Origin of the sequence: Pectobacterium brasiliense (assembly GCF_016950255.1) — a bacterium.
GTDB classification, from domain to species: Bacteria; Pseudomonadota; Gammaproteobacteria; order Enterobacterales; family Enterobacteriaceae; genus Pectobacterium; species Pectobacterium brasiliense.
On record NZ_JACGFN010000001.1, the window covers coordinates 1,037,175 to 1,094,845 of the forward strand.

Annotated in this window: 51 protein-coding genes, 1 other RNA gene and 1 pseudogene (2 of these 53 cut by a window edge); 18 read left to right on the forward strand and 35 right to left on the reverse strand. The window is 53.5% G+C overall.

What is annotated here, in order from left to right:
* Window positions 1–331, reverse strand: the beginning of a protein-coding gene (gene ydiJ, locus H4F65_RS04615; RefSeq protein ID WP_010276353.1) for a D-2-hydroxyglutarate dehydrogenase YdiJ. The gene continues 2,723 nt to the left of window position 1, outside the view; 331 of the gene's 3,054 nt are visible here — the first part of the coding sequence; it begins with the start codon at window positions 329–331; its stop codon lies off the left edge, out of view.
* A 295-nt stretch (window positions 332–626) separates the two neighbouring features.
* On the opposite strand from ydiJ, the gene ydiK reads away from it, so the two are divergent.
* The 3 genes from ydiK (at window position 627) to apbE (ending at window position 3,309) form a co-directional block, all read left to right on the forward strand.
* Window positions 627–1,736: an AI-2E family transporter YdiK gene (gene ydiK / locus H4F65_RS04620; RefSeq protein WP_010276350.1), complete on the forward strand. Its 1,110-nt coding sequence runs from the start codon at window positions 627–629 to the stop codon at window positions 1,734–1,736.
* A 324-nt stretch (window positions 1,737–2,060) separates the two neighbouring features.
* An RNA gene (gene rprA, locus H4F65_RS04625) (antisense sRNA RprA) lies at window positions 2,061–2,172 on the forward strand.
* 90 nt (window positions 2,173–2,262) lie between these two features.
* Window positions 2,263–3,309 carry an FAD:protein FMN transferase ApbE gene (gene apbE / locus H4F65_RS04630; RefSeq protein WP_039319791.1) on the forward strand — a complete coding sequence of 349 codons (1,047 nt, stop codon included), beginning with the start codon at window positions 2,263–2,265 and terminating at the stop codon, window positions 3,307–3,309.
* Between the two features lie 172 nt (window positions 3,310–3,481).
* Here apbE and ppsA read toward each other — a convergent pair whose 3' ends face one another.
* Window positions 3,482–5,860, reverse strand: coding sequence for a phosphoenolpyruvate synthase (gene ppsA, locus H4F65_RS04635; RefSeq protein ID WP_010276342.1), 2,379 nt, complete (start codon window positions 5,858–5,860; stop codon window positions 3,482–3,484).
* 300 nt (window positions 5,861–6,160) lie between these two features.
* Between ppsA and ppsR the strand changes: the two genes are divergently transcribed.
* The 3 genes from ppsR to H4F65_RS04650 all read left to right on the forward strand — a co-directional run bounded on the left by ppsR (window position 6,161) and on the right by H4F65_RS04650 (window position 10,415).
* On the forward strand, window positions 6,161–6,982 hold the full coding sequence (ppsR, locus tag H4F65_RS04640) for a posphoenolpyruvate synthetase regulatory kinase/phosphorylase PpsR (protein ID WP_010276338.1): 822 nt from the start codon (window positions 6,161–6,163) through the stop codon (window positions 6,980–6,982).
* Between the two features lie 203 nt (window positions 6,983–7,185).
* Window positions 7,186–8,232 carry a 3-deoxy-7-phosphoheptulonate synthase gene (locus tag H4F65_RS04645; RefSeq protein ID WP_010276335.1) on the forward strand — a complete coding sequence of 349 codons (1,047 nt, stop codon included), beginning with the start codon at window positions 7,186–7,188 and terminating at the stop codon, window positions 8,230–8,232.
* A gap of 482 nt (window positions 8,233–8,714) precedes the next feature.
* Complete coding sequence (locus H4F65_RS04650; RefSeq protein WP_172645006.1) at window positions 8,715–10,415, forward strand: glycoside hydrolase family 13 protein; 1,701 nt, start codon at window positions 8,715–8,717, stop codon at window positions 10,413–10,415.
* A gap of 40 nt (window positions 10,416–10,455) precedes the next feature.
* Here the strand turns inward: H4F65_RS04650 and H4F65_RS04655 are convergent, their stop codons facing one another.
* Window positions 10,456–11,169: a GntR family transcriptional regulator gene (locus H4F65_RS04655; RefSeq protein ID WP_010276328.1), complete on the reverse strand. Its 714-nt coding sequence runs from the start codon at window positions 11,167–11,169 to the stop codon at window positions 10,456–10,458.
* Between the two features lie 301 nt (window positions 11,170–11,470).
* On the opposite strand from H4F65_RS04655, the gene H4F65_RS04660 reads away from it, so the two are divergent.
* The 6 genes from H4F65_RS04660 (at window position 11,471) to H4F65_RS04685 (ending at window position 18,247) form a co-directional block, all read left to right on the forward strand.
* The gene (locus tag H4F65_RS04660) at window positions 11,471–13,060 is read left to right on the forward strand and encodes an alpha-glucoside-specific PTS transporter subunit IIBC (protein WP_010276324.1); all 1,590 of its coding nucleotides are present in this window, start codon (window positions 11,471–11,473) and stop codon (window positions 13,058–13,060) included.
* A gap of 2 nt (window positions 13,061–13,062) precedes the next feature.
* Window positions 13,063–14,385, forward strand: a complete 1,323-nt coding sequence (locus H4F65_RS04665) for a 6-phospho-alpha-glucosidase (RefSeq protein WP_010276322.1) — start codon at window positions 13,063–13,065, stop codon at window positions 14,383–14,385.
* A 206-nt stretch (window positions 14,386–14,591) separates the two neighbouring features.
* Window positions 14,592–15,641 (forward strand): hemin-degrading factor, encoded by a 1,050-nt coding sequence (locus tag H4F65_RS04670; RefSeq protein WP_010276319.1) that lies wholly within the window; start codon window positions 14,592–14,594, stop codon window positions 15,639–15,641.
* Window positions 15,638–16,456: a heme/hemin ABC transporter substrate-binding protein gene (locus H4F65_RS04675; RefSeq protein WP_010276318.1), complete on the forward strand. Its 819-nt coding sequence runs from the start codon at window positions 15,638–15,640 to the stop codon at window positions 16,454–16,456. The genes H4F65_RS04670 and H4F65_RS04675 overlap by 4 nt, the downstream gene beginning before the upstream one ends.
* Window positions 16,453–17,457, forward strand: coding sequence for a FecCD family ABC transporter permease (locus tag H4F65_RS04680; RefSeq protein ID WP_010276315.1), 1,005 nt, complete (start codon window positions 16,453–16,455; stop codon window positions 17,455–17,457). The genes H4F65_RS04675 and H4F65_RS04680 overlap by 4 nt, the downstream gene beginning before the upstream one ends.
* Window positions 17,450–18,247, forward strand: coding sequence for a heme ABC transporter ATP-binding protein (locus H4F65_RS04685; protein WP_010276313.1), 798 nt, complete (start codon window positions 17,450–17,452; stop codon window positions 18,245–18,247). Before H4F65_RS04680 ends, H4F65_RS04685 begins: the two co-directional genes overlap by 8 nt.
* A 19-nt stretch (window positions 18,248–18,266) precedes the next feature.
* Here the strand turns inward: H4F65_RS04685 and H4F65_RS04690 are convergent, their stop codons facing one another.
* The 8 genes from H4F65_RS04690 to H4F65_RS04725 all read right to left on the reverse strand — a co-directional run bounded on the left by H4F65_RS04690 (window position 18,267) and on the right by H4F65_RS04725 (window position 25,350).
* A complete protein-coding gene (locus H4F65_RS04690; protein WP_010276310.1) occupies window positions 18,267–19,718 on the reverse strand; it encodes a protein adenylyltransferase SelO in 1,452 nt (483 codons plus the stop codon).
* A 176-nt stretch (window positions 19,719–19,894) separates the two neighbouring features.
* Window positions 19,895–20,911, reverse strand: a complete 1,017-nt coding sequence (lplA, locus tag H4F65_RS04695) for a lipoate--protein ligase (RefSeq protein WP_010276306.1) — start codon at window positions 20,909–20,911, stop codon at window positions 19,895–19,897.
* Window positions 20,912–20,958: 47 nt separating this feature from the next.
* Window positions 20,959–21,471: a C40 family peptidase gene (locus H4F65_RS04700; RefSeq protein ID WP_052051612.1), complete on the reverse strand. Its 513-nt coding sequence runs from the start codon at window positions 21,469–21,471 to the stop codon at window positions 20,959–20,961.
* Between the two features lie 144 nt (window positions 21,472–21,615).
* Complete coding sequence (btuD, locus tag H4F65_RS04705) at window positions 21,616–22,392, reverse strand: vitamin B12 ABC transporter ATP-binding protein BtuD (protein ID WP_010276300.1); 777 nt, start codon at window positions 22,390–22,392, stop codon at window positions 21,616–21,618.
* Window positions 22,393–22,944 (reverse strand): glutathione peroxidase, encoded by a 552-nt coding sequence (locus tag H4F65_RS04710; RefSeq protein ID WP_010276297.1) that lies wholly within the window; start codon window positions 22,942–22,944, stop codon window positions 22,393–22,395.
* A 66-nt stretch (window positions 22,945–23,010) separates the two neighbouring features.
* Window positions 23,011–24,048: a vitamin B12 ABC transporter permease BtuC gene (gene btuC, locus H4F65_RS04715; RefSeq protein ID WP_010276293.1), complete on the reverse strand. Its 1,038-nt coding sequence runs from the start codon at window positions 24,046–24,048 to the stop codon at window positions 23,011–23,013.
* A 135-nt stretch (window positions 24,049–24,183) separates the two neighbouring features.
* The gene (locus H4F65_RS04720) at window positions 24,184–24,948 is read right to left on the reverse strand and encodes a class I SAM-dependent methyltransferase (protein ID WP_010276290.1); all 765 of its coding nucleotides are present in this window, start codon (window positions 24,946–24,948) and stop codon (window positions 24,184–24,186) included.
* A gap of 60 nt (window positions 24,949–25,008) precedes the next feature.
* Complete coding sequence (locus tag H4F65_RS04725; RefSeq protein WP_010276286.1) at window positions 25,009–25,350, reverse strand: cupin domain-containing protein; 342 nt, start codon at window positions 25,348–25,350, stop codon at window positions 25,009–25,011.
* Window positions 25,351–25,466: 116 nt separating this feature from the next.
* Here H4F65_RS04725 and H4F65_RS04730 point away from each other — a divergent pair, with 116 nt between their 5' ends.
* The gene (locus tag H4F65_RS04730) at window positions 25,467–26,183 is read left to right on the forward strand and encodes a Crp/Fnr family transcriptional regulator (protein ID WP_010276283.1); all 717 of its coding nucleotides are present in this window, start codon (window positions 25,467–25,469) and stop codon (window positions 26,181–26,183) included.
* Window positions 26,184–26,665: 482 nt separating this feature from the next.
* Here the strand turns inward: H4F65_RS04730 and cobB are convergent, their stop codons facing one another.
* The 5 genes from cobB to lolC form a co-directional block, all read right to left on the reverse strand.
* A complete protein-coding gene (gene cobB / locus H4F65_RS04735; RefSeq protein ID WP_039314309.1) occupies window positions 26,666–27,496 on the reverse strand; it encodes a Sir2 family NAD+-dependent deacetylase in 831 nt (276 codons plus the stop codon).
* 11 nt (window positions 27,497–27,507) lie between these two features.
* Window positions 27,508–28,422, reverse strand: a complete 915-nt coding sequence (gene nagK / locus H4F65_RS04740; protein ID WP_010276276.1) for an N-acetylglucosamine kinase — start codon at window positions 28,420–28,422, stop codon at window positions 27,508–27,510.
* 84 nt (window positions 28,423–28,506) lie between these two features.
* A complete protein-coding gene (gene lolE / locus H4F65_RS04745; protein WP_010276273.1) occupies window positions 28,507–29,754 on the reverse strand; it encodes a lipoprotein-releasing ABC transporter permease subunit LolE in 1,248 nt (415 codons plus the stop codon).
* Window positions 29,751–30,458, reverse strand: coding sequence for a lipoprotein-releasing ABC transporter ATP-binding protein LolD (gene lolD, locus H4F65_RS04750; RefSeq protein ID WP_010276269.1), 708 nt, complete (start codon window positions 30,456–30,458; stop codon window positions 29,751–29,753). The genes lolE and lolD overlap by 4 nt, the downstream gene beginning before the upstream one ends.
* On the reverse strand, window positions 30,451–31,653 hold the full coding sequence (gene lolC, locus H4F65_RS04755) for a lipoprotein-releasing ABC transporter permease subunit LolC (RefSeq protein WP_010276266.1): 1,203 nt from the start codon (window positions 31,651–31,653) through the stop codon (window positions 30,451–30,453). The genes lolD and lolC overlap by 8 nt, the downstream gene beginning before the upstream one ends.
* A gap of 145 nt (window positions 31,654–31,798) precedes the next feature.
* Here lolC and mfd point away from each other — a divergent pair.
* Window positions 31,799–35,250 (forward strand): annotated as a pseudogene (gene mfd, locus H4F65_RS04760) (transcription-repair coupling factor).
* 222 nt (window positions 35,251–35,472) lie between these two features.
* On the forward strand, window positions 35,473–36,825 hold the full coding sequence (gene yegD, locus H4F65_RS04765) for a molecular chaperone (protein ID WP_010276260.1): 1,353 nt from the start codon (window positions 35,473–35,475) through the stop codon (window positions 36,823–36,825).
* A 51-nt stretch (window positions 36,826–36,876) separates the two neighbouring features.
* Here yegD and H4F65_RS04770 read toward each other — a convergent pair whose 3' ends face one another.
* Window positions 36,877–37,467 carry a TetR/AcrR family transcriptional regulator gene (locus tag H4F65_RS04770; RefSeq protein ID WP_010276257.1) on the reverse strand — a complete coding sequence of 197 codons (591 nt, stop codon included), beginning with the start codon at window positions 37,465–37,467 and terminating at the stop codon, window positions 36,877–36,879.
* A gap of 137 nt (window positions 37,468–37,604) precedes the next feature.
* Here H4F65_RS04770 and H4F65_RS04775 point away from each other — a divergent pair, with 137 nt between their 5' ends.
* On the forward strand, window positions 37,605–38,813 hold the full coding sequence (locus H4F65_RS04775) for an MFS transporter (RefSeq protein WP_010276254.1): 1,209 nt from the start codon (window positions 37,605–37,607) through the stop codon (window positions 38,811–38,813).
* A 41-nt stretch (window positions 38,814–38,854) separates the two neighbouring features.
* A complete protein-coding gene (locus H4F65_RS04780; protein ID WP_010276251.1) occupies window positions 38,855–40,048 on the forward strand; it encodes an MFS transporter in 1,194 nt (397 codons plus the stop codon).
* Window positions 40,049–40,148: 100 nt separating this feature from the next.
* Here the strand turns inward: H4F65_RS04780 and H4F65_RS04785 are convergent, their stop codons facing one another.
* The 9 genes from H4F65_RS04785 to H4F65_RS04825 all read right to left on the reverse strand — a co-directional run bounded on the left by H4F65_RS04785 (window position 40,149) and on the right by H4F65_RS04825 (window position 48,457).
* Window positions 40,149–40,688: a glycine zipper 2TM domain-containing protein gene (locus tag H4F65_RS04785; RefSeq protein WP_039314289.1), complete on the reverse strand. Its 540-nt coding sequence runs from the start codon at window positions 40,686–40,688 to the stop codon at window positions 40,149–40,151.
* A 458-nt stretch (window positions 40,689–41,146) separates the two neighbouring features.
* Window positions 41,147–42,451 carry an NAD(P)/FAD-dependent oxidoreductase gene (locus H4F65_RS04790; RefSeq protein WP_010276243.1) on the reverse strand — a complete coding sequence of 435 codons (1,305 nt, stop codon included), beginning with the start codon at window positions 42,449–42,451 and terminating at the stop codon, window positions 41,147–41,149.
* Window positions 42,452–42,818: 367 nt separating this feature from the next.
* On the reverse strand, window positions 42,819–43,361 hold the full coding sequence (gene ycfP / locus H4F65_RS04795; protein ID WP_010276240.1) for an alpha/beta hydrolase YcfP: 543 nt from the start codon (window positions 43,359–43,361) through the stop codon (window positions 42,819–42,821).
* 28 nt (window positions 43,362–43,389) lie between these two features.
* Window positions 43,390–44,418, reverse strand: a complete 1,029-nt coding sequence (gene nagZ / locus H4F65_RS04800) for a beta-N-acetylhexosaminidase (protein WP_072014206.1) — start codon at window positions 44,416–44,418, stop codon at window positions 43,390–43,392.
* A 72-nt stretch (window positions 44,419–44,490) separates the two neighbouring features.
* Window positions 44,491–45,375, reverse strand: coding sequence for a thiamine kinase (gene thiK, locus H4F65_RS04805; RefSeq protein WP_010276233.1), 885 nt, complete (start codon window positions 45,373–45,375; stop codon window positions 44,491–44,493).
* Window positions 45,356–45,937 carry a penicillin-binding protein activator LpoB gene (gene lpoB, locus H4F65_RS04810; protein WP_010276231.1) on the reverse strand — a complete coding sequence of 194 codons (582 nt, stop codon included), beginning with the start codon at window positions 45,935–45,937 and terminating at the stop codon, window positions 45,356–45,358. Before lpoB ends, thiK begins: the two co-directional genes overlap by 20 nt.
* A gap of 21 nt (window positions 45,938–45,958) precedes the next feature.
* On the reverse strand, window positions 45,959–46,339 hold the full coding sequence (locus H4F65_RS04815) for a YcfL family putative periplasmic lipoprotein (RefSeq protein ID WP_010276229.1): 381 nt from the start codon (window positions 46,337–46,339) through the stop codon (window positions 45,959–45,961).
* 84 nt (window positions 46,340–46,423) lie between these two features.
* Window positions 46,424–46,774: a purine nucleoside phosphoramidase gene (gene hinT, locus H4F65_RS04820; protein ID WP_010276226.1), complete on the reverse strand. Its 351-nt coding sequence runs from the start codon at window positions 46,772–46,774 to the stop codon at window positions 46,424–46,426.
* Window positions 46,775–47,002: 228 nt separating this feature from the next.
* Entirely contained in the window at window positions 47,003–48,457 is a 1,455-nt protein-coding gene (locus H4F65_RS04825; RefSeq protein WP_010276223.1) for an MFS transporter, read from the reverse strand.
* Window positions 48,458–48,580: 123 nt separating this feature from the next.
* Here H4F65_RS04825 and H4F65_RS04830 point away from each other — a divergent pair, with 123 nt between their 5' ends.
* Window positions 48,581–49,378 carry a helix-turn-helix transcriptional regulator gene (locus H4F65_RS04830; protein ID WP_039319780.1) on the forward strand — a complete coding sequence of 266 codons (798 nt, stop codon included), beginning with the start codon at window positions 48,581–48,583 and terminating at the stop codon, window positions 49,376–49,378.
* Between the two features lie 60 nt (window positions 49,379–49,438).
* Here H4F65_RS04830 and ptsG read toward each other — a convergent pair whose 3' ends face one another.
* The 9 genes from ptsG to fabG form a co-directional block, all read right to left on the reverse strand.
* Complete coding sequence (gene ptsG / locus H4F65_RS04835) at window positions 49,439–50,872, reverse strand: PTS glucose transporter subunit IIBC (protein WP_010276217.1); 1,434 nt, start codon at window positions 50,870–50,872, stop codon at window positions 49,439–49,441.
* 313 nt (window positions 50,873–51,185) lie between these two features.
* A complete protein-coding gene (locus H4F65_RS04840; RefSeq protein ID WP_010276214.1) occupies window positions 51,186–51,983 on the reverse strand; it encodes a metal-dependent hydrolase in 798 nt (265 codons plus the stop codon).
* Window positions 51,984–52,002: 19 nt separating this feature from the next.
* Window positions 52,003–53,013, reverse strand: coding sequence for a DNA polymerase III subunit delta' (holB, locus tag H4F65_RS04845; RefSeq protein WP_010276211.1), 1,011 nt, complete (start codon window positions 53,011–53,013; stop codon window positions 52,003–52,005).
* The gene (gene tmk / locus H4F65_RS04850) at window positions 53,013–53,672 is read right to left on the reverse strand and encodes a dTMP kinase (protein WP_010276207.1); all 660 of its coding nucleotides are present in this window, start codon (window positions 53,670–53,672) and stop codon (window positions 53,013–53,015) included. Before tmk ends, holB begins: the two co-directional genes overlap by 1 nt.
* The gene (mltG, locus tag H4F65_RS04855; RefSeq protein ID WP_010276206.1) at window positions 53,662–54,681 is read right to left on the reverse strand and encodes an endolytic transglycosylase MltG; all 1,020 of its coding nucleotides are present in this window, start codon (window positions 54,679–54,681) and stop codon (window positions 53,662–53,664) included. Before mltG ends, tmk begins: the two co-directional genes overlap by 11 nt.
* A 14-nt stretch (window positions 54,682–54,695) precedes the next feature.
* Window positions 54,696–55,493 (reverse strand): aminodeoxychorismate lyase, encoded by a 798-nt coding sequence (pabC, locus tag H4F65_RS04860; RefSeq protein WP_010276201.1) that lies wholly within the window; start codon window positions 55,491–55,493, stop codon window positions 54,696–54,698.
* Window positions 55,494–55,621: 128 nt separating this feature from the next.
* Window positions 55,622–56,863, reverse strand: a complete 1,242-nt coding sequence (gene fabF / locus H4F65_RS04865; protein ID WP_039319777.1) for a beta-ketoacyl-ACP synthase II — start codon at window positions 56,861–56,863, stop codon at window positions 55,622–55,624.
* An 82-nt stretch (window positions 56,864–56,945) separates the two neighbouring features.
* Window positions 56,946–57,182: an acyl carrier protein gene (gene acpP / locus H4F65_RS04870; protein WP_005970506.1), complete on the reverse strand. Its 237-nt coding sequence runs from the start codon at window positions 57,180–57,182 to the stop codon at window positions 56,946–56,948.
* Window positions 57,183–57,336: 154 nt separating this feature from the next.
* Window positions 57,337–57,671, reverse strand: the final stretch of a protein-coding gene (fabG, locus tag H4F65_RS04875) for a 3-oxoacyl-ACP reductase FabG (protein WP_010276180.1). 400 nt of this gene lie beyond the right edge of the window; only the last 335 of its 735 coding nucleotides appear in the window; its start codon lies off the right edge, out of view; the stop codon is at window positions 57,337–57,339.

Consider the following 57,671-nt stretch of genomic DNA (forward strand, 5'->3'; position numbering starts at 1 on the left):
GAATGCGGTTCATATAACGCGACATATCGACCACGATGCCGCGATTCAGCGCCTGCCCGTTCGTTCCTGTCCCGCCACCGCGTGGAGTAAAGGTTAGCCCTGAAAAACGCGCCTCGCCCGCCAGCCGCGAGAGAATCGCGACATCGGCGGTTGAACGGGGGAAAACCACCGCATCCGGCAAAAGTTGATAGATGCTGTTATCCGTTGCCATCGTCAGACGATCGGCATAATTGGTCGCCGTATCGCCCGTGAATCCATTTTTCTTCAATGCTTCCAGAAAATTAAGCACCGGCTGAACCAGCCCGGGAGATTGCGTGATCTGTGGGATCATTATTTTTTGACCCTGTCCGTACATGATGTGTTTGCCAATATGTCGTGATATGCCTGTGAAGAGCCCGATATAGCCGTTCTGTCATCGGGGACATCACGTTTTATCACATTTCGCAATCGTGTGCGCTCCCGGATCGGCAAAAACATACAGCGTGTTGGCTAATGGCCGTTTCACCAACAAAATGTTCAATAGGCTGTCAAAACCCCCGGAAATATCTCATGATGACGGATGACTACATGGTTTCACCCAAGCAACCTCGCCTAAGCCCTTTCTTTTGCTATTGAGGAATGATTCATTGAGCAAATATTCCCAGCCACCACGATTTGATCTGGCCAGAATCCTGTTCAGTCTGGTGTTTATTACCATCATGATTATTGCCTGTTTTTGGGTGGTACAGCCTTTTATTCTGGGATTCGCCTGGGCGTGTATGGTGGTCATTGCCACCTGGCCACTGCTGATTAAATTTCAGGCGCTATTGTGGGGGAGACGTTCTCTGGCCGTGCTCGTGATGACGCTGCTGCTCATCCTGCTATTTATTGTCCCGATTGCCGTTCTTGTCAGCAGCGTGGTGGAGAACAGTTCGGCGCTAATGAGTTGGGGAGCCAGACAGGAAAACTTTTCGCCGCCAACGCTGGAGTGGCTGACGTCCATTCCTTTAGTCGGTGAGAAATTGTTCAACAGCTGGCAGGCGCTGTTACAAAGCGGCGGCAGCGGTTTGTTCGCCAAGGTGCAACCCTATTTTGGTAAAACTGCAACCTGGCTGGTTGCACAAGCGGCGCATGTTGGGCGTTTTCTGATGCACTGTTCCCTGATGCTTATTTTCAGCGCCCTGCTCTATTACAAGGGTGAGGCCGTCGCGAAAGCTGTGCGACATTTCGCTATCCGGCTGGGACAGGAGCGCGGCGATGCCGCGGTGATTCTGGCCGCGCAGTCAATTCGCGCCGTCGCGCTAGGCGTGGTGGTAACGGCCATCGTGCAATCGGTATTAGGCGGAATTGGTCTGGGGCTGTCTGGGATTCCTTATACCACGCTATTAACCGTTCTGATGTTTCTGTGTTGTCTGGCACAGTTAGGGCCGCTTCCGGTATTGATTCCTGCCATTATCTGGCTGTATTGGACGGGCGATAACACCTGGGGCACCATTTTGCTGGTCTGGAGCTGCGTCGTTGGCACCATCGATAACGTTATCCGCCCGGTATTAATCAAAATGGGTGCCGATCTTCCTATGTTGTTGATTCTGTCCGGCGTGATTGGCGGATTGCTGGCGTTTGGCATGATAGGGATATTTATTGGCCCGGTCGTCCTCGCCGTTTCCTATCGTCTGCTGTTTGCCTGGATGCGTGAAATACCTGAACCGCAAAACATCCTTTCCGTTAATGCGTCTAACACGCCAGATAAAGAGTAAAACCGACAGTCACCGTTTTCTCTTCCCGTGGGCGGTACGCCGCCCACGCATTCCCTCTCTCGCATCGCTTCTTCGGCACTATTTTCGTGTACGGTTTGGGCACTATTTCTCGGCGCTATCATTCCCTTACTTTTTCAATAGGTAAAAATACCTAATGATTAACCCTCTATTCTTAGGGATTAGTCCTAAAAATTTTGATATCATTTCTCTAATACATCAATATTATTGACAATGTAAAAACCCTGAGAGAAAAATCCTTAAAAGATAATTAACTATTAGGATGATTCTTAATGACTGAATAGGGCATAATCCATAGGATAAATACCGGAGCTAGTATTAACCTACTGTTTGTCAATGAGGTTTCCTCCTCGTCAGAGTTAGTAACGAATTGCTGTGTGTAGTCTTTGCCCATCCCCTGAGATGGGCATTTTTTTTCCTTTCATTTGTCTTCCATTCAATTACGCTTCATCCCTTTTTTGTTACTCTCCTGTCTGCCTACCCTCAGTTCAGTTTTTCAGGAGTTTTTATGATGTCTCTTGCCGCAAAGAGATTGCTACTCTGTGGCTTATTCGGCCTTCTGACAGCCTGCGATAATCCAACGCCGACGACACAGCGCCCTTTGTTGACCATTGAAGGCAAAACCATGGGCACGTTTTACAGCGTAAAAATTAGCGGTGACGTCTCCGAAGACAAACAGCAGCTGCAACGGGAAATCGATGTTCTGCTGGAGCAGGCCAATGACGATATTTCCACCTACCGTGATGATTCAGTCCTGTCGCGTTTTAATCAGTACCGAGGAACGGATCCCCAGCCTATCAGCAATGGCATGGCAGATATTATTCTGGCCGCGCTGCGTATCGGTAAAGCCACGCACGGTGCGATGGATATCACCGTCGGCCCGTTGGTTAATCTCTGGGGATTCGGCCCGCAGAAGCAGCCGACGCGAATTCCCAGCCAACAGCAGATCGATGTAGCGCGACAAAACGTTGGGCTGCGTCACCTGAAGCTGATCGGTGACGAAAAAGGAGAATGGATTCAGAAAGATCTCCCGGATTTGTATGTCGATCTCTCCACGCTGGGCGAAGGGTACGGCGCAGACGTTCTCGCGCAGTTAATGACGCGTAAAGGAATCACCAATTATCTGGTTTCCGTCGGTGGCGCGGTTTCCAGCCGTGGGGTGAACGCTGAGGGTACGCCGTGGCGCGTGGCGATACAGAAACCCACTGACCAGGAAAATGCAGCACAGGCGGCGGTAAATTTGCAGGGGTATGCGATCAGTACTTCCGGCAGCTACCGGAATTATTTTGAAGAGGACAGCAAGCGCTATTCTCACGTTATCGATCCCGAGACGGGCAGACCGATTACCCATCAGCTGGTTTCTGCGACCGTGATTGCACCGACCGCGCTGGAAGCGGATGGCTGGGATACCGGTTTGATGGTGTTGGGAACAGAAAAGGCATTGAAACTGGCAGAACAGCAGGGGCTAGCGGTTTATCTGATTACCAAAACGGATAAGGGCTTTAGCGCGGTAATGACGCCACAGTTTAAATCCTTCCTGATTGCGGCACCGTAAGAAACGCCAAAACCAACGGCAACCCCATCGCGATGAGATCGAGATACACGGGGCGACCACGAAGTGAGGCATCCCTGCGGGAACCTCATCTCCGTGTTTCCCCTAAAATCTGACATCGTCGGTTACCATGACGCCCGGCAGTCACCGGGCGTCATAGCATTCGCCGTACTAATTACTTGTGCTCAGCCAGATTCAGCCAGGTTTGCACCACGGTATCTGGGTTAAGAGACAGGCTATCGATGCCCTGCTCCATCAGCCAGAGCGCGAAATCTTCGTGATCTGACGGGCCCTGACCGCAAATACCGACATATTTGCCCTGTTTCTTGGCAGCCTTGATCGCCATCGACAGCAGCGCCTTCACCGCATCGTTACGTTCATCAAACAGCGACGATACCACGCCAGAGTCGCGATCCAGACCCAGCGCGAGCTGCGTCATGTCGTTTGAGCCGATAGAGAAACCATCAAAGTGTTGCAGGAATTCATCGGCCAACAGCGCGTTGGACGGAATTTCGCACATCATGATGATTTTCAGGCCGTCTTCGCCACGGCGCAGACCTTGATTCGCCAGTTCAGCCACCACCGCTTCCGCTTGTGCCACGGTACGAACGAATGGGATCATGATCTCGACGTTCTTTAGTCCCATCACGTTACGTACACGTTTGACTGCTTCACATTCCAGCGCAAAACAGGCTTTGAAGTCTGGCGACACGTAGCGACCCGCACCGCGGAAGCCCAGCATCGGGTTCTCTTCTTCCGGTTCATAACGCTCGCCACCGACCAGATTGGCGTATTCGTTGGATTTAAAATCGGACAGGCGGACGATAACGCGCTTCGGCGAGAATGCGGCTGCCAGCGTCGCGATTCCTTCCGTCAGACGACCGACGTAGAACTCCACCGGATCGTCGAAGCCCTGCATCAGCGTCTTGATCTCACGTTGTACCTCAGGGGCTTGCTGGTCGAATTCCAGCAGCGCACGCGGGTGCACGCCAATCATGCGGTTGATGATGAATTCCAGACGCGCCAGACCGACGCCATCGTTTGGCAGGCAGGCAAAATCAAATGCGCGATCGGGGTTGCCCACATTCATCATGATTTTCAGCGGCAGTGCCGGCATTTCATCAATCTGCGAACTCTTCACGGAGAAATCCAGCAGATCCTGATACACGTAGCCCGTGTCGCCTTCCGCACAGGAGACGGTCACTTTCTGCCCTTTGCGTAAACGCTCGGTTGCATCACCGCAGCCTACGACGGCCGGAATGCCCAGTTCGCGGGCGATAATCGCCGCGTGACAGGTGCGTCCGCCGCGATTGGTGACAATCGCCGCCGCTTTCTTCATGATCGGTTCCCAGTCCGGGTCGGTCATGTCGGTTACCAATACGTCGCCTGCATTGATCAGGTGCATCTCGCTGATGTCCTGAATCACTTTCACTTCGCCCGCACCAATGCGGTGGCCGATCGCACGGCCTTCCACCAGCACCGTACCGCTGGCCGGCAGGTGGTAACGCTCCATCACCTGACCGTTGGAACGAACCGTTTCCGGGCGCGCCTGCACAATATAAAGCTTGCCGGTGTGACCGTCTTTCGCCCACTCGATGTCCATCGGACGACCGTAGTGTTTCTCAATCAGCAGCGCCTGACGCGCCAGCGCCTGCACTTCATCATCCGTCAGGCTGAAACGCGTCGTTTGTTCTGCTGGCACATCTTCAATCCGCACCTGCTTGCCATGTTCTTGGCTCGCGGCATATACCATACGGATTTTTTTCGATCCCATATTACGGCGCACAATCGCAGGTTTGTTGTTCTGCAACGTTGGCTTGTGAACATAGAACTCGTCCGGGTTCACCGCGCCCTGTACCACCATTTCACCCAAGCCGTAAGCCGATGTAATGAACACTACCTGATCAAAGCCGGATTCGGTATCAATGGTAAACATCACGCCCGCAGAGGCCAGATCGGACCGCACCATGCGCTGCACGCCCGCCGACAGCGCCACGCCACGGTGGTCATACCCCTGATGTACGCGATAGGAGATCGCACGATCGTTAAACAGCGATGCAAATACGTGCTTCACAGCCACCATCACGGCATCAATGCCCTGCACGTTCAGGAAGGTTTCCTGCTGACCGGCAAAGGACGCATCCGGCATATCTTCTGCCGTAGCGGAAGAACGCACGGCAAACGAGGCGTCTTTCTCACCGTCGGCCAGTTGCTGGTAGGCGTCACTGATTGCCTTCTCCAGCTCCGGCTGGAATGGCGTATCAATAATCCACTGGCGGATCTGCGTACCGGCGTTCGCCAGTTGACTCAGATCGTCAATGTCGGTGCGATCGAGCAGCTCATAAATGCGCTGGTTAATCCCGCTTTGATTAAGAAAATCATTAAACGCCTGCGCCGTTGTCGCAAAGCCGTTGGGAACGGCTACGCCCAATTCTGAAAGGTTGGTGATCATTTCACCCAGAGAGGCATTCTTGCCTCCCACCCTTTCAACGTCGTGCATACCGAGCTGGTTATACCAAAGGACATTACGCAAATCAGGGCCGTTATTGGACATCGAAAATAATCCTTTCTGCATACAATTAGGGTATGGAAGAGTTCGGTTGAGAATCGCCTCAACGCAATCAGGTTAGCATAGCGTTTTGATGAACATGGACAGGTGAATCGATCAACCTATGAAAAAAAACTGATTTCACGGCGAATGATTGCTTAACGCAGTAAAAATCCAATATCGTAGAAGATTAGTATTCTTTATCATGAAGATAATGAAATGGCGTTTTAATAAAAGTATTCTTGAAACGCAATTTTTGACGAGGTTAACGTGTTCGAGCTATCGGAAATATCACGAGGGGGTTATGTGGAAAGAAGCGTATTTTATGTCTCGGACGGTACGGCCATTACGGCAGAAGTGCTGGGCCATGCGGTGCTGTCCCAGTTCCCTGTGAACACGGTTAGCTATACCTTACCTTTCGTGGAAAGTGAAGCACGCGCCAAAGCGGTGTGCGAGCAAATTAATACGTTGTATCAGCAAACCGGTGTGCGTCCGCTGGTGTTTTATTCCATCGTCACGCCAACCGTACGTAACATTATTACCAGTAGCGAAGGGTTTTGCCAGGATATCGTACAGGCGCTGGTTGCCCCCTTGCAGGAAGAATTGAACACGCCGCCGACACCGATTGCCAACCGCACTCACGGTTTGACGGCCAATAACCTGAGTAAATACGACGCCCGTATCGCCGCCATCGACTATACGCTGGCGCACGATGACGGCATCTCGCTGCGCAATCTCGATCAGGCACAGGTTATTCTGCTGGGCGTGTCGCGCTGTGGTAAAACGCCGACCAGCCTGTATCTGGCGATGCAATTCGGCATTCGCGCCGCCAACTATCCTTTTATTGCCGATGATATGGATAATCTGCGCCTGCCCGACGCGTTGAAGCCTTTCCAGCACAAGCTATTCGGGCTCACCATTGATGCCGAACGGCTGGCGGCCATTCGGGAAGAGCGCCGGGGCAACAGTCGCTATGCGTCGTTACGCCAGTGCCGCATGGAACTCAGTGAAGTGGAAGCGCTATTTCGCAAACACCAGATTAAATATCTCAATACCACCAATTATTCCGTTGAGGAAATTTCCGCCAAAATCATCGACATTCTTGGCATGAGTCGAAGAATGTACTAGTACATGATAGATTTTTTATCCTGATGCGGTTGTAATGTGCGCCAGTTCGTTTATTGTGTGCTCCATCACTTCCCGGCATTTCGCCGCTGCGAAGCAACCTTTTAGTCGGAAACATAGCCTGAAAACGCTGTCTGAAAACACTGTTATGTCCATACATTTCAGTGAAGGCAGGTTTTCGGCTTGACCGTATTCAGAGATAAAACATGCTGCAAACAGATGAACTGCGGAGCACGCGCATCGAGAGTCTGGTTACGCCTCAAACGTTACTCGCCAGACTCCCAATTACCCCTGCCGTTGCCGAAAATGTCACCTCGTCACGCCAGAAAATTGAAGCCATCCTAACCGGTCAAGATCCCCGCCTGCTCGTCGTGGTTGGTCCTTGTTCGATCCATGACACCGATAGCGCGTTAGATTATGCACGCCGTCTGGCTGCGCTACGCACGCAGTATCAGGATCGACTGGAAATCGTCATGCGCACCTATTTTGAAAAACCGCGCACGGTGGTGGGCTGGAAGGGACTCATTTCCGATCCCGCGCTCAATGGAACGTTTCAGGTGAATGAAGGGCTGGAAATTGCGCGCCGCCTGCTGCTGAACGTCAATCAGCTTGGCTTGCCGACCGCGACAGAATTCCTCGATATGGTCACCGGCCAATATATTGCCGATTTGATTAGCTGGGGTGCGATTGGCGCGAGAACTACCGAAAGCCAGATCCACCGGGAAATGGCCTCTGCGCTGTCCTGCCCTGTCGGCTTCAAGAACGGCACGGACGGTAATACACGCATCGCCGTCGATGCCATTCGTGCCGCTCGCGCCCAGCATATGTTTCTCTCGCCGGATAAGCAGGGCTTCATGTCGGTCTACAAAACGCAGGGCAACCCGTTCGGCCACATTATTATGCGTGGCGGGAAAAAACCGAACTACCATGTGGAAGATATCGCCGCGGCCTGCGCTCACCTGCGTGAATTCTCGCTGCCCGAACATCTGGTGATCGATTTCAGTCATGCCAACTGTCAGAAACAACATCGCCGCCAGCTCGACGTCGCCGATGATATCTGTCAGCAAATTCGCACCGGTTCACGCGCCATCGCGGGCATCATGGCGGAAAGTTTCTTAATCGAAGGCAACCAGCCGGCGATCAATCCTCTGGCATTAACGTATGGACAATCCATTACCGATCCTTGCCTGAGCTGGCAGGACACCGAAATGCTGCTGGCGCGTCTGGCGGACGCCGTCGACAGCCGATTCTAGGTCTAATCACTCCCCAGTGGTGCACCGCCATTGGGGATAGCTAGAGTATGTCATTCGCTCCGACGATTTCACGACATAATAACCTTCCCCTATTTTATCTAATGAATAATATAGTGATATTAGTTTCCACGCTTATTTTTTCGCAGAAAAATAACGTGTGGACGTAGTATCCCCTCTGAAAACTATAAGTTGACCATATAAAATCACTGAGTAAAGTTGTTAATAGGATCCAGAATAGGATTCATTATTTATATTTATTTACCCATGCACGACAAGGCTATTCTTATTTCTGTACAGCAGCCTACTGGTGATATGGCATGGCTGTTTTCACGCAGCCAAATTATAATTATTGAATATGTGGTTTACTTACTATGACGATACTAACAACTCGAATTACGCTCAGTGCAATGCTGGCGGCAGGATTATCATTTTCAGCCGTTAATTACGCTGCAACAGATCATAATCAACAAGATACACAGGCGATGATAGCCGTTAATGATGGCGTTTCTGCGCATCCAGTGTGGTGGAAAGAAGCCGTGTTCTATCAGGTTTATCCCCGCTCATTCAAAGACAGTGACGGTGACGGGATTGGCGATCTGAAAGGGCTGACTGAAAAGCTCGATTATTTAAAAGCGCTCGGCATTAATGCCATCTGGATTAATCCCCATTATGATTCGCCGAATACCGATAACGGCTATGATATTCGTGATTATCGCAAGATAATGAAAGAATATGGCACAATGGATGACTTCGACCGACTCATTGCAGAAATGAAAAAGCGTGATATGCGATTAATGATCGATGTTGTCGTTAATCACACCAGCAATGAGCATGAATGGTTTGTCGAAAGTAAAAAATCAAAAGACAATCCTTATCGCGACTATTATATTTGGCGCGATGGCAAAGATGGCACACCGCCTAATAATTACCCCTCTTTCTTCGGCGGTTCAGCCTGGCAGAAAGATAACGCAACACAGCAATATTATCTGCACTATTTTGGCGTACAGCAACCCGATCTGAATTGGGATAATCCCAAAGTTCGTGAAGAAGTGTACGACATGCTGCGTTTCTGGATTGATAAAGGCGTTTCTGGGCTGCGTATGGATACCGTGGCTACTTTTTCCAAGAATCCTGCTTTCCCCGACCTGACGCCAAAGCAACTGCAAAACTTTGCCTACACCTACACGCAGGGCCCTAATCTGCACCGTTATATTCAGGAAATGCACCAGAAGGTGCTGGCGAAATATGACGTTGTTTCCGCAGGTGAAATTTTCGGCGTACCGCTGGAGGAAGCGGCCCCGTTTATCGATCAGCGCCGTAAAGAACTCGATATGGCCTTCTCATTCGATCTTATCCGTCTCGATCGCGCCGTAGAGGAAAGATGGCGGCGGAATGACTGGACGCTGTCCCAGTTCCGTCAGATCAACAATCGACTGGTCGACATGGCCGGGCAACATGGCTGGAATACCTTCTTCCTGAGCAACCATGACAACCCGCGTGCGGTATCACACTTCGGTGACGATCGCCCCGAGTGGCGAACCCGTTCTGCTAAGGCGCTGGCGACGTTGGCATTAACGCAGCGCGCAACTCCGTTTATCTATCAAGGGGACGAATTGGGCATGACCAACTACCCGTTTACATCCTTGTCTGAATTCGATGACATTGAAGTTAAAGGCTTCTGGCAGGACTTTGTAGAGACCGGAAAAGTGAAACCTGATGTCTTCCTGGAAAACGTGAAACAAACCAGCCGTGATAACAGTCGCACACCGTTCCAATGGAGCAATACGCCACAGGCAGGCTTTACTACAGGCACTCCCTGGTTCCGTATTAACCCCAACTACAAGAACATCAATGCAGAGGAGCAAACGCAAAACCCGGACTCCATCTTCCATTTCTATCGTCAACTGATCGCATTACGTCATGCCACGCCGGCGTTCACCTATGGAACTTATCGGGATCTCGATCCGAATAATAACGAGGTATTTGCTTATACTCGTGAACTCAACCAGCAACGTTATCTGGTTGTGGTGAACTTTAAAGAGAAACCCGTGCATTACGTTCTGCCGAAAACACTTTCCATCAAACAGCCTTTACTGGAAAGCGGACAAAAAGACAAAGTAGAACCAAACGCGACGACGCTTGAGTTACAGCCGTGGCAATCTGGTATTTATCAGCTGAACTAATCGGTACGCCCGCACGTCGCACCCCGGCGAGCGGGCGAATTTACAGCGAAAGCTTATTACGCTGCATATAAAAGCTAACCTGATAATCATGTACGTTATAAATCATAATCGAAAAGTCGAGATACGCGCCTTCAACCGACTGCGATAGAGAGGTCATTTGTAGCAACGGCGCCCCCTCGCTCACACTCAATAAACGCGCCACCGACACATCAGCCAAAATCGGCGAGAAAACCTCGTAGCAACCGGCAATCTCAATATGTTTTTCGTCCTCGATATAAGCGAACTTCGATCCCTGCAAATGCTTTACCGACAGCTCAGGAAAGGGAGCAACCGGTAAATAGCTGTCTTCCAACATACAGGATTTACCGTCCACGTAGCGAATACGTCGGGCAAAGTAGATCTTTTCATCTGTCCGAAGCCGCAACTGTCGGGCAATCGCTGGCGGCGCGGGGATAATACGAAAATCCACGACGTCATTCGTCGTCGTACGACCAATCAAACGCATATGTTCGGCAAAACTGTTCAGCGCATGACTCTCATGCTGGACATCTTTTTGCAGAATATAGGTTCCACTCCCGTGCCGACGATCCAATAACCCTTCCGCCACCAGCAACTCTAGCGCTTTACGCACGGTCATCCGCGAAACGGAGAATTCTTTCGCCAGATACTTCTCCGCTGGCAACACCTCACCAACGCGAAATTCTGCCGAATTAATGCGTGAACGAATCTGTTCGGCAATAAATTTATAGATCACTTTTAGACCTCCCTTTCCTCTTTCCGATGCCATAAGATTCACCTGACATCCTTAATTTTTATTTCCTAATCATAGTATTACGTTTCTCTCACCGCCAACGCTCTCCTGCACAGAATAAACAGGTCTGCAAGACGGCCAAAAGCTATACCTCTTCCCGCGCGCCAACTTGTTGATTGAGTTCACAAATCATCAATGCATGCTCTGTTCGAGTGAGCCAACCTGCTTATTCTCACTACAGAACGCGTTATTTAGACCAAAAAAAATAAATTTCCCTACAGACATAAAAATGAAGGACACCATTATGCTCAGTCAAATTCAGCGGTTTGGTGGCGCAATGTTCACACCCGTGCTGCTATTTCCTTTTGCCGGCATCGTCGTCGGGTTGGCGATCATGCTGTCGAATCCCATACTTGTCGGTGAGTTAGCCAACCCGAACAGTCTATTTTTCCAGATAGTTTATGTGATTGAAGAAGGCGGATGGACCATCTTTCGCAATATGCCACTGATTTTTGCTTTCTGTCTGCCGATTGGATTGGCAAATCACTCACCTGCCAGAGCGTGTCTTGCAGCACTGGTTTCCTACCTGACCTTTAATTATCTAATTCAAGCTATGGCGACCCAATGGGGCGGCTATTTCAATATTGATTTCAGCGCCGAGATCGGCGGCATCAGTGGATTAACGACGATCGCAGGCATCAAAACGCTGGATACCAGCATTATTGGCGCTATCGCCATCTCTGCCTTTATCACCGCGCTTCACAACCGTTATTACAATAAAACGCTGCCAGTTTATCTCGGCATATTTCAAGGCACTGCTTTTGTGGTCATCATCAGCTTCCTGCTGATGCTACCAGCCGCCTGGTTGACCTTACTGATCTGGCCTAAAATTCAGATGGGAATCGCATCCCTTCAGGGATTACTGCTGGCATCGGGCGCTGCCGGAGTCTGGGTATACACGTTTCTGGAACGCATTTTAATCCCCACTGGACTGCATCATTTCGTTTACGGACCGTTTATCTATGGTCCAGTCGCAGTAGAAGGCGGTATTCAGGTTAACTGGATCGCCAATATTCAGGCTTTTAGTCAGTCCACACTGCCATTGAAGACGCTCTTTCCCGTTGGTGGATTCGCGCTGTTTGGCAACGCGAAGATCTTTGGTGCCATAGGTATCGCCGCAGCCATATACGCCACTGCCAGCCCTGAAAACAAAAGCAAAGTTGCAGGCTTGTTGATCCCTGCCGTACTTACCTCCGTGCTAGTTGGTATCACCGAACCACTTGAGTTCACTTTCTTGTTCATCGCCCCTGTTCTGTTCGCAATCCATGCGGTGCTAGCCGCCACGATGGCCACCGTGATGTATATGCTGGGCGTAGTCGGCAATATGGGCGGCGGACTGATTGAAATCGCCACGCAGAATTGGCTCCCCATGTTCCACCATCACGCCATGAATATGGTCATCCAAGTTAGTGTCGGCATCCTGTTCTCTTTTCTCTATTTCCTGATTTTCCGCGCCGTGATTTTGCGTTTCAACATCAAAACACCGGGACGGGAAGACAGCGAAATTCGCCTCTACTCAAAAGCGGATTTTGCTGGAAAAACCACGCCTCAACACATGACACAACACGCAGCACAACAGGACGAAGCCAAAGCGTATCTGACCGCGTTGGGCGGAGCAGAAAACATCGCTAGCCTCACCAACTGCGCAACCCGTTTACGCATCACGCTGGCAGACCCAACACTAATGCAGCCCGATGACGTATTCCGCCAGCTCGGCGCACACGGCGTCGTCCGCAACAGTCACGCCATTCAGATTATCGTCGGCCTGTCGGTTCCTCAGGTACGCGATCGTCTGGAAAACCTCATGCACAACACACATCCTATGGAGATTTAACCATGAAAAAGTTTTCAATTTTGATCGCAGGCGGCGGCAGTACCTTTACCCCAGGCATTGTTCTCATGCTGCTGCAAAATCAGGATCGTTTTCCGATCGGTACGCTGAAATTTTATGACAACGACAGCGCGCGTCAGGAAATCGTCGCCGAGGCCTGCAAAATTTTGCTGCAAGAGCAGGCGCCTGAAATCAAATTCAGCTATACCACCGATCCACAAACCGCATTTACCGACGTGGACTTTGTGATGGCACACATCCGCGTCGGTAAATACCCCATGCGCGAACTGGATGAAAAAATTCCGCTGCGTCACGGCGTGGTTGGGCAAGAAACCTGTGGCCCGGGCGGGATTGCCTACGGTATGCGCTCCATTGGCGGCGTGCTTGAACTCGTGGATTATATGGAGCAGTACTCACCACAGGCGTGGATGCTAAATTACTCCAACCCAGCGGCAATCGTGGCAGAGGCGACCCGCAAGCTACGTCCCAATGCAAAAATACTCAATATCTGTGATATGCCAATTGGCATAGAAGGCAGAATGGCAGACATCCTTGGCCTGAAATCACGCAAGGAGATGACGGTACGCTACTACGGACTAAATCACTTTGGCTGGTGGACATCGATTCAGGATAAAGACGGTAACGAGTTACTGCCAACTATCCGCGAACACGTCGCACAGCATGGCTATATTCCACTGACGGTTGAAAACCATAACGAAGCAAGCTGGAACGATACGTTTGCCAAAGCAAAAGATGTCTGCGCACTCGATCCACAGACGCTACCCAATACTTACCTGAAATATTATTTCTTCCCCGATTATGTCGTGGCGCATGCCAATCCTGACTATACGCGCGCCAATGAAGTGATGGCCGGACGGGAAAAACAGGTATTTGGCGCCTGCCGTGCCATCACTGAAGCGAAATCGGGTGCGGCTGGCGATCTCGAAATCGATGAACACGCGTCTTATATTGTCGATCTGGCTCGCGCTATCGCCTTTAACACGCGAGAAAGAATGTTATTGATTGTTGAGAACAACGGTGCGATACGTAACTTTGATCCTAGCGCGATGGTGGAAATTCCGTGTCTCGTCGGAAGCCACGGGCCAGAGCCGCTGCAAATAGGCGACATCCCTACATTCCAAAAAGGATTAATGAGCCAACAAGTTGCCGTCGAAAAACTGGTGGTTGAAGCCTGGGAAGAGGGATCGTATCAAAAACTGTGGCAAGCGCTGACATTATCCAAAACGGTTCCTAGCGCCAGCGTCGCCAAAGCCATTTTGGACGACCTGATTGATGCCAACCGCGATTTCTGGCCTGAATTACACTAACCGTAAACGACTTCCCGCCCCTTCTTATCGCGAAGGGGCTTTCTCCTGCCACTTTTCCCATTATTTCGCGACACATAAACGCCTGTCCCAATTTCCCTTATTCTACTTATTAAGAAAACTTCACTTGAGGTTGCGTTTTTGTTACATGAAAATGATTCTCATTCATTGCTATAATTAATACGACAACGATTAAGGGAACGAACGAGATGCAGACGTCCATTTACCAACAATACCTTCAGGCGAAAGTTGAATATCCGCGTAAATACGCCCGCGATTTGGCTGCGCAACTCGGCATCAGCGAAGCGGAACTGACCCACGCCCGTGTCGGGCACGATGCGCAGCGCCTGCAGGGTGACGCCAAAGTTTGGTTAAGCGCACTGGAGCAGGTTGGTAATACCAAGTCGATCACACGTAACGAATACGCCGTGCATGAGCATACCGGTTACTATCAAAACCAGACACTTGATGGGCATGCCGGTCTTATCCTCAATCCGCGCGAGCTGGATCTGCGTTTGTTCCTTTCTCAGTGGGCTTCCGCCTTTGCGCTGCGCGAAAATACCGCACGCGGTGAGCGCCAAAGCATTCAATTTTTCGATCATCAAGGCGATGCCATTCTGAAGGTCTACACGACCGACACCACGGACATGGCTGCCTGGCAGTTATTTGTTGAGAAATTTACCAGCAGCGAAAATCCAGCCTTGGCACTTCGTCCAGCAAACAGCGCGCCAGTTGAGCAGGTCGTTGCCCATAATCCTCAGCTTGAAGCGGAATGGCGTGCGATGACGGACGTGCATGATTTCTTCATTCTGCTCAAGCGCCATAACCTGACGCGCCAGCAGGCATTTAACTCAGTCGCTGACGATTTGGCCTACCGTGTAGAAAACGATGCGCTGTCGCAGATTCTGTTTGCCGCACGTGAAGATCAGAACGAGATCATGGTATTTGTCGGTAACCGTGGCTGTGTGCAAATCTTCACTGGTACGCTTGAGCGTGTAGAACGTATGGAGCAACATGCAGAGTGGATTAACATCTTTAATAAAGATTTCACCCTGCATTTGATCGAAGGTGCGATCGCTGAAAGCTGGATCACGCGTAAACCGACAGCCGACGGTATTGTGACCAGCCTCGAACTCTATGCCGCAGATGGCTCTCAGATTGCACAACTCTTTGGGCAACGTACCGAAGGCACGCCGGAACAACAGCAGTGGCGCGACCAGATCGATGCCCTGAAACCTTACAAGGATCTCGCCGCATGAAAAACTGGCTATTCCCCCTGCTATTGACACTCCCGCTGGGGGTGTCTGCTGCCGAGCGTATCGTTTCTATCGGCGGCGACGTCACGGAAATCATCTATGCGCTGGGCGCGGAGAAAGATCTGGTTGCGCGTGATAGCACCAGTCTGCACCCGGAAGCCGTGAAGAAACTGCCTGACGTGGGCTACATGCGCCACCTAAATGCGGAAGGTATTCTGGCCATGAAACCGTCTCTGGTTCTCGCCAGCGATCTGTCCCAGCCATCGCTCATCCTGCAGCAGGTGGCGGACAGCGGCACAAAAGTGGTTCATGTAACCGCCGAGCCATCGCTGGATGCGGTGCCGAAGAAAATCGGAGCTATTGCTCAGACGCTAGGAAAAGACGCAGAAGGTAAAAAACTGACGGAAACCTATCAGCAGCAACTGGCGGCAGTCAAAACCTCACCGCTGCCGGTTAACGTGCTGTTCGTTCTCAGCCACGGCGGCATGACCGCGCTGGCCGCAGGAAAAAATAGCCCGCCAGACACGATTATCCGCAGTGCCGGATTAAAAAATGCCATGCAAAACGTTGAGCGCTACCAGCCGCTGTCACAGGAAGGCGTGATTGCCAGTGCGCCGGATCTGATTCTGATCTCCAGTCAGGGACTGAAAACGTTGGGTGGTGAAGCACAGGTCTGGAAATTACCCGGCTTGGCATTGACGCCTGCGGGTAAAAACAAGCGTCTGTTAGTGGTCGATGACATGGCGATGCTCGGCTTCACGCTCGAAACCCCAGCGCTGATGGCAACGCTGCGTCAGACAGCCGAAGCGATCAAATGACGTCACGCTTTCACCCGCGCACGTGGTTGATCGCACTGCTGTTACTGATGGTGGCACTGATGGTCGGTGCCGCCAACATGGGCGCGCTGACCCTATCGCTCAAGATGTTATGGCAAACGCCGCTTGACGATCCAATCTGGCATATCTGGTTGAATATCCGCGTGCCCCGTGTGCTGCTGGCGATCCTCGTCGGCGGCGCATTGGCTTGCTCTGACGCGATTATGCAAGGGTTATTTCGCAATCCGCTCGCCGATCCTGGCCTGCTTGGGATCAGCAGCGGTGCCGCACTCTGCGTCGCGCTAACCATTGTGCTGCCGCTTGGCCTTCCCCCGCTGCTGGCGCTTTACGGCCCGATGTTTGCCGCTTTCGCGGGCAGTCTGGCAATTACGGCGATTATTTTCATCCTCAGCCGCTCCGAACAGGGTGGATTAACGCGATTATTGCTGGCAGGCATCGCGCTCAATGCGCTGTGCCTTGCCCTCATCGGCGTATTGACGTACATCAGCACCGATCAGCAACTGCGCCAGTTCTCACTGTGGGGAATGGGGAGCCTCGGGCAGGCACAGTGGCCCATGCTGCTGGTTGCCAGCACGTTGGTCATCCCTGCCACGATCGCCACGTTATACTACGCGCACCGTCTGAACGTGTTGCAATTAGGGGACGAAGAGGCGCACTACCTTGGTGTTAATGTGAAACGCACCAAGTACACGCTACTGTTGCTCAGCTCGCTTTTGGTTGGCGTAGCAGTGGCGGTCAGCGGTGTGATCGGGTTTATCGGGCTTATCATCCCACACCTGATGCGCATGCATCTGGGTGCCGACCATCGCTGGCTCATTCCCGGTTCTATCCTCGGTGGTGCCTGTCTGCTGTTGTTTGCCGATACGCTGGCGCGTACGCTGCTTTCTCCGGCAGAAATGCCCGTTGGGTTGTTAAGCAGCCTGATTGGCGGACCGTATTTCTTATGGCTGATCGTTCAGCATAAAGGGCGGGGCAATGACTGACTCAGCACACGATCGGACGTTAGTCGCACGCCATCTGCGCTTTCAGGCCAACGGCCGTTATCTGACGGACGACGTTTCTCTGGAACTTCACAGTGGGGAAATCGTCGCAATCATCGGCCCTAACGGCGCAGGGAAATCTACCCTGCTCCGCTTACTGACCGGTTATTTAACGCCAGATGAAGGCGAGTGCCTGTTAGCCGGACAACCTTTTTCGCACTGGCAGCCCGGCGCGCTCGCCAAAACGCGTGCGGTGATGCGCCAGCATAGCGGCATGGCATTTGCGTTTAGCGTGCGCGATGTCGTTGCGATGGGGCGTTCCCCTCACGGTCGTTACCCGAAAAATGATGATGTGATTCAGCAGGTCATGGCGCAAACGGGCTGTCTGGAACTGGCGACGCGCGACTATCGTCAGCTTTCCGGCGGTGAACAGCAGCGCGTGCAACTGGCCCGCGTGCTGGCACAGCTATGGCATCCAGAACCGACGCCGGGCTGGTTGTTCCTTGATGAACCCACGTCGGCGCTGGATCTGTATCATCAACAGCACCTCTTGCGGCTACTCAAGCAGCTTACGCGCGAACAGCCGTTATCCGTGTGCTGCGTCCTGCACGACCTGAACCTGGCGGCGCTGTATGCAGACCGCATTCTGCTGTTGCACGAAGGGAAGCTAGTTGCACAAGGCACGCCCGCGCAGGTATTACAGGCAGACACATTGACCCACTGGTATCGCGCCGATCTCAGCGTCGGTTCACACCCTGACTACACCATTCCGCAGGTTTATCTGCGGCAATAGCCAAGTCCCCTGCTCCGGCTCAGCTGGAGCAGGAAATTTCCAGATGTTTGCCCCACTCTGGCGGTAACGCCGCCAAATCGTTCTTCTCCGGCTGTTCGTCAAACGGTTGGCACAGCGTCTGATGCAGACGCGCCAACACGCTGATGTCGTCGTTTTCCGCCCGTTCAATCGCCATTTGCGCCAGATAATTACGCAGAATATATTTCGGGTTCGTCGCATTCATCAGCCGACGACGTTCCTCATCACCCTGTTCTTCCTGCATCAGCCTCTGGCGGTAGGTCGCAAACCAGCTATCGAACGCTGTCCTGTCGATGAACTCATCACGGAGCGGCGAGTGCGATGCCTGCTTTTCGCTATCGGCCAGCAGGCGGAACGTGTGGGTGTAATCGCTGCCTTCCTGCTGCATCAGGCGCAACAGCCCGACCAGCACGTCATTATCTTCCGCGCTCGCGGTAAACAAGCCCAGCTTGGCGCGCATCAGCGTGCCATAGTGCTGCATCAGCGCCGGTTCATAGCGGGCAAGCGCGCGCTCCAGCGTTTCAGTGTCCATCAGCCCCGACAGCGCCTGCGCCAGACGATGTAGATTCCACAGTCCCACGGCGGGCTGATTGTCAAACGCGTAGCGCCCGCGATGGTCGGAGTGATTACAGATGAAGCCGGGCTGATACGCATCTAAAAAGCCATAAGGGCCGTAATCGATGGTCAGCCCCAAAATCGACATGTTGTCCGTATTCATTACGCCGTGCGCAAACCCGACGGCCTGCCAATGCGTAATCAGTCGAGCGGTACGTTCTACTACATCGCCGAACCACAGTTCATAGCGATTCTCGTCGTTCTCCCACTGCGGCCAGTGGCGAGCGATCACATACTCCGCCAGCTGACGTACTTTTTCCGGCTCACGGCGATAGTAGAAGTGCTCAAAATGACCAAAACGCACATGGCTTTCCGCCACGCGCAGCAGCATTGCGCCCTTTTCTTCCTGCTCACGCTGCACCGGATGTGCGCTGGCGACAATCGTCAGCGCCCGCGTGGTAGGAATCCCTAGATGATGCATAGCTTCCGAGGCCAGAAATTCGCGTATCGCCGAGCGCAGCACCGCGCGGCCGTCACCCATGCGCGAATATGGCGTCAGACCTGCGCCTTTGAGATGCCAATCCATAGTACGTCCATCCGGCAGCTGTTGTTCTCCCAGCAGGATGCCGCGCCCGTCCCCCAGTTGACCAGCCCACATGCCAAACTGATGGCCGCTATAAACCTGCGCCAGCGGCTCCATTCCCGGCAGCAAACGTTCGCCGCTCCAGACGGCATCCTGTTCTGGCGTAAACCAGTCGGAAGACAGCCCAAGCTCCGCGGCCAATCCCTCGCTGTGATAAAGCAGGCGAGCGCCATGCAGCGGCGTAGGCTGTAGCGCGGTGTAGAACCCCAGCAACTGGTGAAAATAGTGATTATTGAATAACGGTGTTTGCTGCATCCTGTCTCCCTGATACCACTCTGTTCAAGTGAAGAGAGCCACGCGCTCATCACACAACGACTCATGAGTAAGCAGAAAGTGTAGAGGGATGGTAATGAAATTAACACGGAGGAAACATAGGGGTATTATTTCCCTTACGTTTCCTTGTCATCGATGCGTTGAGAAAAACAGGGCGTCTAGCGCAGACTCTGCGCCAGCCAATCGGCCAATTCCTGCAATTCGTTTTGCTGTTCGGGGAAAGCGGTAGTCAGTGCCTGACACGCTGCCGCCAAGGCTTCCGGACGATATGCCGTTCCCTGCAAGGCGGAGGCGAGTGCTTCTAGCGGTGCAGGGTTCAGGCTATCGGTATAAATCTGCGCGCGGACGATCACGCCGCGTTCCACATCGAAATGTAATTCAACCCCACCCCAGGTAAAGCGGTTATCAAGTAAATGCGAGAAATCCGGAGCCTGACCGAAGTTCCATTCCCAACTACTTTGACGCGCAAACTGTTCGCTGAATCCCGGCAGATCTGGGTAGGCGGAAGGCGAGATGATTTCCGGTTCGCACTGTTCGCCGAAATAATCAAAGAAGGCCTGCGTCACCGCCTGACTAATAACCTGATGATCGACAGACGGTAGCAATTCCACCAGATTGGCGACGCGGGAACGCACGGACGTAATCCCTTTTGCCTGTAGTTTCTTAACATCCGGGTTCAAATAGTCCGCTAAGCGGCTGAGATCGGCGTTCAGCAGCAGCGTACCGTGATGAAAGCCGCGATCTTTGGTTTCACGATAGGCAGAACCGGACACCTTGCGCACGCCGTCCGTGGTTTCTACCACCAGATCGTTACGGCCCGACGCGCTAGCCTTTAACCCCAGCGAACTAAGCGCATCCAGAACAATCTGCGTTGAAACGCTTTTATCGTATTCCGGTTTGCCCGCCATAAAGGTAAAGCAGGTATTGCCGAGATCGTGGAAGACCGCTCCGCCACCACTGCTGCGCCGTGCCAGCTTGATGCCATCCTCTTCCATCCGCCGCGTATTGCACTCTTTCCACGGGTTTTGGGCTCGACCAATGACCACGGTTTCCGCATTGCGCCACAAAAATAGCACCCGCTGCGTGGTGGGCATCTGGCGAAAGATGCACTCCTCAACGGCCAGATTAAACCAGGGATCGTAAGAGTCAGAGATGAGTAAACGCAGAGAAGACATAAGTGGATAGCTCCATGCTGTCAACAAAACACAATAAGGGAGGAAAATTAGATGCGGCGGGCCTGCCAGTACGCCCGTTTCCAGTACACGTTATCCAGCGACGAACGGATTACACCCTGACTGGTGGAGGCATGAATAAACTGGTCGTCTTTATCATAAATGCCGACGTGCAGCCCACTGCTACCGCTGCCGGTTTTGAAAAAGACCAAATCGCCCGGTAACAGGTTCTCACGGTCAACGCGCTCGCCTAGTTCGGTTTGTGCTTCCGTGGTACGCGGCAACTGCATGCCAAACCTATCGCGAAACGTCAGGTAGACGAAACCGGAACAATCGACGCCGTTACGATCCAGCCCGCCATAGCGATAAGGCGTTCTGTACCATTGCCCTAGTTGATCGTTTAGCTGCACCATCACCATAATTGAATCGCTCAGACGCGCATTCGGCGGCGGATTATTATGCCGACTACTGCTACAGCCGACCAAAATCAGGCTGGCGAGGATCAAACTATATCGTAGGATCGCTCTATATTGTAACGTCAACCCGTGTCGTAAACGTATCATGCGCGATTACCATAAAACCGCCGAGGCCATAGTCCTCTAGCGTTTGAAAATGCTAGGTATTGGATTAATTTAGCGTTTAATCGGGGTAGCTGGCAAGTAAAGGCGATTTTTCCTATTTTCTGACGACGCCATTTTCTCACAGCGCTAGGCGCTGCGCGTGATGATCCAGTTTCGGCCATCAACCACGTGCCGCTGAAACGCGACACCAAATACAGGAGACAGTACCTCCGGTAGCATGACCTCCGCCGTCTCGCCCTGCGCCACCAGTGCGCCTTCTGACAACAGCCACACACAATCCGCATGGTGGGCGCTGTGGTTCAGATCGTGTGCGCAAACCACGACCGCGATACCCAAACAACAGAGTTCACTCAGCAACGCATCCAGCGCTACCTGCTGAGCCACATCTAAGCTGTTGGTCGGTTCGTCCAGCAGCAGCAAACGCGCGTGCGGATTGATCGTCGGCCAAATCTGCAACAGCGCCGCCACCAGCCGAACGCGCTGCCACTCGCCTCCCGACAGCTGAGTGAGCGGGCGCGCCAGCTTATCGGTTAACATCAGACGTTCCGCCAGAAAATGCACCACCTTTTCAACCGCGTCTTCCTGAGCCAGCGGCGGTTGATGCCGTTGCCAGTACTGAAATACCGGCATCAGCGCCAGCGGCGGTTGCTGCTGTGCCAGATAGGCGCGTCGCACAGCCAGATCCGCTGCAGTGTACTGCGACAACGGCGTGCCGGCCAGATAGACCTCGCCTTCTCCCGCCAGCAAACCCGCGGCTCTTGCCAGCAACGTGCTCTTTCCGGCTCCGTTCGGACCGATGATATGCAGCAGCTCACCGCGACGGCACTCCGCGCTCGTCGGCGACAAACGCGGCGAGGCACCTGCCTGCCGCAACTGTAATACCGGGGAAACCTGCTGCGTCACTTATTTTGCCAGCGCTTCTTCGATCGCTTTCACGATGGTGTCATGGTCAGGTGCCATATCCGGCGCAAAACGATCAATCACACGACCTTCACGATCCACCAGGAATTTTTCGAAATTCCACAGAATATCTTCTGGGTTTTTAGGCTTACGGCCTTTATTGACCAACCGCGCAAAAAAGTCACTTTTCCAGGTCCCGTTAGCTTCCGGCTGCTCGCGAATCAACCGTTGGTACAGCGGATGACGGTTCTCGCCATTGACTTCAATCTTGCTGAACATCGGGAACTGAACGCCAAACGTCCCACGGCAGAACTCCTGAATTTCTTCTTCCGAGCCCGGCTCCTGTCCTGCAAATTCATTGGAGGGGAATCCCAGCACGACCAGACCTTTGTCGCGATAAGTTTCGTAGAGCTTTTCCAACGCGTCATATTGTTTAGTCAGGCCGCATTGAGAGGCGACGTTGACGACTAAAGCCACCTGCCCTTTAAACGCCTCAAACGTTGTCGCTTTCCCATCAATGGTGGTCAGCGGAATAGCATAGATTTCAGTGCTCATCGTTTTGCTCCCTTCAGTGATAAAACAAGAATTGATAAACAAAAGTGGATAGAACAAGACATATCGCTACAGTCGATTACGCAATAGTAACCAGATAAACCATGGCGATCCCAGCGTAGCGGTAACCACGCCTATCGGCAACTCGGCTGAACTCAGCGCAACACGCGCAACGGTATCCGCCAGCAGCAGAACACCGCCGCCAGCTAGCGCGCATCCGGTCAATAAATAGCGCTGATCGGTCAGTCCGCACAGCCGCAACATGTGTGGGATCACCAAGCCAATAAACGCGATGATGCCAGCCAGCGCTACGCTCAACCCGACCTGTACGCCCATCACCAGCACGAGAATCGTACGCCAGCGATAGACCGGAATGCCTAGTTGACGCGCCTGAATCTCACCGAGCGTCAACCCGTTCAGTACCGCCCCCTGACGACTCAGCCACAGCAACAGCGGCAAGAGCGTCAACATCAGCCAGCCATGTCGCCAGTCAATGCCGCTGAAGCCGCCCATCATCCAGTACATCAGTTGGCGTAAGTCGAGGCTGGTACTGAAATAGACGGCCCAGGTCATCACCGCGCTACAGATAATCCCGAGCGCGATGCCGATGAGTAATAAGCGGGTGTTGGAAATATGACGACGGGCAAAATGGAGTAACAGAAAGGTAATCAGCAGCGCGCCAGCAATGGCGCTTAGGCTTAACACCCAGACAGGCAGCAATCCCTGCCCCAGCAGTACCGTCAGCACTAAGGCCACGCCTGCGCCGTTGGCGACGCCCAGCAGCCCCGGTTCTGCCAACGGATTATCAAAGACGGCCTGCATCACCGTGCCTGACATCGCCAGACTCGCCCCCACCAGCATCACGGCCAGCGTTCTGGGTAAACGCAACTGCCAGACAAAGAGCTGCTGAGCGTCATCCAGCCAGGCCGTCGGCCAAATCCAGCGCTCACCGGCGCACAGGCTGACGGCCAGCGTGAGTGCGAGAAACGCCAACAGCAGTATCAGACTCCGGCGATCGCGTCTGCACTGCTGTTGTTTTAGCTGGCTGTAATGAGGTAACTGCGTCGCGTGCTTTAGCGGGATATCACCCGGCGATAATGGCTGCATTGTTCACCGTAACAAGGAATCCAGCGCAATAAAAAGCGCAGTTAAGATAGCGTATTGTCACGTATGTTAAACGATTTCGCCTGCCTTACACGCTTTTTCCTTGTTACCGCGACGCAATCAAAATGAATGCGGCCACTACTTGGTACTGCATACCGCAATATAGTTAAGCTGGTTTCGATTGCGACGGAAAGTATGAAACATGTTAAAGAACATGCTGCGATTTTCTTTTTTCAGCGCATTTTTTACGATGCGTGCCGCCCCCGCTACACCTTCATCATAAATCAGTCCTTGTGGCGTCAGCAGCGTCATTGCGCCGTTATCGTAGCTGACCTTGCTAAAACCACATTCCTGAAACAGCGTCACCCAGCGCTCACGCAGCATTGGCTGAGCATGCACATTGATCGCTTTGTGCATCTGTTCCACCGCCTGCAAGGCTCCGGTATCCTTCTCGGAAAGCAGCATGATGTCATGGGTAATCAGGCGACCACCCGGTTTCAGCACGCGATAATATTCGGCAATAATGCGGCTCTTGGCCTTGTCAGCGTACATCGTCAGCATGGCTTCATTAATCACCACGTCGAAGTGATTATCGGGAAATGGCAGCTCCAGCGCATTCGCTTGCATAATCGTGACCTGCGATGCCAAGCCGTTCGCTGCAACATTCTCCTGCGCCTTCTGTAGCGCCACTTTGTCCATATCCGCGCCAATGACCTGACAGCCAAAACGACGCGCAATCTCCATCGCCGTAGTCCCCATATTGCAGGCGACTTCCAATACGACGCTGTCCTGCCGGAACCCAGCCTGACTGAGCAACCATTCAGTTGCCTTTCTGCCGCCGGGGCGCAGACGTTTTTTCCCCAATCGGGCTAAAAATTTATGTCCTGCTTCATGATCGCTCATACTGTCACTCCTTAATTCGGTGTTATCGCGGTAGCCGCGTAGCGCTTAATGGAATAGCGCTTAGTCGGTTTTCAGCGTCTTCAGCATGGTCAGCAACATGCGTGACGACTGCTGCGCATCAACGGCATGCGGGATATTGGCGGGCATACGCACCAACGTGCCGGGCTGCGCGACGACGGGTTCGCCACCGATCGTCAGCAATAATTCACCTTCAAGTACCATAACCAGTGCATCATAAGGGGCACTGTGTTCACTCAGTCCCTGCCCCTGGTCGAAGGCAAACAGCGTGACATTGCCGCCGTCGGTACGAGCCAACACGCGACTGGCAATGCCGTGCTCAGTTGGGGTAATCAATTCATGGAGAACCAGCGCCTGTGCCGCCGGAAGGGTATTTTCTTTCATGGAAACTCTCCGCTATTCTCGATTCAGCGCGCCGTGATTTTGCTTGCTGAATTCATGCAAGTGATTATTATTTTCATTTACTAGCTTGATGGTAATACCAGCCTCTGGGAGGGCAAATGACATTTGTCAAAAAAGCGCTATCGCCCGATGAATACGGCGAGGTGCTGTTTCAACATGACTGGATGCGCGGTGAACCCAACGATGTGGTGTGTGAACTATTGGCAAAAAGCGAGCGTCTGTTTTTCCGGCAGGATGATGTTCTGTTTCGCGAAGGCGACAAAATGCAGCACTGTTTGCTGGTTGAAGCAGGAAAATTGCAGGCTTTTCGCCATACCTATGGCGGAGATGAAAAGATTTTCGGACAGTTTGAACGCGGTGAATTTGTCGCCATCGCCGCGGTGTTTATGGATCACGGCCGCTTCCCGATGAATATCCGCGCGCAGAGCGATGGCCACACACTGATGATCCCACGACAGGATATTCATCAGTTTTGTTTGCAGCGCCCGGAACTGGCACTGCGTTTGCTGAATTATCTGGGCAAGAAACTCTACTCGACGATCAACCAAATCGACTGGCTGACGTCCAGCTCCGCACCGCAGCGTCTGGCAGATTACCTGCTGCGCCAGCACCACATTCAGCAAACTCAGCAATTGACATTACCGGTGAGTCGAGGCCAGCTCGCGACGTCATTAGGGATGCGCGGTGAAACATTGAGTCGATTGATGTCCGACTGGAAACGGCAAGGCCACATTACCTATCGGGGTCATCAAGTAGAATTGTGCGATCTGAATTATCTGAAGGCACTGGCTGCCGAGGCCAGACGGACATTCTGATCCTTCTAAGCCTTTGTCGGTTCAGGCATGACGGGGGGATAGAACAATTTTGGATATACTTTTTGACAATTGTCATTCCCCCATCATCACATTATCAACTACGCTTAGCTTACATTGATGAGAATAACTCTCATTAACATAGTTATCTCATTCCTATCGTGATGAGATACCGTGAGGGTAACGCTATGCTGGGCTTTTTCCGACGAACCTTATCTTTTCATGGAACACGGTCTCTTCATGGAACCCCGTCACGCCATGACAGCCAACAACCGCCACATCCGCAGGCGGACTCGCCGACAGAAACCGCTGCACATGCTCGCTGTAGCGAGAGTGAATATTGTTTCTTTAACCACGCCGCGATGTTGCCGTTCGATCAGCTTGACGAGTGTTGCTGCGGCAACGATCGGAAAGAGAAAACGCCGTCCTCATACGATTCATGACGTTTTCTCTTTTTGCGGACGCTTAAAAATTTTTGCGGGCGTTTAAAACTTAATGCTTTGACCGCGCGTCAGCCAGGCGGCGACAAACTCAGGCACCACGCTGCTAGCGGGACCGTAAATTTTTTCATCAAACTGGCTTTCGACCTGGCTGGGCTCCAGATTCAGCTCCAGCGTGTAGGCACCGTGCGAATGGGCCTCATGAACAAAACCGGCAGCGGGATAGACATGTCCCGACGTGCCAATTGCAATAAAGTAATCGGCCTGCGACAGCGCATGGTAAATCTTGTCCATATGCAGCGGCATTTCACCAAACCACACCACATGCGGGCGTAACGGCGCGGGAAATTGGCAACAGTGACAGCGTTCGCCAGCGGCGAGATCGTCTGTCCATTCAACGATCTGTCCACTTTGGCTACAGCGTACTTTCAGTAACTCACCGTGCATATGGATGACGCGCTTGCTGCCAGCACGTTCATGCAGGTTATCGATGTTTTGCGTAATCAGCTGGAAATTATCTTCCAGCATCGCTTCCAGATTGGCTAATGCCAGATGTGCGGCATTCGGTACAATTTCCGGCTGTTGTAACTGACGACGACGGGCGTTATAAAATTCCTGCACCAGCTCGGGATTACGCTGAAAGCCTTCGGGCGTCGCGACATCCTCGACGCGATGCTCTTCCCACAGGCCATCGGCTGCACGAAAGGTACGAATGCCCGACTCCGCTGAAATACCTGCCCCCGTCAGTACTACCACGCGCGGTTTTTTCACTTCGCTTGCTGCCAGATAATCACGATGGAAAATACGCGCACGAAGACGCTGTTGCCGCATACGCTTTCCCTTATGAAACCGCCCTAATCGTTGACGCGTATACATACCTTCTCCAGCTAGTTATCCATTAAGTGTAGCAACGCCGCACCACGTACGCCGCCCGCATCGCCATGACGCGCTTTTTCTATACGTGGCAGTTTCGCAATCGGTAAAAGTCGTGGAGGAAGGCGCGTCGGCAGAATTTGATAAATTTCATCAAAATTCGATAGGCCGCCGCCCAACACCAGCAGGTGCGGATCGAACAGGGTCAGCAGATTGCCCAGACAGGCCGCCAGCAAATCCATAAAACGATCGACAAACGCCTGCGCTTTTTCTTCTCCGCCACGATAGTGCCGGATGATGGTCACAGCAGGCAGCGCTTCACCATACAGATGCTCGTATAGCCATTCAAAACCGCGACCGGAAATATAATTCTCGATGCAGCCTGATTGACCGCAGCCGCACTTCACGCGGGGAATATCCACACCGATGATATCCAGCGCGTCGGACGGCAGGCGAAGATGGCCGAACTCACCCGCGATGCCGTTGCGCCCGTCGAGCGGACGTCCGTTAATCACCAGACCGCCGCCCAACCCCGTGCCTAAAATCATACCCAGCACGACAGGATAGGAACGGAACTCCGCGTCCCAGGCTTCCGACAGCACAAAGCAGTTAGCATCGTTACTGATGCGAATCTCTCGCTGCAAACGCTGCGACAAATCCGTACGCAGCGGTTTTCCCATCGTTGCGGGCAGGTTAGCGGTGAAGAGCGCACCGTCGTTCCCCGTCTCCATGCCCGGTACGCCGAGACCGACTCTCCCCTGCATGCCAACCTGAGCGTCAGCTTCATGCACCAGATCGACCAGCGTCGTAAGCAGGTCATCATAATTACTGCGCGGCGTCGGCACCCGCTTTTGCCACACCTTGTTCAACTCTGCGTCGAACACGCCCAACTCAATTTTCGTGCCGCCCATGTCAAAACCGTAGTACATGACTGCTCCTTAGGGTGTGATCGCTTTCCCACACGATAGGGACTATCCCCGTCATCTCTCAAGCCGCATGTGCGTTGGCTTGGCTTACTGCCCGCTCAACACGCGAGCAGGGTCAATCCGGCTGGCGCGCCGTGCCGGATACCAGCTGGCAATCAGGCTCAGCACCAGCGATGTTCCTAGTACGATCAAGACATCCGTTACATGCAGTTCAGATGGCAGGAAGTCGATGAAATAGATGTCGCCGGACAGCAGCTTATGACCGATGAGGGATTCAATACCGTGAATAATCGGCGTCAATTGCAAGGTCGCGATCACGCCAATCACAGCGCCTATCACGCTACCCAGCAGCCCAGCCAATAGCCCGTACCAAATAAAGATTGCCCGAATCAGCCCATCTGGGGCACCCAGCGTACGCAAGACCGCGATGTCGCTACTTTTGTCTTTTACCGCCATCACCAGCGTTGAAACAATATTAAAACAGGCCACACCAATCACCAGAATCATCGCCAGATACATGATGGTTCTCACCATCTGGATGTCTCGGTACATATAACCATAGGTGCCAATCCAGCTGCGAATAGTGACATAAGCCTTCGTGACTTCGCCCGCATCGCGCACCAGTTTATTGGCGGAGAACACATCGTTAGCCTTGATGGCGATCCCCGTTACGCTCAGCCCCATGTCCAGATATTGCTGGGCATCCGCCAGCGGAATCAGCGCTAAGCCATGATCGAGCTGGCCGCTCAGCTGTAAAATACCGCTGACGTGCAGCCGGATGCGTTTCGGCTGCATCAGTTTCATTTCCGGGTCGCTGTTCGGGATCATCACCGTGACCCAGTCACCTTCCACCACATTCAGCGCCTTTGCCACGCCCTGACCAATGATGACCTGCTGTTCACCCGCGCGGAACCGCTGCCAGGCATTATTCAGCACATAGTTGGGCAGCGCGCTAAGACGTTTCTCCTGCTGCGGATCGACGCCTTTTACCTGAACCGCCTGAAGCTTGGCGCCGTTCTCCAGCAGCCCGGTGAAATTGATATAAGGCGCCGCGGCCGCCACGCCAGGCACCTGTTCGATTTTCGGAAGAATGTCCTGCCAGCCGTCGAAAGGCTGATTGACCGGTGCGATCTCGCCGTGCGGAACCACGGCCAAAATGCGGTTGTTCAGTTCGCGCTCAAAGCCATTCATCGCGCTCAGGCCAAGAATCAACACCGCTACGCCGAGAGCAATCCCGAGCGTCGAAATGACCGAAATCAGCGAAACCATGCCGCCACGCCGACGGCCGCGGCTAAAGCGCAGGCCAATCAGCAACGAGAGCGGAGGAAATCTCATTGCCGCGCTCCCATCAGGGTCAGTTCCTTCTGCAACTGACCGTCACGCATTTCCAGTTGACGGTTCAGTCGGCTAGCCAGTTGCAGGTCATGCGTCACCACCAGAAAGGCGGTACCCTGTCGGACGTTCAGCTCTCCCAGCAGTTCAAAAATGGTGTCTGTCGTGCGCTGATCGAGGTTACCGGTTGGCTCATCAGCCAACACCAGCGACGGGCTGTTAACCAGCGCTCTGGCAATGGCGACACGCTGCCGTTCACCACCGGACAGCTCCGATGAACGGTGGTGACTGCGCGCTTCCAGCCCAACAGCCGCCAACATTTCGCGAGCTTTATCCTGAGCCTGTGACGTCGGTACTTTGCCAATCAGCAACGGCATTGCGACGTTTTCCAACGCGGTAAAATCCGGCAGTAGATGGTGGAACTGATAAATAAAGCCCAGCTCGCGATTGCGTAAATCCGATTTTGCCGCCGCTGAAAGCGTATTCAGCGGCTGGCCTTTAAAGATAACCTCACCTGACGTCGGCGTATCCAACCCGCCCAGCACATGCAGCAACGTACTTTTACCCGAACCAGAGCTTCCGACGATGGCCATCATCTCGCCACTGCTCATTTCAAATGAGACATCACGTAACACGTCGGTAGACAGCTTGCCGTCCTGATAGCGCTTCGACAGGTTAGTACACTGCAATAACGGTAAATCACTCATAACGTAAAGCCTCAGCGGGTTGAACGGCGGCAGCGCGCCATGACGGGTAAAGTGTCGATAAGAGGGCAATGACCATCGCAGAAATGGCGATCGTCACGACCTGCATGGGATCAATATCTACAGGCAACGCAGCACCATCCAGCAATACGCCCAGTATCGGCATCAGCGTATTCAGTTGGCTGGCCAATAACGTCCCCAGCACTGCCCCTAACAGCGCGCCAATAACACCAGCGCTCCCCCCTTGCACCATAAACACCGCCATAATCTGACGTTGAGTCAGCCCCTGCGTTTGCAGAATGGCGACTTCTCCCTGTTTTTCCATCACCAGTAAACCCAGCGAGGTAATAATATTGAACGCGGCTACCGCGACGATCAGGCTGAGCAACAGCCCCATCATATTTTTTTCCATGCGTACGGCCTGAAACAGCTCACCTTTACGTTCGCGCCAGTCTTTCCAGACCGTGCCTTCCGGCAGCGTTTGCGTGCTCAGCGTATCGACCGACAGCGGCTTTTCCAGCCACAAACGCCAGCCGGTAATGTGGTTCGCTGGGTAGCGCATCAAGCGAGAGGCATCCTGCTGGTTCACTAACAGCTGGTAGCTATCCACTTCGCTGTTCGCAGCAAAGGTGCCGGCAACGGTAAAGATTCGCTGGCTAGGGATACGCCCCATCGGCGTCAGCTGGCTGGCGCTCGTGACCATCATACGAATTTGATCGCCGGCTTTAACGCCCAGCTGTGCGGCCAGTTTTTCGCCCAAAATGGCCTGATACTGACCGGATTGCAGCTGCTGCTGTTTGACGTTAACCAAATAGCGCGACAGCGGCTCCTGTTCGTCAGGATCAATGCCTAACATCACGCCCACGGCGACGCTGCGGGCGCTTTGTAGCACCACATCGCCCGTCGTCAGCGGCGCAACGCGCGTTACGCCTTCCAGCGAGTTTAAGGAGGAAGCGGGAATCAACGCCGGGTTCAGCGAACCTTGCGGCGTAGAGATAACCGCCTGAGGCATCACGCCCAGAATATTGCCTTCCAGTTCGCGCTCGAAGCCATTCATCACGGAAAGCACGGTGACCAGCGCCATCACGCCCAGCGTGATGCCAATGGCGGATAACCAGGAGACAAACCGGCCGAAGCGGTCTGATGCACGCCCGCGCATGTAACGCAGGCCAATAAATAAAGCGACAGGTTGATACATGAAATCCGTCTGGATAAGGTTGCCAAAGCAAAGTGATCAAGGATAATAAAGGGTAGTACTGCTTTATGGAACCCTAACACCCTCACTCTACGGCTTTTTCTTATTCCTGGCCGGATGCAGGGAGGCGAGACCCGATAATCAGATGATGCCTGAAAATTACCGTTATTCGTTGCCGCCCAAAGCCGGTGAGCAGCGCCTGCTGGGCCAGTTAACCGGTGCTGCCTGCGCCGTTGAATGTGCAGAAATCATTGAACGCCACACCGGGCTGGTGGTGCTTGTCGCGCCGGATATGCAAAACGCTCTGCGATTGCGTGATGAAATTCAGCAATTTACCGACCAGCACGTCACCACCCTGCCTGACTGGGAAACGCTGCCCTACGATAGTTTTTCTCCGCATCAGGAAATTATTTCGACCCGCCTTTCCACACTCTATCAATTGCCCAATATGACGCGCGGCGTCCTGATCCTGCCGGTCAACACGCTGATGCAGCGCGTTTGTCCGCACAGTTTCCTGCACGGTCATGCGCTGGTGTTGAAAAAAGGCCAGCGCCTCTCGCGTGATAAGCTGCGTTCGCAGTTGGAGCAGGCAGGCTACCGCAGCGTCGATCAGGTCATGGAACATGGTGAATATGCCACGCGCGGCGCGCTGCTGGATCTGTTCCCGATGGGGAGCGAAGAGCCCTACCGTATCGATTTCTTTGACGACGAGATCGACAGTCTGCGTCTGTTCGATGTCGATACGCAGCGCACGCTGAACGAAGTGCCGCACATTAATCTGCTGCCGGCCCACGAGTTCCCGACCGATAAAACCGCCATCGAACTTTTCCGCAGCCAGTGGCGCGAGCAGTTTGAGGTACGACGCGATGCCGAGCACATTTATCAACAGGTCAGCAAAGGCGTCTGGCCCGCCGGGATCGAATACTGGCAGCCGTTATTCTTCAGCGAACCGCTGCCGTCGCTGTTCAGCTATTTCCCGAACAACACGCTAATCGTCAACACCGGTAATATTGAACAGAGCGCCGAGCGCTTCTGGCAGGATATTCAGCAGCGTTTTGAAAGCCGTCGTGTCGATCCGATGCGCCCACTGTTGCCGTCGGATTCACTCTGGCTGCGCGTAGACGGTCTGTTCACGGAACTGAAAGCGTGGCCGCGCGCGTGCAGTTGAGAACCGATACGCTGCCGGAAAAAGCCGCCAACGTGAATCTGGCCTATCTGCCGCTGCCGGAGCTAGCCATTCAGCATCAGCAGAAATCCCCGCTGGATGCGCTACGCCGTTTTATCGAACAGTTCGAAGGCCAGATCATTTTCTCCGTCGAGAGTGAAGGCCGACGCGAAACGCTACAAGAGCTTCTGGCGCGTATCAAACTGAACCCAACACTCATCAGCACGCTGGAGCAGGCTCAGGATCGTGGCACTTATCTGATCATCGGTGCCAGCGAACACGGTTTTATCGACACGCTGCGTCAGCGCGCGTTGATCTGCGAAAGCGATCTGCTGGGTGAACGCGTTAGTCGCCGCCGTCAGGATAGCCGCCGCACGATCAATACCGATACACTGATCCGCAATCTGGCGGAACTGCGGCCGGGGCAGCCCGTCGTTCATCTCGAACACGGCGTTGGCCGCTATGCCGGGCTGACCACGCTAGAAGCGGGCGGCATCAAGGCCGAATACCTGATTTTGACCTATGCGGGCGAAGACAAGCTGTACGTTCCCGTTTCCTCGCTGCATTTGATCAGCCGCTATGCGGGCGGTGCCGATGAGAATGCGCCGCTGCATAAACTGGGTGGTGATGCCTGGTCACGCGCGCGGCAAAAAGCGGCAGAAAGGGTGCGCGATGTCGCCGCCGAGCTGCTGGATATTTATGCCCAGCGTGCGGCGAAAAGCGGTTTTGCATTTAAGCATGATAAAACGCAGTACCAGCTTTTCTGCGAAAGTTTCCCCTTCGAAACGACGCCCGATCAGGCGCAGGCCATCAACGCCGTACTGAGCGACATGTGCCAGCCGCTGGCGATGGATCGTCTGGTCTGTGGCGATGTCGGCTTTGGGAAAACCGAAGTGGCAATGCGCGCCGCCTTTCTGGCGGTTGAAAACCATAAGCAGGTTGCCGTTCTGGTACCGACGACGCTGTTAGCACAGCAGCATTTTGACAACTTCCGCGATCGCTTTGCTAACTGGCCGGTGAAGATTGAAATGATCTCCCGCTTCCGCAGCGCGCGTGAGCAAACTCAAGTGCTGGAGGAAACGCAGGAAGGCAAAGTCGATATTCTGATCGGCACCCATAAGCTGTTGCAGAGCGACGTACGCTGGCGCGACTTAGGGCTGCTGATTGTGGACGAAGAACACCGTTTCGGCGTGCGTCACAAAGAACGCATCAAAGCGATGCGGGCGGATGTCGATATCCTGACGCTGACCGCTACGCCGATTCCGCGTACGCTCAACATGGCGATGAGCGGGATGCGCGATCTGTCGATCATCGCAACTCCACCTGCTCGCCGCTTGGCGGTAAAAACGTTCGTGCGCGAATATGACAATCTGGTGGTGCGCGAAGCGATTCTGCGTGAAACTCTGCGCGGCGGACAGGTGTATTACCTCTATAACGACGTCGAGAATATCGAGAAAGCCACCCAGCGGCTGGCAGAGCTGGTGCCGGAAGCGCGCATCGCGATTGGCCACGGTCAGATGCGCGAACGGGAACTGGAACGGGTTATGAACGACTTCCACCACCAGCGTTTTAACGTACTGGTGTGTACCACGATCATCGAAACGGGGATCGATATTCCAAGCGCCAATACCATCATCATTGAGCGTGCCGATCACTTCGGTCTGGCACAGCTGCACCAGTTGCGTGGTCGCGTGGGGCGTTCCCACCATCAGGCTTATGCTTACCTGCTAACGCCGAATCCTAAAGCGATGAGCACCGATGCGCAGAAGCGTCTGGAAGCCATCGCCTCATTGGAAGACCTCGGTGCCGGTTTTGCGTTAGCAACGCACGATCTGGAAATCCGTGGCGCAGGTGAATTGCTCGGGGACGATCAGAGTGGACAGATGACCAGCGTCGGTTTCTCGCTATATATGGAACTGCTGGAAAGCGCTGTCGATGCCTTGAAAGCAGGTCGGGAGCCATCGTTGGAGGATCTGATCAACAGCCAGACCGACGTCGAACTGCGTTTGCCTGCCCTGCTGCCCGACGATTTCATCCCCGACGTCAATACGCGCCTGTCGTTATACAAACGTATCGCCAGCGCGAAAACCACCGCCGAGCTGGATGAGCTGAAGGTCGAACTGATCGATCGCTTCGGTCTCCTTCCTGATGCAAGCCGCTATCTGTTGCAGATTGCCGCCCTGCGTCAGCAGGCGCAGGCGCTGGGTATTCGCCGTATAGAAGGGAATGAGAAAGGTGGTTTTATCGAATTCAGCGAGCAAAATCGCGTCGATCCGTCCCATCTTATCGGCCTGTTACAGCGCGATCCGGGCACCTACCGTCTTGATGGCCCAACCCGCCTGAAATTCATGAAGGATTTGAGCGACCGTCCGCAGCGCATCGAGTTTATCGGCTCACTGCTGGGGAACATGGCGCAACATACGCTGGCGGCGTAACTCATTTTCACCACAGTAAACGGGAACCTTCGGGTTCCCGACAGATATCTTATGAGTAAATCTCTCTCCACCGTTGCATCTGCCTTTACAAGCACTGCCGTAACGCAGTAAAGTCGCCACCTTTTTTATGGCCTGCCATCCTTGGCGGCCACCCTTCCGGGCCGTCGCGGGTGCGACGTTAAAAATTTCTCCCGAAAATTTTTTATGGCATGGGGCACGACGATGTTTATCGGTTTTGACTACGGTACAGCCAACTGTTCAGTGGCGGTTATGGATGAAGGTACGCCACGGCTCCTGTCGCTGGAAAATGGCTCGCCTTATCTTTCTTCCCTGCTGTGCGCGCCCGTGCGCGAAGCGGTTAGCGAGTGGTTATGGCGACACCATCAGGTCAATGCTGAGGGTGAAAATGCGCTGCTGCTGAAGCGCGCCATCAGCTACAACCGCGAGGAAGATATTCGCGTGCAGGCTGATAGCGTGAAATTCGGACGTGATGCGTTGCGCCACTATATGGATGACCCGGAAGAGACGTGGTTCGTTAAATCACCGAAGTCCTTCCTCGGTGCCGTCGGGTTGAAAGCCCAGCAGATTGCGCTGTTTGAGGATCTGGTCTGCTCCATGATGCTGCACATCCGCACACAGGCAGAAAGCCAGCTTGACCAGCCTATTCGTCAGGCAGTCATCGGTCGCCCGATTAACTTTCAAAGCATCGGCGGCGAAGAAGCCAACCAGCAGGCGCAAGGCATTTTAGACCGTGCGGCACACCGTGCCGGGTTTGAAGATGTCGTCTTCCAGTTTGAACCCGTCGCCGCCGGGCTGGATTTCGAATCCACGCTGACGAAAGAAACGCGCGTGCTGGTCGTGGATATCGGCGGCGGCACCACCGACTGCTCCATGCTGCTGATGGGCCCAGAGTGGCATAAGCAGCAAGAACGTTCGCAAAGCCTGTTAGGGCACAGCGGCTGCCGCGTTGGCGGTAACGATCTGGACATCATGCTCGCGTTCAAACAGCTGATGCCGCTGCTTGGTATGAATAGCGAGACAGAAAAAGGCATCGCCCTGCCGATCATGACCTGGTGGAATGCGGTCGCGATTAACGATATTCCGGCGCAAAAAGAGTTTCATAGCACCGCCAGCCGCGCGTTAATCAACGAAATGATCCGCGATGCCCGTCAGCCCGAGCTGGTGAAAAGACTGCTGACCGTCTGGCAACAGCGCCTGAGCTACCGTCTGATTCAACTGGCGGAAGAGAGCAAAATTGCGCTGTCCAATCAATCGGAAACGGCAGCTGATTTGCACTTTATCGAATCAGGTCTGGCAACGCGCATTCATGCTGATGAACTCAATGCCGCCATCGATAATCCGCTTATGCGTATTCAGCAGCAGGTGACGCTGGCGCTAGAAACCAGCCAAACCCGGCCGGAAGTAATCTACCTGACTGGCGGTAGCGCACGTTCTCCGCTGCTACGTCAGGCTATTCAGCAACTGCTTCCTGATATTCCTATCGCCAGCGGCAACGATTTTGGTTCCGTTACCGCCGGACTGGCGCGCTGGGCAGAGATTATTTTTCGTCGTTAAGCCAAAGACGAGACGCCAACCACGCGTCTCGTCAGGCTGTTCTTTTGATCGCTACTGTGGCTTAACTAACAGCCCACGCAACAGCAATTCCAGCGCGGCAACGCCTTGTGCCAGCCGCGCATTTCCATCCTCTCCGTCCGCAATCCAGAACGCCGCCTCGGCCAAACTGCCGTAGATTAGCGATGCTAGCGCCTGTGGATCGGCATCTGCCACCACGCCTTGCCGGATAAGGTTGTCGATCAGCCGCTGCATCGACTCAACGCAATGGCGTTGTGAATCTGGCGATGCCCCTCCCAGAACCGCCCGCGCATCACGCAGCACGATGCGCTGAATCTCCGACTCCAGCGCCATTTCCAGATAGGCGCGGCAGCGACGACGAAAGCCATCCCAGGCATCCTCGGCGGTGTCGGAGATGACTTGTAGTCGTTCATCCATCTCGGCATCGATCTGTTCCACCACCGCCGCCAACAGCCCTTTTTTGTCACCGAAATGGTGATAAAGCGCCCCACGAGTCAGGCTCGCCTGTGCGGTGAGATCGTCCATTGAGGTATCAGCATAGCCGCGCTCGCTAAAGACCTTACGGGCGGTCGCCAGCAGCGTAGCGCGGGTTTCTTCCATTTCAGCACGGGTACGACGAACCATCGGCACATCCTTACATACACATCGTATGATTATTTACATTCACTCCGTATGAATATATGCTTTATTCATACGCTCTGTATGTATTGTCGCTGTGCCGCCACGTGGTGGCAAGTGGATTCACTTTGGAGAAGAATGAGATGGTCAATCCTTATCGAGAACTTTTCGCCGCGCCCGGCACCAGAGGCTTTGCACTGGCTGGCCTGTTGGCGCGGATTCCACTGCCCATGACGGGCATCGGCATTATCACCATGCTGTCGCAACTGCGCGGTAGCTATGCGCTGGCGGGGGCGGTCTCCGCCACTTTTGTGTTGACCTACGCACTGCTGTCACCACAGATCTCCCGTCTGGTCGATCGTCACGGGCAAGGCCGCGTGCTGCCGATAGCAACCACCGTCAGCGTGATCGGCATGCTGCTTCTGCTCGCCAGCACCTGGTGGCAAGCGCCTGACTGGAGCTTATTCATCGGTGCTTTGCTGGCCGGTTTCATGCCTAGCATGTCCGCAATGGTTAGAGCACGCTGGACGGCAATCTATCGCGGCCACCCTCACTTGCAGACCGCTTACTCGCTGGAGACGGTGCTCGATGAAGTCACTTTTATCGCCGGACCACCGCTGGCTGTGGGGCTGTCCGTCGCGGTGTTTCCTCAGGCTGGCCCGCTGGCCGCGGCGCTCTTGCTGATTATTGGCGTGTTCGCTCTGGTGACACAGCGCGGCACCGAACCGCCGGTAGAAGCATGGGATGTCCGCACGGATCGTTCGGGCTCGGTGATCAAACAAGCAAACGTGCGTTTGCTGGCGCTGCTGATGGTCGCGATGGGCATCATTGTGGGTACCGTGGATATCGTCAGCGTGGCCTTCGCTGAGCAGTATGGTCAGCCAGCTGCGGCCAGTCTGGTGTTGTCGGCTTATGCGGTCGGTTCATGCCTGGCCGGGTTGGTGTTCGGCGCTCTCAAGCTACGAACCGCATTGCACCTGTTGTTATTGCTGGGCGGTTTAGCAACGGCAACAACCACGTTACCTCTGCTGCTGGTTGGCAGCATTCCCGTGCTGGCTGCGGCCGTGCTGATCGCTGGGTTGTTCTTCGCCCCCACCATGATCGTGGCGATGTCGCTGGTCGAACGTCTGGTGCCCGAGCATCGTCTGACAGAGGGCATGACCTGGCTGCTGGCGGGGCTGAATGTCGGCGTGGCGCTGGGCGCAGCGGTATCAGGCTACGTTGTTGACGACAGCGGTGCCCGAGCCGGATTTGCCGTTGCGCTATGCGCTGGCGTGTTAGTGCTGCTGGTTGCACTGTGGGGATACCAACGCCTACGGACGACGCCTTCTCCTCTTCCTCATACCGTTTGACGGTTACACATCGCCTGCTTCCCCCTGTTAAGGACTGAACCATGAACACGTCTTCCTCTATCCCTATAGGTGCTGCTGCACAGCATTCCTGGCTGGCCGTTGTCGCCGTCGGCCTTGCAACCTTCTCTGTCGTCACGACGGAAATGCTTCCGGTCGGCTTGCTAACGCCGATTGCCGATACGCTACATACTTCTACCGGAACCGCCGGCCTGATGATTTCACTCCCCGCGCTGCTGGCTGCGCTATTCGCTCCGCTGGTGGTGATCGCATCCGGCGGCATGGATAGACGCAGGATCCTATGCGGACTGCTGACGCTGCTGGTTATCGCCAACATTGCTTCGGCACTGGCACCAGACATCGGTTGGATGCTGGCTGCGCGTGTGCTGGTCGGTTTCTGCATGGGCGGTATCTGGGCGATTGCCGGTGGTCTGGCGGCCCGACTCGTTCCCGAGCACGCCATCGGCCTGGCAACATCCATCATCTTTGGTGGTGTCGCAGCGGCATCCGTGTTGGGTGTGCCGTTCGGCGCACTGATCGGCGATCTCGCCGGGTGGCGCTGGGCCTTCGGCTGCATGGCCGTGTTTAGCGTGCTGGTGCTAGTGCTTCACCTTGCGGTTATTCCTGCCCTGCCCGTTACCCATTCCGTCACCGTTCGCCAGTTCGGTGAGCAGTTGAGCAACCGTAAGCTGCAAATCGGGCTTATCCTGACGCTGTTGCTGGTGGCCGGACACTTCATGGCGTTTACCTTTGTGCGGCCGCTGCTGCTCTCGGTGTCGGGATTCGATGCGCGCTGGATCGGCGCATTGCTGTTCGCCTATGGCATGGCAGGCATCGTCGGCAATTTTCTGACGGGCATCATCGCCGCGCGACGCACGGCGTTAACCTTGATGGCAATCGCGGTGGGGCTGCTATTGACTCCGATTCTGTTCCTGACCATCGGCGGTTCGCATTTCGGCGGTGGCGTGGCGCTTCTCGTCTGGGGACTGGCCTACGGCGGCGTGTCCGTCGGTTTGATGACATGGATGATGAAGGCCGTCCCGAACGCCGTGGAGATCGCCTCCGCGCTGTATGTCGGCATTTTTAATATTGGCATCGCGCTCGGATCGTGGGTCGGTGGCCAAGCCGTGGATAGCTCTGGTCCGATCGCGACACTTTGGCTGGCGGGAGGATTCGCTGCGGCCGCCTTGCTGCTATCCCTTAGCATGAAGCTAACCGAAAGCAGGAAGAGCCTATAGCAGAAAGAACATAGAATGAAAAAACCGCGAGCACCTTTTTCAGGTGTCTCGCGGTTTTTAGAGAGGGTGTCAGCGCAAAACCGCAGACGTTGGAGGTCAGTTAACTCTGCTGATTCAGGATTAATTGCCCGTTTCGGTCTACTGGAATTTGTGTACCAGGATCGCGATCCATGCGGATTTTACCCTGCTGGTCGCCGATTTTATAAGTGACATCATAACCCAGAACTTTTTGTGATTTGTCGTACACCGTCTGACAGCGCTGTTGCTGCGTTGTGTACGTATCATTTTCCTGCATGCCGCTTTGTACACGGTTACCCGCATAACCACCTGCCAGCGCACCCGCAACCGTTGCGACATCCTTACCGCGTCCGCCACCGAACTGATGCCCCAGCACACCACCCGCTACGGCACCCAGTACCGAGCCAGCAATCTGGTTTTCATCCTGTACCGGACGACGATGCGTCACGCTCACGTTACGGCACTCCTGACGAGGCGTCTTGACTGTTTCTTTAATTGGTGTTGCTGTAAGCACCTGTGCAAACTGAGGTTTAGAGGAAAATACATCCATACTCGCCACCGCCGCCACACCCAATGCAGCAGCCACACCAATACCTACACCCGCTAACATTGATTTGTTCACAGGATACCTCCCGAATCTATTCCCACGCATTCCCCATCTGCAATCCTGACGTAAACCTTGTTTTACGCCAGCTCGCGTTTCACGCGATGAATCCGATGGTTCCTTCTGAATATCAGCATTCAGAATTTTTGGCGTGCGTGCTACGCCATCTGTAAACAGTGGAAAGTCTGCACAATGTTTCGCACTCTCGCAATAAGACTAATTGACCAAAAGTGTCAGATTCGTAACATAAAAGCGTCATTTGAGAATTATCTTAACTGGAATTGGTAATAGGACGATATTTTATACTGCCATATCAGCGAAATAGCCTATCGCGCTACGGCTCAGAAACAGGAGATCGTGAGTAGATTGACGGAAAAGAGGGTTACTGAGTAAGAATAAGATGGCCGCTGGCAGAAAAGAATACAGGCATGAAATTGCGTTCATGCCTGTATCAGAAAGAGGCCAGCAAAGATGGATTAATGTAGCTTCAGACGCGGGCGAATTACCCGGTTGATCCCACCTACCAGCATCATCAGGCCTGTTTTAACATAGCCATGCAGAGCAACCTGGTGCATGCGGTACAGGGAGATATACACGAAACGTGCAATCCGTCCTTCTACCATTACGGAGCCCCGCATCAGGTTCCCCATCAGGCTGCCAACTGTACTGAATTTAGACAGCGAAACCAGCGAACCGTGATCTTTATAGACGTAAGGCTTCAGCGTTTGTCCATTCAGTAATGCGATGATATTGCTGTGGCAGCGTGATGCCATCTGGTGAGCTGCCTGCGCACGCGGTGGCACAAATCCGCCGCCTTCCTGCGGGCAGGAGGCGCAGTCGCCAATGGCGAAAATGTTGGGATCGCGCGTCGTCTGCAACGCAGGTTCAACCACCAACTGGTTAATCCGGTTCGTTTCCAGACCAGCAATCTCTTTCATCGCATCCGGTGCCTTGATGCCCGCCGCCCAAACCATCAGGTCGGCTTCGATAAATTCACCGTCCTTGGTATTCAGACCGCCACTTTCTGCGCTGGTCACCATGGTTTTCGTCAGCACACGAACGCCAATATTGTTCAATTCCTGATGTGCAGCCGCTGAAATGCGCGGCGGCAGCGCAGGCAGAATACGTTCGCCCGCTTCCACCAGTGTCACATTCAGCGTTTGGTTATCCAGCCCGTCAAAACCGTAGCTATGCAGCTGTTTCACCGCGTTATGCAATTCCGCAGACAGTTCGACCCCTGTCGCGCCGCCGCCCACAATCGCGATATTCACGCGCTCTTTTTCTTCCTGATTTGCCGTAAATTTCAGGAATAAATTCAGCATTTCATTATGGAAACGGCGGGCTTGTTTCGGGTTATCCAGGAAAATACAGTGATCTTTCACGCCCGGTGTACCGAAGTCATTTGAGGTACTGCCTAATGCCACCACCAAAATGTCATACGGGATACGACGCGCGGCAACCAGCACATCGCCTTGCTCGTCACACACTTCAGCCAGTTGAATCTGCTGCTCTTCACGATCGATATCCGTCAGCATGCCCAGTTGGAACTGGAAATAGTGATTGCGGGCGTGCGCCAGATAGCTCAGCGCGTCCATATCGTCGTCCAGCGAGCCTGTCGCCACTTCATGCAGCAGCGGTTTCCACAGGTGGCTATGGTTACGATCCACCAGCGTAATCTCCGCTTTTTTCTTGCGTCCTAACTTGTGGCCCAAACTCGTTGCGAGTTCAAGTCCGCCAGCTCCCCCGCCGACAATGACAATTTTTTTGGTTGGTGATGTCAAAATGACCCCCTAAAATGTGAACCAATCGTTAATAAAGAGTAAAAAATAATATCCTTATATAACATAGGGTTCGCGTAAGTTAAGCCTGATATCTGCTGCAAGAATAGCACGCTAGGTTATTTGGTCATACCAAAATTGATATATATCAATTTATTTTGTCAGGCAGGTTTTTAGCGAGAAAATTCCATCTTTATTTCAGTGAATTAGCAGAAATCTGCGCGAAGAGAAAATGCTGAATCGTGCGCGTCTGCGCCGCTGGGTGAACTAAGGAAAGTAAATAAATTGCGTCATTCCTCCTGTTCCCCCTTCAAACAAGGGTATCAGAAGGAACGACAGCCGCGATGAACACATCATCGCTAACGCAGGGTTAACCGAGCGTTTTGAAGGCTTTTATTCGCGGCAAATGGGGAGAGATACTTTTGAATTTATGCGTCTGAATATCGTCCCAGACGATCTCGTAATACGCTCCCAACGTCTGCGCGCTACGCTGGCTGTCGAGCATTTCATCCTGACGGGAAAGCATCACCATGCAGCGATCGCGGTTCTTTTCGCGAAAGTTCGCCACGCACTTCGTGGCGATATCCAGATACTCTTCTGGCCGATCGATTTTCCCGCTCATATTTTCCTGCGGGAAAAGGTTAGGATTAACGATGACTTGTCGTATATCACACAGGAAACCTACGCGTTCGGCCCAGAAGCCGCCCAACCCCACGCCACAGATCAGCGGACGATCGTCATCAGACTGCTGAATCGTCTTATCCACCTGCTTTAGCAGATGTTGCATATCATGACGCGGATGCAACGTGCTGTAGCTAATCAATCGTACATCTTCATCAATAAACTGAAGCTGCAAGACCTTTTCATGATTGCCGGGGCTGGTCGAGTCAAAACCGTGTAAATAGATAATCATCTTTCATCCTCACCGCAGACTAAGTTGCCTATTTCTCGCCATTTTTATGCGCCTGCCAGCGCTCGCTGAGCAATGTGAGCGCCTGATTCGCCTGCTTCCAGCGTGGCGAATCCAGCAGTTCCCGACGAGAAAACGAACCCTGATGATATAAGCGCGTCAGTTGATCCGCTTTGACCGGGGACAGGTTATCCAGCACGCTGACCGCCCCTTCACGATGATTGCAAACCAGAATCATGTCACATCCTGCCTGCAACGCCGCCTGCGCCCGTTCGGGATAACTACCCATTACAGCGGCACCTTCCATCGAGAGATCGTCGGAGAAAATGATGCCATCAAAACCCAGCTCTTCACGCAGCACCGTTTTGAGCCAATAGGGTGAACCACTGGCTGGATGCGGATCGGCCTCCGTATAAATCACGTGGGCAGGCATGATGGCATCCAACTGCTGGCGCTGGATCAGTTCTTTAAAAATTAGCATGTCGTGTGCGCGAATTTCTGCAAGCGGACGCGGATCGCGCGGAGTTTCTTTATGTGAATCGGCGCTGACCGCACCGTGGCCGGGGAAATGCTTACCCGTGACCTTCATACCCGCGCTGTGCATGCCGTGAATAAAACTCTGCGCTACGGCCAGCGCCGTCTCTGGATTGGCATGGAATGAACGCTCACCAATCGCTGCGCTCTGGTGGCCGATATCCAGCACTGGCGCAAAGCTAATATCGATATCCATGGCGATCATTTCTGCCGCCATCAGCCAGCCGCCCTCTTCCGCCAAACGCAGGGCTTCTGACTCTCTGTTTAATGCAGCGAACGCCTGCGCGGCAGGCAGACGAGTAAACCCGTCACGAAAACGCTGAACTCGTCCGCCTTCCTGATCTACGGACACCACAAGGCGCTCGCGCGACGCCGCACGGATTTGACGCACCAATTCACGTAACTGCGCCGCATCATGAAAATTACGGGTAAACAGAATCACGCCGCCAACCAGCGGATGTTCCAGCACTTCACGATCTTCTGCATCCAGCTCATAGCTGGCAACGTCTAACATTACCGGACCCACAAAAACCTCATTCTTTAGAGTGTACTGCTTAATGAAATGATCTTTACCACACAAGCCATACCGGCAGCCTGGCTATAGCCAATGATATTGTTGTAATCGATGATAGAGCGCGGGAATTTCCGCTAAAAACTCGGGGTTCTTCGTTTGCTGCCAGCGAACCTCAAACCACATCAATACCAGATAATCGACCCAGGGGAACCACTGCATCATCTGTTGCTGGAGGCGGCTCACGGAAAACCCTCGCCGATGTCGCTGGTAGCTCTGTAGAAAATGCGTTTGCGCCATGCTTTCCATCTGACTGGCTCGCACAATGAACGCCAGTTCAAAGGCAATATCACCATCTGAGGCATATTCCCAATCAATCAGCATCGTTTCTTGTGGAGTAATCAGCAGGTTTTCAGCATGCACATCTAGGTGGAGAGGCGCTAGCGCCAAAGGCGTGGGTAGCACCGCACGCTGAAAATAATGGTGGGCACGCAACAACGTGGGCGAACGGCGGCGCGGATCCATCAACTGCCAGTGCTGCGCGAATAGCACTTTGAGATCGAGAGGATGACCGCAACGCGGCTGGCGATGAAGCTGAGACAACAGGCGAGTCACTTCGCCATTAGCCAGCATCATCAGGAACTCATCAGAGGTAGCAATGCGCCCCGGTACCCACTCGACAATCAGCCAGCCGTCACGCCACAGTCGCGGCCGTGGCGCAAGACCTATCGCCGACATCTGCCGCAGCAAGGCGAATTCGCGCTGGCGATCGACGCCCATTTTCCGCTCGGTTGACGACTGCCGACGCGCAAGCCATTCGATGTCCGGCCCACGGATACGCCAGCTTTTACTACTCAGCCCACCCACCAGCTCAAAGCGAATATCCGCCATCTCCACAGCCGGGAAATGTTTCTGGATCGTCGCAGTCAGTTGCTGCTGGATGCCTGCCTGCTTAATGCTGAACGGCGCCATTACCTGACCACACAATTTCACCGGTCTGCACCAGCATCAGTTGCATGTCGAGCTGCGGCGATTTCACATCACCACTGACGTCGCTGTACAGCACATACTGCGCGCTGACATAACGCGCCAGACCAATCGCCTTGCTGCGCGATCCTAAGCTGTCATCAACTGACAGACCCAGCGTTTGTTTCGCGGCAGCCAACTGCTCACGCGGCACCAGCGTAAATGCTTTACCGGAGGATAACGCGCTGTACAACGCCCCTGTCGCTTTCGCTATCGGCAGTGAGCCGTTGGTGTTATTTTTCACGCTATCCACCAGCAGGATGCTACCCGGCGTGACACCATCGGCTTTCAGCATTTGCGCCACCAGCGGATTAATGCTGGCTTCCCAGTTCAACGTCTGGATTTTTGGCGGTTGCGGTACAGATTCACCCGGCGGCGGCGTTGGCGTAGTCGGCACTTGAGGCTCAACGGGCTCAATCGTCGCAGGCGGTTCGGTCGGTTCCGGCGGATGACTGGGGCACCCTGTCAGTACCAATGTCGCCAGAATCACCCCTAGATACTTTTTCATATATTCTCTCTCTGCACACCATTACAAAAACAGATGAAGACGGACCTGACGCGCATTGGGACTGCTGCGCATAGAAAAAACCGTCATTTCCGTCTGTGGCGGGATTTCAATGGACTGCACCTCTTCAAAAGGCAGCACATCCAGCCCGTTTTCGTCATACCAATAGAAACGGTAATGCACGGTCACCGCGTGTGAAGCGTCGTTGCTAACGGCGGAAGACGCGCGCAGTCGGCCATTTTCTGAATCCAGCGACGGGTTCCCCGCGGTAATACCGGCCGATAGCACCGGTGCATCTAGTACCAGCGTTTGCCGTTCATTGATGGTCAGCACCTTTGGCGCACTACAGCCCGCCAGCAGTCCTGCCATCAAACACGCGGACAGAAAAAGCATCGGGTTACGCATGATGTTCTCGCATGATGGTTTTCTCGCACGACAGTCTACCCATGACTATCGAACCTGGTTCTATAGGATCTAGTTCTATAAGATCTAGTTCGCCAGCAAAGGCCCTAATGCGCGGCCACCCAGCAAATGCATGTGGATGTGATAAACCTCCTGCCCGCCGTGTCGGTTGCAGTTAATGATCAGGCGATAGCCGTCTTCTGCAATACCTTCCTGCTGCGCAATTTTACCCGCGACCGTCACCATACGTCCCAGCGCCGCTTCATGCTCGGGAGCCGTGTCATTAACGGTCGGGATCAAGACGTTCGGGATGATCAGAATATGGGTTGGCGTGCGAGGCGCGATGTCACGGAAGGCGGTGACCAGTTCATCCTGATACACGATATCGGCAGGGATTTCCCGGCGGATGATTTTACTAAAGATGGTTTCTTCAGCCATGATTGATTTCCTTGTTAAAGCTGGCGTTGAACGACGTCATGTAGGCAGTATGAGTGACATATTCCATTTCTTTCAACCTTCTTCGTCTATTTCTGGTGTAGGTGGTCAAAATACGACTGCCAGTAAAAACCAGAAATACGCCAGCCTTCTCCTGAAAACAGCGACGCTACCGCCACTACGATAAGGATTTCGCATCATCCATCGAAAATTCGTGTGTGCGCCTTCCCATCAACGAAGAGACCGCTGCGTTCTCATCAGCATCAGCAACAGGATGCAGACCAGCAGCGCAGCAATCAGGTTGTAGAGCATTCCCGCCACAAAGGCTGAAACATATTGGCTCCCTTGTGCAACTGCGCCATCGTCTGTCGCCAGTGCTGTACCAAACAGAATACCCACCACGGCCACACCCAGCGCCGCCCCAACCTGCTGAACCGTCGAGATCACGCCCGATGCCATACCCGCCTGAACCTCATCCACAAACCCTAACACCAGATTCAACAGCGGCGTCATGATGAAGCCCTGACCTGCCCCGACTACCACCAGCACAGGGATCAGCCGAACGGCCACCAGATCGGCCCCCGCTAGCTGCACCTGCACAATCAACAGGCCAATCGAGACAGCATAAACCAGCGCCCCCGCGACGATAGCAGCCGTGCTCCAGCGAGCAACCAGACGTGGTGCAGCCAGCGATGCCAGAACAAAACCCACGCTGCACGGCGCGAAAATACTGCCTGCAAGGAAAGGATCAAGTCCCAGTCCTGTTTGCACCAACAAAGCAAAACACAGGAAAAATGAGCTGGATGTGGAATACACCAGCAGCACCAATAACACACCCAGCAGGAAGCGGCGTTGTGCGAGCAGACGCATATCCACCAGCGGAAGATGCCCCGCCCGCTGTCGACGTTCCTGCTGGCGGTAAAACATCGCTAACAAGAGCGTTGCTGTGGCCAACATCCACAGACTCCATGCTGGCCACCCTTGTCCCGGCCCTTCAATCAGCGGCACCAGCAGCAACGTCAGCCCAACGCTGACCAACACCACCCCCATCCAGTCCAGCGAAGGGCGCTGCGGCGTCCGGGACTCAGGAATAAATCGTGCGGCCACGATAGCCAGCAGGCCAATGGGTACATTGATCAGAAAGATACTGCGCCAGCCCAGCCCGAACAGATTGGCATGCACCAGCCATCCCCCCAGTATCTGACCCGCGATAGCGGCGAGCCCTAGCGTCATACCCAGCAGACCGAAGGCACGGCGACTGTCATTCCCATTGAAATTAACGCGGATAGAAGCATAAACCTGTGGAAACAGTAAAGCGGCCGCAAGTCCCTGCAAGATGCGAGCACCGATCAAAAACCCCGCACTGGGCGCTAAACCACACAGCGCAGAGGCGAGCGTAAACCCGGCCATACCCACCACAAACAGGCGGCGTCGACCAAATACATCCCCTAGCCGCCCGCCCGTAATCAGCAGTACGCCGAAAGCCAGTTCATAACCCGCTACGATGAAACCGATTTGCGCGAAGCTAGCGCCCAGATCGGACTGCATGCTGGGAATAGCGACATTGACCACGAACAGGTCGAAGATCGTTACAAAACCTGCCATCAGCAGCACGGAGAGACCAAGCCACGGCGGGCTGTTGACGGCTGGCGCAGGCAATGCCGACGCACGATAGTTTGAGTTCATCTTGTGTATCCTTGCATATCGAGAAGTTGCGTATCGAAAATGATGACGCCGCCATTCTCAAATCCTTTTTAAACAATTACAATTTAACCACTTATGCTATTACTAAAAGCAATGCGGTAAACGATGCGAACATTGGAAAGAACTCGCCACGATCTGGCTGCATTTTTGCGCGCGCGCCGTGAACGGGTGTCACCCGCCGACGTGGGCTTGCCTAGCGGAGGAAGACGGCGCACGCCGGGGTTGAGACGCGAAGAAGTGGCGGCATTGGCTGGCGTTGGCCTGACGTGGTACACCTGGCTCGAACAGGGACGTGATATCGGTGTGTCGGCGGCATTTCTGGACAGTCTGGCACGGGTGCTCAAACTCGATGCCGCTGAACGTCGCCATCTGTTCCTGCTGGCGCATGAGCGACCGCCTGCCGAACCGGGTAAGACGTGGTGCGTCGTGCCACCGCTGGTACGGCGTCTAATGCACGATCTGGCCCCGCACCCGGCCTATATCCTCAACCTACGCTGGGATGTACTGACCTTCAATGAACCGGCGAATCAGCTTTTCAGTTTCGACGCCCATCCTTCCGAAAGACGTAATCTGCTCTGGCTCTTGTTCACCGACCCATTACTGCATGAGCGATTCATCGGCTGGGAGCAACAGGCTCCGCAGATGCTGTCGAGTTTTCGCCGCGATTTCGCACGTGCGACACAGGAAGCGGACATTCATGAACTGGTGGACGAGCTGGAGCGGGTATCGCCAGATTTCAAAACGTGGTGGCGGCAGCATGAGGTACACGCTCCGTGCAGCGGCGTACGGCAACTGATGATCGACGGCAAGGCTGAAGCTTTCGAACATACCTCGCTGACCATCGATGAAGATCGCCATCTGCGTCTGGTGGTTTACGCCCGTCAGTCTCAGGAAGAGGAATAAGGCGGTTCTGACCATAAAAAAAGGGGCTTTCGCCCCTTTTCATCACTCCCCAACAACACATCAGTGGTTACGGATGTAGTCGTCCATGTCGGTTTTTAGGTTATCGGATTTGGTACCGAAAATGGCCTGAACACCGGAACCTGCCACAACCACACCTGCTGCGCCCAGTTTTTTCAGGCCAGCCTGATCAACTTTAGCCACATCGCCTACGCTAACACGCAGACGGGTGATGCACGCATCCAGGTTAGTGATGTTTTCTTTACCACCAAACGCGCTAACCAGTGCGGCAGCCATTTCAGTGCTGTCCTGTGAGGTTTGCTCAGAGGCGCTATCTTCACGGCCCGGCGTTTTCAGATTCAGTTTGGCAATCAGAACGCGGAAGATGGTGTAGTAAATCAGCGCATAGCACAGACCCACAATCGGGAACAGCCACAGGTTGCTACCGTTGCCGCTCAGTACCACGAAGTCGATCAGACCGTGAGAGAAGCTTGTGCCATCACGCATGCCCAACAGGATACAGATTGGGAATGCCAGACCCGCCAGAATCGCATGGATCACATACAGAATCGGCGCAACGAACATGAAGGAGAACTCAATCGGCTCAGTGATGCCCGTCAGGAACGAGGTCAGCGCCGCAGAGATCATGATGCCGCCCACTTTCGCGCGGTTTTCTGGCTTCGCTGAATGCCAGATAGCAATAGCAGCAGCTGGCAAGCCGTACATTTTAAACAGGAAACCGCCGGACAGTTTACCCGCAGTCGGGTCACCCGCGATGTAACGAGGGATGTCGCCGTGGAAAACCTGACCCGCCGCATTGGTGAATTCACCCACCTGCATTTGGAAAGGTACGTTCCAGATATGGTGCAGACCAAACGGTACCAGAGAACGTTCAACGACCCCATAGATACCGAATGCCAACATCGGGTTCTCATTCGCAGCCCAATGTGAAAACGTTTGGATAGCGCTACCGACTGGTGGCCATATGAAAGACAGCACAGCACCGGTAACGATCGCCGTCAGGCCGGAAATAATTGGCACAAAACGTTTACCGGCAAAGAAGCCCAGATACTCAGGCAGTTGAATGCGGTAGAAGCGATTAAACATATACGCGGCAATCGCACCGGCAATGATCCCGCCCAGAACACCGGTATCCGCCAGATGCTTCGCCGTAATCTCGGCAGCCGGTAGATTAAGGACCAGCGGCGCAATCGCGGCCATGGTTTTGACCATGATGCCATAAGCCACCACCGCCGCCAGTGCGGAAACACCGTCGTTATTAGTGAAGCCCAGGGCAACACCAATAGCAAAAATCAACGGCATGTTGGCAAACACCGAGTCACCGGCCTGTGCCATGACGCTGGAGACAATTTCAGGCAACCAGCTAAAATTGGCCGAACCGACACCCAGCAGGATACCTGCGATAGGGAGTACGGATACGGGCAGCATTAGCGACTTACCTACTTTTTGCAGGTTTGCGAATGCATTCTTGAACATAATTGAGTGTGCTCCTGAGTAATAGTGCTTTTACTTCTGATATTTCATATATGCAAAGACGGGGAGGATGGCCTTTGCGAGTTGGGGTGTCTTAGCCCCCTTTAATTTTTACGCAGAGTAAAATAAATAGCGTTCACAATGTTTGATTGCTATCACGTTTCCACAAGCCAGCAGGCTGAGATCGAACAGATATTGCACTTTTCTGTGATATATCGCTAAAAAACACGTCCCCCTGAAGAGGAAAAACCTAATCAAGGGGATGATGAAGCGCTATTAATTACACGGATAAAAAAAACTCGGCTATTTTCAGCCACTATTGCGCGGCGGTCAACCGAGCCGGATCGATATGAAACAGGCGGGAGAAGTTTTCTGTCGTGGCGGCAGCGAGGGTTTCCAACGATGTGCCTTTCAGTACAGCGAGATATTCTGCTACATCGCGTACGTACGCGGGCTGGTTTTCCTGACCTCGGAACGGAACTGGCGCGAGCCAAGGGGAATCCGTCTCAATCAGCATCCGATCCAGCGGCACGTAACGCGCAACGTCACGCAGTTCTTCTGCATTGCGGAACGTGACGATCCCAGAAAACGAGATATAGAATCCCATGTCCAGTAGCGCTTTTGCCGTGATCAAATCTTCCGTAAAGCAGTGCAGAACGCCGCTGCATTTCTCCGCCTGCTCGTCACGTAGAATTGCCAACGTATCTTCACGAGCAGCACGCGTATGCACGATAACCGGTTTGTTCAGGTCATTACCTATACGAATGTGTTCGCGAAACGACGCTTGCTGCTGGGCTTTCGTCTCTTGCTGATAGAAATAGTCCAGACCCGTCTCCCCCATTGCCACCACACGGCTGTCGCTGGCTAGCTCACGCAGCTCGGCATAATCATAAGGGGCTTCCTGATTGAGCGGATGAACGCCGCAGGAAAAGGCCACGTTATCGCGCTCGCCGATTAACTCCACCATGGCACGATAGCCGGGCAGCGTTGTCGCCACCGCCAGAAGGAAACCGACATCACGGCTTTTCGCTTTATCCAGCACGTCGGAGACGTCTTTATGCAATGACTCATAATCCAAACCGTCAAGATGACAGTGGGAATCCACTAACAACATGATATTTACTCGATAGTAATTAAATAGAAAAAGGGGGGATGTTGCGCTTAACCGATGAAGCAAGCGTACGCTCCCCATCAAGCAGGCGTTCAGTCAGCAGCAGTTCACGGTTCACCCCCGTGACGGTCAGCAATTTTTGCCGACAAGCCAGCCACTGTTGCAGCTCATACTGCAAATGTGCGGAGGGTTCGCGCGCCAGACGCTCAACCAGTTCGATCTGATCCTGATTCACTAAATGCTCATTCGCACCCTGCTGCCATTTCATGGCATCCAGCAGTAGCGCAGCCAGCCAGTGGATACGAATATCCGCATCGTCATGATTTAGCTGTGATATCAATGAAAGCTGATCTCGCGAAGTCAGCGCGGCAGAAAACGCCTGACACAGCGCGCTACGCTGTTTCCAACGCTCTGGCTGCAATAACGCTTCGGCGGCTAGCGGCGCGCCCGATTGCAATCTCAATGCCGTGCGCAATGCCTTGCTGTCATAGCGATGGCGAGTATTCAGCCACAGCACGCTCTGCGTCTCATTTGGGACATCCAGATAATGATACAAACAACGGCTGCGCAAAGTAGCCAATAACCGGGCTGGTTCACGGCAACCAAATAAAAAGAAGGTATTCTGCGGCGGTTCTTCCAGCGTTTTCAGCAGCGCATTGGCGGCAGCCTCTGTCAGTTGTTCAGCGGCAGCCAGCCAGATCACTTTTGCTCCACCTTGTCGGGAGTGTTGATACACTTTCTCCACGACATCACGTACTGGATCGACGCCCAGGCTTTGCTTGCCTTTCTCTGGGCTAAGCACATGCCAGTCTGGATGCGTTCCTGCGGTCATCAGGTTACAGGAGTGACACTGACCGCAGCTTTTCATCCCATCAGGCTGTTGGCAGATCAGCCAACGGCTCAGCGCATAAATCAGCGACTCATCGCCCATGCCCGGCAGCGCATGCAGCAATACCGCATGATGCCCCCTGCCCGCCTGATATTGGCCAATAAGCTGTCGATAGGATGCATTCAGCCACGGATACCAATCCATCAGCCCAGCCCCTGCGCAACAGGCTGCAACCCTTGTTGCTGCAACCATTGCTGTAACGTCGCCTGAATATCCGCGCTAACGGCATCAATAGGCTGTGAGGCATCGATCGTCAGGATGCTGTCATCCTCCGCCGCCAGTTCCTGATAGCGGGAACGGGTGCGATCAAAGAAAGCCAGCGACTCCTGCTCAATTCGATCCAGCTCGCCGCGCTGACGCGCGCGTTGTAAGCCAATTGCTGGCGGCAAATCAAGATAGAGCGTCAGGTCAGGCCGAAAATCACCTAGCACGGTATCGCGCAGTGAGCGGAGAAGTTGCTGATCGATCCCACGTCCACCACCCTGATAAGCCTGTGAAGAGAGATCGTGACGATCGCCGATGACCCAGTTTCCATTCGCCAGCGCCGGTTTAATGACGTTATCCACCAACTGTACTCTGGCCGCGTATAACATCAGGACTTCTGCTTTGTCAGTGACCTTCTCATCGGCTATACCTTGCTTGATAAGCTCACGCAGTTTCTCTGCCAGCGGCGTACCACCTGGCTCTCGCGTGAACACCACGTCTTTCACACCATGTGACCGCAGCGTTTCCACAACGATATTGCGTGCAGTGGTCTTCCCTGCACCTTCCAATCCTTCAATGACGATAAATTTACTGTTCATCCCGTTCCTTTAACGCTGAGCGGTATATCCTCACAGCACGATTATGGTCTGCAAGGTTAGTGGTAAAACTGTGTCCGCCTTTTCCATCCGCCACAAAATACAGGTATGACGTTTTCGCTGGGTGCGCAGCCGCATCCAATGAGGCTTTCCCCGGCATCGCAATTGGCGTCGGCGGCAAGCCGGAAATAACATACGTATTGTAAGGCGTCGGCGTGTCTAATGCTTTACGGGTTATCACGCCTTTATAGTCATCACTCATGCCATAAATCACTGTGGGGTCAGTCTGCAAGCGCATACCAAGCCGTAAGCGATTGACAAAAACGGAGGCGACCTGAGTACGTTCTTCATTGATCGCCGTTTCTTTTTCAATGATTGACGCCATCGTCAGTAATTCGTCCGGTGTCTTATACGGTAACCCTTCTTCGCGCCCTTTCCAGACCTCATCCACCGTTTTTTTCATGCGCTGATGCGCACGCTGTAACAGGGCGATATCGCTCATACCTGCAGTGTATGAATACGTATCAGGATAAAACCAGCCTTCCGGGTTCGTCTTATCTTTGATTTCCAACTGGGTGGCAACGTCCTGTTCGGTTTTATCGGCCAGTGAATGCTTGATATAAGGTGCTTGTTGCAGCGTGATCAACCACTCTTTCAAGCGTGAGCCTTCGACAAAACGGATGGAAAATTGCGCTTCTTTTCCGCTGGACAGCAGCGCCAGCATTTCGCGCACGGTCATGCCCGAAGTAAAGCGATACGTACCCGCTTTGAATTTTGCCAATTCAGGTTCAAAACGCAGCAGCCACGAAAAAAATGTGTCATCAGTAATAATTTTCTGATCGAGAAGCAGCGTTTCCAGGCCTTCTCTTCCCGTACCAGCCGGAAGCGTAAAAATAGTTTCCTTTTCGATAGCCAATGGAGAATCAGCAAAACGCTGCATTTTCTGCCACGCGACCAGTAATATCAGCACAACGGCAGTGATAATCAGCAAACCAATTTTCTTTTTCTTCATAAATCAACCATCTACTAGCAGCCAGGACTTAGGAATTGATAAAGCTCTCGGGAGTGATAACGCCAGACGTGCGCCTGGTTCACAGGGACGATCGGCATTAATGCATTACAAACCAGCACTTCGTCCGCATCGGACAGTGCAATCAAGGGGGCGCTGACGATCTGTAGCTCGAAATCAGAATCTGCCAGCAAGGCAATAATATGCTGTCGAGCAACGCCATCCACGCCTGATTCGGATAAATCCGGCGTATAGACCCGGTGCCCTTTACGCCAGAATAAATTCGCGGCACAGCATTCCACTAGCGCACCAGAGGTGTCAAGCACAAGGGTCTCATCGGCTGAGGTCTGGTCAAGATGCGCGCGGATCAGCACTTGTTCGAGCCGATTCAGATGCTTTATGCCCGCCAGTAGCGGATTTTTAGCTAGCGCCACAGGGCTGAGATTCAGGCTAATACCCTGTTCGCGCCAGCCGGCGTAGTGCACAGGATAGCTTACCTGCATGACGACTCGGGTTGGCTGCGTGCAGCCTTGAGCACTATAGCCACGCCCACCGACACCCCGCGTGAACATCACTTTCACTACGCCGTCTGCTCGTCCCAGTGCTGCCTGTTTCATTTCAGCGATCAGACTTTCCCACTCAAGCGTCGGAAATAATAAGCGCGTAGCGGCCTGTTGCAGACGCGCAACGTGTCGATCAAGCCAGACAATCTCGCCATCGCATACTCTGGCTGTCGTAAAACAGCCGTCACCGTACTGTATACCCCGATCGAGTACCGAAAGCTGTTCCTGTAACCGACCATTAATCCACAGCATAATAAGCTCCGCATCATTCATCGTCGTCAGCTTGCCAGCAAAGCGGCGTTGCAGACAAGCAGGCGTGTCTGATTTTACGCAGGCAAAAAAAAACCCGGAGACCGGGTTTTTTTAAAACGCTATCGCAATCAAACTTTACGGAAGATCAGAGAACCGTTGGTTCCACCGAAACCGAAAGAGTTGCAGAGTACGTATTCCAGATTGCTGACCTGACGCGCTTCATGCGGCACGAAATCCAGATCGCAGCCTTCATCTGGATTGTCCAGATTGAGCGTTGGCGGAACGGCCTGATCGCGCAGAGCAAGAATACTGAAAATAGACTCTACCGCGCCTGCCGCACCGAGCAAGTGACCCGTCATGGATTTTGTCGAGCTCACCAGCACCTTGCTGGCGTCTGCACCAAATACGGATTTCACTGCCTGCGTTTCAGCTTTATCACCCGCAGGCGTAGAGGTGCCGTGCGCGTTGATATAACCGATCTGGCTCGTTGACAGATCCGCGTCACGGAGCGCGTTTTCCATCGCCAGCGCAGCACCAGAACCGTTCTCCGGCGGAGACGTCATATGATACGCGTCGCTGCTCATGCCAAATCCAACAATTTCTGCATAGATTTTAGCACCGCGCTTTTTCGCGTGTTCATACTCTTCCAGCACCATGAGGCCAGCACCGTCACCCAGTACAAAACCGTCACGATCTTTATCCCACGGACGACTTGCCGCCTGAGGATTATCATTGCGCGTAGACAACGCACGGGCGGCACCGAATCCACCGACGCCCAATGGCGTACTGGCTTTTTCTGCACCACCGGCCAACATCACGTCCGCATCGTTGTAAGCAATAATGCGAGCGGCCTGACCAATATTGTGCACGCCAGACGTACAGGCCGTAGCGATAGAGATGCTCGGGCCACGCAGTCCGTACATAATAGTAAGATGCCCAGCCACCATATTGACGATGGTTGACGGCACGAAGAACGGACTGATTTTACGCGGGCCACCGTTCACCAGCGCAGTATGGTTCTCTTCAATAAGACCCAGACCGCCGATGCCGGAACCAATCGCCGCACCAATACGCGGAGCGTTCTCTTCCGTTACTTCCAAACCGGAATCCTGCATGGCCTGAACGCCAGCAGCAACGCCGTATTGAATAAAGGCATCCATTTTGCGAGCTTCTTTACGCGAAATGAATTCCTCAGAATTAAAATCCTTTACTAAGCCAGCAAAACGCGTTGCGTAGGCACTAGTATCGAAATGGTCGATCAGGCTGATACCACTCTGACCGGCAAGAAGAGCACTCCAGGTAGACTCAACTGTATTGCCGACAGGAGATAACATGCCCAGTCCGGTCACAACTACTCGACGCTTAGACACGCTTATCCTCCAGGGAGGGAAAAAAAAGACACTGCGGGACAAAAAAACTTAGGCGGTCGAATGACCGCCTAGATATGTTCGCTTACTGCTGGTTAGCCTGAATGAAATCAATGGCTGCTTGAACAGTCGTGATTTTTTCAGCTTCTTCGTCTGGAATCTCAGTATCAAATTCTTCTTCCAGAGCCATTACCAGCTCAACAGTGTCAAGAGAATCAGCGCCGAGGTCGTCAACGAAAGAAGCATTGTTTACGACTTCTTCCTGCTTAACACCAAGCTGTTCAACGATGATTTTCTTAACGCGTTCTTCGATAGTGCTCATACTCTTAAATTTCCTATCAAAACTCGCTTTCGCGATGGTTTTCGTAGTGTATAAAATGTTTGAAAAGATGCAACAAAATCTCGGCTGGTCGAACCACGATTTTGTGCTATTTTGCGGTTATCACCGCAAATAATGCAAATAGTTTTCGAGCTTTTTAGATCATATACATGCCGCCATTGACATGCAATGTTTCGCCAGTAATGTAAGCAGCTTCATCAGAGGCTAAAAATACAACAGCACTGGCGATTTCTTTAGCATCACCGAGTCGGTTAGCTGGAACCGACGTCAAAATGCCTGCTCGCTGTTCTTCTGTCAATGCCTGAGTCATATCTGTTTCGATAAAACCAGGCGCGACAACGTTGACCGTAATACCACGAGAAGCCACTTCACGCGCGAGGGATTTACTGAATCCAATCAGTCCCGCCTTCGCTGCCGCGTAGTTAGCTTGTCCTGCATTGCCCATCGTTCCCACAACAGAACCGATGGTAA

What these genes read in the sequence shown, in the direction of transcription:
- apbE (WP_039319791.1), top strand. Translation starts at nt 2,263, where the DNA reads ATGATGTCTCTTGCCGCAAAGAGATTGCTACTCTGTGGCTTATTCGGC.
- ppsA (WP_010276342.1), bottom strand. Translation starts at nt 5,860, where the DNA reads ATGTCCAATAACGGCCCTGATTTGCGTAATGTCCTTTGGTATAACCAG.
- H4F65_RS04645 (WP_010276335.1), top strand. Translation starts at nt 7,186, where the DNA reads ATGCTGCAAACAGATGAACTGCGGAGCACGCGCATCGAGAGTCTGGTT.
- H4F65_RS04650 (WP_172645006.1), top strand. Translation starts at nt 8,715, where the DNA reads ATGATAGCCGTTAATGATGGCGTTTCTGCGCATCCAGTGTGGTGGAAA.
- H4F65_RS04660 (WP_010276324.1), top strand. Translation starts at nt 11,471, where the DNA reads ATGCTCAGTCAAATTCAGCGGTTTGGTGGCGCAATGTTCACACCCGTG.
- H4F65_RS04665 (WP_010276322.1), top strand. Translation starts at nt 13,063, where the DNA reads ATGAAAAAGTTTTCAATTTTGATCGCAGGCGGCGGCAGTACCTTTACC.
- H4F65_RS04670 (WP_010276319.1), top strand. Translation starts at nt 14,592, where the DNA reads ATGCAGACGTCCATTTACCAACAATACCTTCAGGCGAAAGTTGAATAT.
- H4F65_RS04675 (WP_010276318.1), top strand. Translation starts at nt 15,638, where the DNA reads ATGAAAAACTGGCTATTCCCCCTGCTATTGACACTCCCGCTGGGGGTG.
- H4F65_RS04680 (WP_010276315.1), top strand. Translation starts at nt 16,453, where the DNA reads ATGACGTCACGCTTTCACCCGCGCACGTGGTTGATCGCACTGCTGTTA.
- H4F65_RS04685 (WP_010276313.1), top strand. Translation starts at nt 17,450, where the DNA reads ATGACTGACTCAGCACACGATCGGACGTTAGTCGCACGCCATCTGCGC.
- H4F65_RS04690 (WP_010276310.1), bottom strand. Translation starts at nt 19,718, where the DNA reads ATGCAGCAAACACCGTTATTCAATAATCACTATTTTCACCAGTTGCTG.
- lplA (WP_010276306.1), bottom strand. Translation starts at nt 20,911, where the DNA reads ATGTCTTCTCTGCGTTTACTCATCTCTGACTCTTACGATCCCTGGTTT.
- H4F65_RS04700 (WP_052051612.1), bottom strand. Translation starts at nt 21,471, where the DNA reads ATGATACGTTTACGACACGGGTTGACGTTACAATATAGAGCGATCCTA.
- H4F65_RS04710 (WP_010276297.1), bottom strand. Translation starts at nt 22,944, where the DNA reads ATGAGCACTGAAATCTATGCTATTCCGCTGACCACCATTGATGGGAAA.
- btuC (WP_010276293.1), bottom strand. Translation starts at nt 24,048, where the DNA reads ATGCAGCCATTATCGCCGGGTGATATCCCGCTAAAGCACGCGACGCAG.
- H4F65_RS04720 (WP_010276290.1), bottom strand. Translation starts at nt 24,948, where the DNA reads ATGAGCGATCATGAAGCAGGACATAAATTTTTAGCCCGATTGGGGAAA.
- H4F65_RS04725 (WP_010276286.1), bottom strand. Translation starts at nt 25,350, where the DNA reads ATGAAAGAAAATACCCTTCCGGCGGCACAGGCGCTGGTTCTCCATGAA.
- H4F65_RS04730 (WP_010276283.1), top strand. Translation starts at nt 25,467, where the DNA reads ATGACATTTGTCAAAAAAGCGCTATCGCCCGATGAATACGGCGAGGTG.
- cobB (WP_039314309.1), bottom strand. Translation starts at nt 27,496, where the DNA reads ATGTATACGCGTCAACGATTAGGGCGGTTTCATAAGGGAAAGCGTATG.
- nagK (WP_010276276.1), bottom strand. Translation starts at nt 28,422, where the DNA reads ATGTACTACGGTTTTGACATGGGCGGCACGAAAATTGAGTTGGGCGTG.
- lolE (WP_010276273.1), bottom strand. Translation starts at nt 29,754, where the DNA reads ATGAGATTTCCTCCGCTCTCGTTGCTGATTGGCCTGCGCTTTAGCCGC.
- lolD (WP_010276269.1), bottom strand. Translation starts at nt 30,458, where the DNA reads ATGAGTGATTTACCGTTATTGCAGTGTACTAACCTGTCGAAGCGCTAT.
- lolC (WP_010276266.1), bottom strand. Translation starts at nt 31,653, where the DNA reads ATGTATCAACCTGTCGCTTTATTTATTGGCCTGCGTTACATGCGCGGG.
- yegD (WP_010276260.1), top strand. Translation starts at nt 35,473, where the DNA reads ATGTTTATCGGTTTTGACTACGGTACAGCCAACTGTTCAGTGGCGGTT.
- H4F65_RS04770 (WP_010276257.1), bottom strand. Translation starts at nt 37,467, where the DNA reads ATGGTTCGTCGTACCCGTGCTGAAATGGAAGAAACCCGCGCTACGCTG.
- H4F65_RS04775 (WP_010276254.1), top strand. Translation starts at nt 37,605, where the DNA reads ATGGTCAATCCTTATCGAGAACTTTTCGCCGCGCCCGGCACCAGAGGC.
- H4F65_RS04780 (WP_010276251.1), top strand. Translation starts at nt 38,855, where the DNA reads ATGAACACGTCTTCCTCTATCCCTATAGGTGCTGCTGCACAGCATTCC.
- ycfP (WP_010276240.1), bottom strand. Translation starts at nt 43,361, where the DNA reads ATGATTATCTATTTACACGGTTTTGACTCGACCAGCCCCGGCAATCAT.
- thiK (WP_010276233.1), bottom strand. Translation starts at nt 45,375, where the DNA reads ATGGCGCCGTTCAGCATTAAGCAGGCAGGCATCCAGCAGCAACTGACT.
- lpoB (WP_010276231.1), bottom strand. Translation starts at nt 45,937, where the DNA reads ATGAAAAAGTATCTAGGGGTGATTCTGGCGACATTGGTACTGACAGGG.
- H4F65_RS04815 (WP_010276229.1), bottom strand. Translation starts at nt 46,339, where the DNA reads ATGCGTAACCCGATGCTTTTTCTGTCCGCGTGTTTGATGGCAGGACTG.
- hinT (WP_010276226.1), bottom strand. Translation starts at nt 46,774, where the DNA reads ATGGCTGAAGAAACCATCTTTAGTAAAATCATCCGCCGGGAAATCCCT.
- H4F65_RS04825 (WP_010276223.1), bottom strand. Translation starts at nt 48,457, where the DNA reads ATGAACTCAAACTATCGTGCGTCGGCATTGCCTGCGCCAGCCGTCAAC.
- H4F65_RS04830 (WP_039319780.1), top strand. Translation starts at nt 48,581, where the DNA reads ATGCGAACATTGGAAAGAACTCGCCACGATCTGGCTGCATTTTTGCGC.
- ptsG (WP_010276217.1), bottom strand. Translation starts at nt 50,872, where the DNA reads ATGTTCAAGAATGCATTCGCAAACCTGCAAAAAGTAGGTAAGTCGCTA.
- H4F65_RS04840 (WP_010276214.1), bottom strand. Translation starts at nt 51,983, where the DNA reads ATGTTGTTAGTGGATTCCCACTGTCATCTTGACGGTTTGGATTATGAG.
- holB (WP_010276211.1), bottom strand. Translation starts at nt 53,013, where the DNA reads ATGGATTGGTATCCGTGGCTGAATGCATCCTATCGACAGCTTATTGGC.
- tmk (WP_010276207.1), bottom strand. Translation starts at nt 53,672, where the DNA reads ATGAACAGTAAATTTATCGTCATTGAAGGATTGGAAGGTGCAGGGAAG.
- mltG (WP_010276206.1), bottom strand. Translation starts at nt 54,681, where the DNA reads ATGAAGAAAAAGAAAATTGGTTTGCTGATTATCACTGCCGTTGTGCTG.
- pabC (WP_010276201.1), bottom strand. Translation starts at nt 55,493, where the DNA reads ATGCTGTGGATTAATGGTCGGTTACAGGAACAGCTTTCGGTACTCGAT.
- acpP (WP_005970506.1), bottom strand. Translation starts at nt 57,182, where the DNA reads ATGAGCACTATCGAAGAACGCGTTAAGAAAATCATCGTTGAACAGCTT.